This is a genomic window from Micromonospora andamanensis (genome assembly GCF_016863495.1).
In the GTDB taxonomy this organism is placed as follows: Bacteria; Actinomycetota; Actinomycetes; order Mycobacteriales; family Micromonosporaceae; genus Micromonospora; species Micromonospora andamanensis.
The window spans coordinates 1-55,080 of the sequence record NZ_BOOZ01000020.1 but is presented as its reverse complement, the minus strand read 5'-3'; the positions used below and the strand labels follow the sequence as shown (position 1 = coordinate 55,080).

45 protein-coding genes are annotated in these 55,080 nt (G+C 72.1%); 28 read left to right on the top strand and 17 right to left on the bottom strand.

Annotation, left to right across the window (positions count from 1 at the left end; all coding sequences use genetic code 11):
- Window positions 1-74 precede the first annotated feature (74 nt).
- From Van01_RS18235 to Van01_RS18210, 6 genes are all read right to left on the bottom strand, one after another.
- Complete coding sequence (locus tag Van01_RS18235; RefSeq protein ID WP_204008643.1) at window positions 75-1,145, bottom strand: succinate dehydrogenase/fumarate reductase iron-sulfur subunit; 1,071 nt, start codon at window positions 1,143-1,145, stop codon at window positions 75-77.
- Window positions 1,145-3,109, bottom strand: coding sequence for a fumarate reductase/succinate dehydrogenase flavoprotein subunit (locus tag Van01_RS18230; RefSeq protein ID WP_204008641.1), 1,965 nt, complete (start codon window positions 3,107-3,109; stop codon window positions 1,145-1,147). The genes Van01_RS18235 and Van01_RS18230 overlap by 1 nt, the downstream gene beginning before the upstream one ends.
- Window positions 3,110-3,120: 11 nt before the next feature.
- Window positions 3,121-3,927: a succinate dehydrogenase subunit SdhC gene (gene sdhC, locus Van01_RS18225; RefSeq protein WP_204008639.1), complete on the bottom strand. Its 807-nt coding sequence runs from the start codon at window positions 3,925-3,927 to the stop codon at window positions 3,121-3,123.
- 270 nt (window positions 3,928-4,197) lie between these two features.
- Window positions 4,198-5,715, bottom strand: coding sequence for a TldD/PmbA family protein (locus tag Van01_RS18220; protein ID WP_239099145.1), 1,518 nt, complete (start codon window positions 5,713-5,715; stop codon window positions 4,198-4,200).
- A gap of 73 nt (window positions 5,716-5,788) precedes the next feature.
- Window positions 5,789-7,225 carry a TldD/PmbA family protein gene (locus Van01_RS18215; protein WP_204008637.1) on the bottom strand — a complete coding sequence of 479 codons (1,437 nt, stop codon included), beginning with the start codon at window positions 7,223-7,225 and terminating at the stop codon, window positions 5,789-5,791.
- A gap of 73 nt (window positions 7,226-7,298) precedes the next feature.
- Window positions 7,299-7,847, bottom strand: coding sequence for a Uma2 family endonuclease (locus tag Van01_RS18210; protein ID WP_204008650.1), 549 nt, complete (start codon window positions 7,845-7,847; stop codon window positions 7,299-7,301).
- Window positions 7,848-7,988: 141 nt separating this feature from the next.
- On the opposite strand from Van01_RS18210, the gene Van01_RS18205 reads away from it, so the two are divergent.
- Genes Van01_RS18205 through Van01_RS18185 form a run of 5 tightly spaced genes read left to right on the top strand, consistent with a single transcriptional unit; the run spans window position 7,989 to window position 13,821 of the window.
- The gene (locus Van01_RS18205; RefSeq protein WP_204008635.1) at window positions 7,989-9,023 is read left to right on the top strand and encodes an ABC transporter ATP-binding protein; all 1,035 of its coding nucleotides are present in this window, start codon (window positions 7,989-7,991) and stop codon (window positions 9,021-9,023) included.
- Window positions 9,020-10,030: an ABC transporter ATP-binding protein gene (locus tag Van01_RS18200; protein ID WP_204008632.1), complete on the top strand. Its 1,011-nt coding sequence runs from the start codon at window positions 9,020-9,022 to the stop codon at window positions 10,028-10,030. The genes Van01_RS18205 and Van01_RS18200 overlap by 4 nt, the downstream gene beginning before the upstream one ends.
- Window positions 10,027-11,034: an ABC transporter permease gene (locus tag Van01_RS18195; RefSeq protein ID WP_204008624.1), complete on the top strand. Its 1,008-nt coding sequence runs from the start codon at window positions 10,027-10,029 to the stop codon at window positions 11,032-11,034. The genes Van01_RS18200 and Van01_RS18195 overlap by 4 nt, the downstream gene beginning before the upstream one ends.
- Window positions 11,035-11,044: 10 nt before the next feature.
- Window positions 11,045-12,031 (top strand): ABC transporter permease, encoded by a 987-nt coding sequence (locus Van01_RS18190; protein WP_204008622.1) that lies wholly within the window; start codon window positions 11,045-11,047, stop codon window positions 12,029-12,031.
- Between the two features lie 47 nt (window positions 12,032-12,078).
- A complete protein-coding gene (locus tag Van01_RS18185) occupies window positions 12,079-13,821 on the top strand; it encodes an ABC transporter substrate-binding protein (protein ID WP_204008619.1) in 1,743 nt (580 codons plus the stop codon).
- 7 nt (window positions 13,822-13,828) lie between these two features.
- Here the strand turns inward: Van01_RS18185 and Van01_RS18180 are convergent, their stop codons facing one another.
- A complete protein-coding gene (locus Van01_RS18180; RefSeq protein WP_204008618.1) occupies window positions 13,829-15,973 on the bottom strand; it encodes a S9 family peptidase in 2,145 nt (714 codons plus the stop codon).
- 86 nt (window positions 15,974-16,059) lie between these two features.
- Between Van01_RS18180 and mshB the strand changes: the two genes are divergently transcribed.
- The 3 genes from mshB (at window position 16,060) to Van01_RS18165 (ending at window position 18,007) form a co-directional block, all read left to right on the top strand.
- A complete protein-coding gene (gene mshB, locus Van01_RS18175; protein WP_239099144.1) occupies window positions 16,060-17,013 on the top strand; it encodes an N-acetyl-1-D-myo-inositol-2-amino-2-deoxy-alpha-D-glucopyranoside deacetylase in 954 nt (317 codons plus the stop codon).
- Window positions 17,014-17,027: 14 nt separating this feature from the next.
- Window positions 17,028-17,465, top strand: coding sequence for a hypothetical protein (locus tag Van01_RS18170; protein WP_204008616.1), 438 nt, complete (start codon window positions 17,028-17,030; stop codon window positions 17,463-17,465).
- Between the two features lie 77 nt (window positions 17,466-17,542).
- Window positions 17,543-18,007, top strand: coding sequence for a hypothetical protein (locus Van01_RS18165; RefSeq protein ID WP_204008614.1), 465 nt, complete (start codon window positions 17,543-17,545; stop codon window positions 18,005-18,007).
- 9 nt (window positions 18,008-18,016) lie between these two features.
- Here the strand turns inward: Van01_RS18165 and Van01_RS18160 are convergent, their stop codons facing one another.
- A complete protein-coding gene (locus tag Van01_RS18160) occupies window positions 18,017-18,982 on the bottom strand; it encodes a GNAT family N-acetyltransferase (RefSeq protein ID WP_204008612.1) in 966 nt (321 codons plus the stop codon).
- Window positions 18,983-19,061: 79 nt separating this feature from the next.
- On the opposite strand from Van01_RS18160, the gene fdxA reads away from it, so the two are divergent.
- Window positions 19,062-19,388, top strand: coding sequence for a ferredoxin (gene fdxA, locus Van01_RS18155; RefSeq protein ID WP_007464872.1), 327 nt, complete (start codon window positions 19,062-19,064; stop codon window positions 19,386-19,388).
- Window positions 19,385-20,488 carry a succinyldiaminopimelate transaminase gene (gene dapC / locus Van01_RS18150; protein WP_275410361.1) on the top strand — a complete coding sequence of 368 codons (1,104 nt, stop codon included), beginning with the start codon at window positions 19,385-19,387 and terminating at the stop codon, window positions 20,486-20,488. Before fdxA ends, dapC begins: the two co-directional genes overlap by 4 nt.
- A 54-nt stretch (window positions 20,489-20,542) precedes the next feature.
- On the opposite strand, the gene Van01_RS18145 is transcribed toward dapC, so the two are convergent.
- On the bottom strand, window positions 20,543-22,387 hold the full coding sequence (locus Van01_RS18145) for a M48 family metallopeptidase (protein WP_204008610.1): 1,845 nt from the start codon (window positions 22,385-22,387) through the stop codon (window positions 20,543-20,545).
- Between the two features lie 405 nt (window positions 22,388-22,792).
- Here Van01_RS18145 and Van01_RS18140 point away from each other — a divergent pair, with 405 nt between their 5' ends.
- The 3 genes from Van01_RS18140 to Van01_RS18130 are packed head-to-tail and all read left to right on the top strand — an operon-like array spanning window position 22,793 to window position 25,158.
- Window positions 22,793-23,803 (top strand): prephenate dehydrogenase, encoded by a 1,011-nt coding sequence (locus Van01_RS18140; RefSeq protein ID WP_204008608.1) that lies wholly within the window; start codon window positions 22,793-22,795, stop codon window positions 23,801-23,803.
- A 60-nt stretch (window positions 23,804-23,863) separates the two neighbouring features.
- Entirely contained in the window at window positions 23,864-24,511 is a 648-nt protein-coding gene (locus Van01_RS18135) for an SIMPL domain-containing protein (protein WP_204008606.1), read from the top strand.
- Window positions 24,511-25,158 carry a nucleoside/nucleotide kinase family protein gene (locus Van01_RS18130; RefSeq protein WP_204008604.1) on the top strand — a complete coding sequence of 216 codons (648 nt, stop codon included), beginning with the start codon at window positions 24,511-24,513 and terminating at the stop codon, window positions 25,156-25,158. The genes Van01_RS18135 and Van01_RS18130 overlap by 1 nt, the downstream gene beginning before the upstream one ends.
- Here Van01_RS18130 and Van01_RS18125 read toward each other — a convergent pair.
- A complete protein-coding gene (locus Van01_RS18125; RefSeq protein ID WP_204008602.1) occupies window positions 25,135-27,759 on the bottom strand; it encodes a hypothetical protein in 2,625 nt (874 codons plus the stop codon). The two genes, Van01_RS18130 and Van01_RS18125, sit on opposite strands and share 24 nt — an antisense overlap.
- A gap of 103 nt (window positions 27,760-27,862) precedes the next feature.
- The gene (locus Van01_RS18120; RefSeq protein ID WP_204008600.1) at window positions 27,863-28,420 is read right to left on the bottom strand and encodes a sugar O-acetyltransferase; all 558 of its coding nucleotides are present in this window, start codon (window positions 28,418-28,420) and stop codon (window positions 27,863-27,865) included.
- Window positions 28,421-28,560: 140 nt separating this feature from the next.
- On the opposite strand from Van01_RS18120, the gene Van01_RS18115 reads away from it, so the two are divergent.
- Window positions 28,561-31,890 (top strand): S8 family serine peptidase, encoded by a 3,330-nt coding sequence (locus tag Van01_RS18115; RefSeq protein ID WP_204008598.1) that lies wholly within the window; start codon window positions 28,561-28,563, stop codon window positions 31,888-31,890.
- A gap of 45 nt (window positions 31,891-31,935) precedes the next feature.
- On the opposite strand, the gene dapD is transcribed toward Van01_RS18115, so the two are convergent.
- Window positions 31,936-32,895 carry a 2,3,4,5-tetrahydropyridine-2,6-dicarboxylate N-succinyltransferase gene (gene dapD, locus Van01_RS18110; RefSeq protein WP_204008596.1) on the bottom strand — a complete coding sequence of 320 codons (960 nt, stop codon included), beginning with the start codon at window positions 32,893-32,895 and terminating at the stop codon, window positions 31,936-31,938.
- A 126-nt stretch (window positions 32,896-33,021) separates the two neighbouring features.
- On the opposite strand from dapD, the gene dapE reads away from it, so the two are divergent.
- Window positions 33,022-34,095, top strand: coding sequence for a succinyl-diaminopimelate desuccinylase (dapE, locus tag Van01_RS18105; protein WP_204008594.1), 1,074 nt, complete (start codon window positions 33,022-33,024; stop codon window positions 34,093-34,095).
- Between the two features lie 34 nt (window positions 34,096-34,129).
- Here dapE and Van01_RS18100 read toward each other — a convergent pair whose 3' ends face one another.
- Window positions 34,130-34,282, bottom strand: a complete 153-nt coding sequence (locus tag Van01_RS18100; protein ID WP_204008592.1) for a hypothetical protein — start codon at window positions 34,280-34,282, stop codon at window positions 34,130-34,132.
- 139 nt (window positions 34,283-34,421) lie between these two features.
- Here Van01_RS18100 and Van01_RS18095 point away from each other — a divergent pair, with 139 nt between their 5' ends.
- The 9 genes from Van01_RS18095 to nudC all read left to right on the top strand — a co-directional run bounded on the left by Van01_RS18095 (window position 34,422) and on the right by nudC (window position 47,823).
- The gene (locus Van01_RS18095) at window positions 34,422-35,279 is read left to right on the top strand and encodes an LOG family protein (protein WP_204008590.1); all 858 of its coding nucleotides are present in this window, start codon (window positions 34,422-34,424) and stop codon (window positions 35,277-35,279) included.
- A gap of 3 nt (window positions 35,280-35,282) precedes the next feature.
- Complete coding sequence (locus Van01_RS18090) at window positions 35,283-35,828, top strand: LOG family protein (protein ID WP_204008588.1); 546 nt, start codon at window positions 35,283-35,285, stop codon at window positions 35,826-35,828.
- 262 nt (window positions 35,829-36,090) lie between these two features.
- Window positions 36,091-39,807 carry an ATP-dependent helicase gene (locus tag Van01_RS18085; RefSeq protein ID WP_239099143.1) on the top strand — a complete coding sequence of 1,239 codons (3,717 nt, stop codon included), beginning with the start codon at window positions 36,091-36,093 and terminating at the stop codon, window positions 39,805-39,807.
- The gene (locus Van01_RS18080; RefSeq protein ID WP_204008586.1) at window positions 39,804-43,163 is read left to right on the top strand and encodes an ATP-dependent helicase; all 3,360 of its coding nucleotides are present in this window, start codon (window positions 39,804-39,806) and stop codon (window positions 43,161-43,163) included. The genes Van01_RS18085 and Van01_RS18080 overlap by 4 nt, the downstream gene beginning before the upstream one ends.
- Window positions 43,164-43,394: 231 nt before the next feature.
- On the top strand, window positions 43,395-43,598 hold the full coding sequence (locus Van01_RS18075; protein ID WP_013735772.1) for a cold-shock protein: 204 nt from the start codon (window positions 43,395-43,397) through the stop codon (window positions 43,596-43,598).
- A gap of 270 nt (window positions 43,599-43,868) precedes the next feature.
- A complete protein-coding gene (locus tag Van01_RS18070) occupies window positions 43,869-44,051 on the top strand; it encodes a hypothetical protein (RefSeq protein ID WP_204008583.1) in 183 nt (60 codons plus the stop codon).
- Between the two features lie 100 nt (window positions 44,052-44,151).
- Window positions 44,152-45,465 carry a M16 family metallopeptidase gene (locus Van01_RS18065; protein ID WP_204008581.1) on the top strand — a complete coding sequence of 438 codons (1,314 nt, stop codon included), beginning with the start codon at window positions 44,152-44,154 and terminating at the stop codon, window positions 45,463-45,465.
- Window positions 45,462-46,805, top strand: coding sequence for a M16 family metallopeptidase (locus Van01_RS18060; RefSeq protein ID WP_204008579.1), 1,344 nt, complete (start codon window positions 45,462-45,464; stop codon window positions 46,803-46,805). The genes Van01_RS18065 and Van01_RS18060 overlap by 4 nt, the downstream gene beginning before the upstream one ends.
- 67 nt (window positions 46,806-46,872) lie before the next feature.
- Window positions 46,873-47,823, top strand: a complete 951-nt coding sequence (gene nudC, locus Van01_RS18055; RefSeq protein ID WP_204008576.1) for an NAD(+) diphosphatase — start codon at window positions 46,873-46,875, stop codon at window positions 47,821-47,823.
- 139 nt (window positions 47,824-47,962) lie between these two features.
- Here the strand turns inward: nudC and Van01_RS18050 are convergent, their stop codons facing one another.
- From Van01_RS18050 to Van01_RS18040, 3 genes are all read right to left on the bottom strand, one after another.
- Window positions 47,963-48,235, bottom strand: a complete 273-nt coding sequence (locus Van01_RS18050; RefSeq protein ID WP_204008573.1) for a hypothetical protein — start codon at window positions 48,233-48,235, stop codon at window positions 47,963-47,965.
- A gap of 210 nt (window positions 48,236-48,445) precedes the next feature.
- The gene (locus Van01_RS18045; RefSeq protein ID WP_204008571.1) at window positions 48,446-48,682 is read right to left on the bottom strand and encodes a DUF397 domain-containing protein; all 237 of its coding nucleotides are present in this window, start codon (window positions 48,680-48,682) and stop codon (window positions 48,446-48,448) included.
- Window positions 48,683-48,751: 69 nt separating this feature from the next.
- A complete protein-coding gene (locus Van01_RS18040) occupies window positions 48,752-49,732 on the bottom strand; it encodes a helix-turn-helix domain-containing protein (protein WP_204008569.1) in 981 nt (326 codons plus the stop codon).
- 216 nt (window positions 49,733-49,948) lie between these two features.
- Here Van01_RS18040 and Van01_RS18035 point away from each other — a divergent pair, with 216 nt between their 5' ends.
- Window positions 49,949-51,289: an MFS transporter gene (locus Van01_RS18035; RefSeq protein ID WP_204008567.1), complete on the top strand. Its 1,341-nt coding sequence runs from the start codon at window positions 49,949-49,951 to the stop codon at window positions 51,287-51,289.
- Between the two features lie 108 nt (window positions 51,290-51,397).
- On the opposite strand, the gene Van01_RS18030 is transcribed toward Van01_RS18035, so the two are convergent.
- The gene (locus tag Van01_RS18030) at window positions 51,398-51,640 is read right to left on the bottom strand and encodes a mycoredoxin (protein ID WP_099852977.1); all 243 of its coding nucleotides are present in this window, start codon (window positions 51,638-51,640) and stop codon (window positions 51,398-51,400) included.
- A gap of 91 nt (window positions 51,641-51,731) precedes the next feature.
- Here Van01_RS18030 and Van01_RS18025 point away from each other — a divergent pair, with 91 nt between their 5' ends.
- The 3 genes from Van01_RS18025 to Van01_RS18015 all read left to right on the top strand — a co-directional run bounded on the left by Van01_RS18025 (window position 51,732) and on the right by Van01_RS18015 (window position 54,807).
- Window positions 51,732-53,885, top strand: a complete 2,154-nt coding sequence (locus Van01_RS18025; protein WP_204008564.1) for an ATP-dependent DNA helicase UvrD2 — start codon at window positions 51,732-51,734, stop codon at window positions 53,883-53,885.
- A gap of 140 nt (window positions 53,886-54,025) precedes the next feature.
- On the top strand, window positions 54,026-54,310 hold the full coding sequence (locus Van01_RS18020; RefSeq protein WP_204008562.1) for a hypothetical protein: 285 nt from the start codon (window positions 54,026-54,028) through the stop codon (window positions 54,308-54,310).
- A 131-nt stretch (window positions 54,311-54,441) separates the two neighbouring features.
- Window positions 54,442-54,807 carry a WhiB family transcriptional regulator gene (locus Van01_RS18015; protein WP_099849908.1) on the top strand — a complete coding sequence of 122 codons (366 nt, stop codon included), beginning with the start codon at window positions 54,442-54,444 and terminating at the stop codon, window positions 54,805-54,807.
- Window positions 54,808-55,080: the final 273 nt, after the last annotated feature.

The following is a 55,080-nucleotide window of genomic DNA, read 5'->3' as shown; positions in this document are numbered from 1 at the left end:
GATCGATTACTGCCGCTAACCTCATGATCAACGCGGACGGCGTGGGGTGGGGTGGGGGGGTGGGGGGGTGGGGGTTAGTGGTTGCGTTCGTCTTGGTCGGGGTGGGCGAAGTTGAGGTGCTCGGGCGGGAGCGGGAAGGTGACGTCGTCGCCGAAGGGGGAGGGGGCGGCGGCGCGGTCGAAGGTGAGCTCCGTGAGGGGGAGCTTGCCGCTGGCGTCGACCGCGGGGGCGGTGGGGTGGGGCACCTCGCGGTGCCAGTTGACGCCCTGCTGCGCCTGCACCTCGGCCTGGGCGTCGTGCGAACCGCCCGCGTGGGAGTGCACACCGCCGCTCGCGGCGCTGGCGCGCACCGCGCCCGGGGAGTGTCCGCTGGTCACGCTGGTCTGAGGCACCTGACCCCTCCGGAAGATCTTGCTACCGAGCCACACAAGTGGATCGTACCTGCGGTCGACGACCCGTTCCTTCATGGGGATGATCCCGTTGTCGGTGATCTTGATGTGCTCGGGGCAGACCTCGGTGCAGCACTTGGTGATGTTGCAGAAGCCGAGGCCCTGTTCGGTCTGCGCGTAGTCCTTGCGGTCGGTCCGGTCGTCAAGCGGGTGCATGTCCAACTCCGCGGCCCGGATGAAGTACCGGGGCCCGGAGAACGCCTGCTTGTTCTCGTCGTGGTCCCGGATCACGTGGCAGACGGTCTGGCACAGGAAGCACTCGATGCACTTGCGGAACTCCTGCGAGCGCTCCACGTCGACCTGCTGCATCCGGTAGTCACCGGGGGCGAGATCGGCCGGGGGAGCGAAGGCCGGGGTCTCCCGGGCCTTCTCGTAGTTGAACGACACGTCGGTGACCAGGTCCCGGATGACAGGGAAGGTCCGCAATGGGGTCACCGTGATGGTCTCGTTCTCCTCGAACGTCGACATCCGGGTCATGCAGCCCAGCTTGGGCATCCCGTTGATCTCCATCGAGCAGGAGCCGCACTTGCCGGCCTTGCAGTTCCACCGGCAGGCCAGGTCAGGCGCGTCGGTGGCCTGCAACCTGTGGATCACGTCGAGGACCACCTCGCCCTCGTTGACCTCGACCATGTAGTCCTGCAGGTCGCCACCGTCGGCGTCGCCCCGCCAGATCCGGAACTGGCGCTTCGGTCCCATCAGCGGTTCTCCTTCTCGGCGTCAACGTCGGTGGCCGCGTCGGCGGCAGCGGCATCGGCGGCGACGAGGGCGTCGAACTCGGTGAGTTCCTCGTCGGTGAGGTACTTGGCCAACTCGGCGCGGTCGAACAGGCCGATTAGCTCGGAGCGCATCTTCGGCAGCGGCTTGCGCTCCAGCCGGACGGTGTCGCCCACCAGGGAGCAGACCAGGTTGACCCGCCGCCACTGCGGATCCATGGTGGGGAAGTCCTCGCGGGTGTGACCGCCGCGCGACTCCCGACGCTCCAGCGCCGCCTTCGCGGTGCACTCGGAGACGACGAGCATGTTGCGCAGGTCCAGCGCCAGGTGCCAGCCCGGGTTGTAGCGCCGGCCACCGGCGGCGCTGACCTTCGCCACCCGCTCGCGCAGCTCCGCCAGGCGGACCAGCGCGTCCTCCAGCTCGGCCTCCCGCCGGATGATGCCCACCAGATCCCCCATCACCGCCTGGAGGTCCTGCTGCAGGGTGTACGGGTTCTCGCCGGTGTCCCGCTGCAACGGCGCCAGGGCCGTCTCCACAGCCGTCTCCACAGCCGCCACCGGTACCCGGGGCCGGCCGGTGAGCTGGTCGATGTAGGTCGCCGCGTGGCCGCCCGCCCGCTTGCCGAAGACCAGCAGGTCGGACAGGGAGTTGCCGCCCAACCGGTTGGAGCCGTGCATGCCGCCGGAGACCTCACCGGCGGCGAACAGCCCGCGTACCGAGCCGTACGCGGCGCCGCTGTCCGGGTCGACCTCCACTCCGCCCATCACGTAGTGACAGGTCGGGCCGACCTCCATCGGCTCCTTGGTGATGTCGACGTCGGCCAGCCCCTTGAACTGGTGGTGCATCGAGGGCAGGCGACGACGGATCTCGTCGGCCGGCAACCGGGAGGCGATGTCCAGGTAGACGCCACCGGCCGGCGTACCCCGACCGGCCTTGACCTCGCTGTTGATCGCGCGCGCCACCTCGTCACGGGGCAGCAGCTCCGGCGGGCGCCGGTTGTTGTCCGGGTCGTCGTACCAGCGGTCCGCCTCCTCGGGCGTCTCCGCGTACTGCTTGCGGAAGACGTCCGGGACGTAGTCGAACATGAACCGCTTGCCCTCGGAGTTCTTCAGGATGCCGCCGTCACCGCGTACCGACTCGGTGACCAGAATGCCCTTGACCGACGGCGGCCAGACCATGCCGGTCGGGTGGAACTGGAGGAACTCCATGTTGATCAGAGTGGCCCCGGCGCGCAGCGCCAGCGCGTGACCGTCCCCGGTGTACTCCCAGGAGTTCGAGGTGACCTTGTAGGAGCGGCCGACTCCGCCGGTCGCGAGCACCACTGCGGGCGCTTCGAAGAGGACGAACTCGCCCGACTCCCGGTAGTAGCCGAAGGCACCGGCGACCCGGTCCCCGTCGAGCAGCAGCTCGGTGATCGTGGTCTCGGAGAAGACCTTGATCCGGGCGTCGTACGAGCCGTGCTCGCGCTTGTCCTCCTGCTGCAACGAGACAATCTTCTGCTGGAGGGTACGGATCAGCTCCAGGCCGGTCCGGTCGCCGACGTGGGCCAGCCGGGGGTACTCGTGTCCGCCGAAGTTGCGCTGCGAGATCTTGCCGTCCTTGGTGCGGTCGAACAGCGCGCCGTACGTCTCCAGCTCCCAGATCCGCTGCGGCGACTCCTTGGCGTGCAGTTCCGCCATCCGGAAGTTGTTGAGGAACTTGCCGCCACGCATGGTGTCCCGGAAGTGCACCTGCCAGCTGTCCCGGCTGTTCACGTTCCCCATGGCCGCGGCGGCGCCGCCCTCGGCCATCACCGTGTGTGCCTTGCCGAACAGCGACTTGGAGATGATGGCGGTCTTCTTGCCGGCCAGCCGCGCCTCGATCGCCGCGCGCAGGCCGGCGCCGCCGGCGCCGATCACGACGACGTCGTAGTGGTGTCGTTCGATGCGAGTGGTAGTGGTCGTCATGTCAGGGGCCCTCAGTTGATGAACCGCAGGTCGGAGATCCACTCGGCGGACACGGCCATGACGTAGAAGTCGGTCAGGGCCAGCGTGCCGAGCGTGATCCAGGCGAGCTGCATGTGCCGGACGTTGAGCCAGGAGACGTAGCCCCAGGCCCGGTAGCGGACGGGATGCTTGGAGAAGGTCTTCAGCCGCCCGCCGATGATGTGCCGGCAGGAGTGGCAGGAGATGGTGTACGCCCAAAGCATGATCACGTTGCCGAGCAGGATCAGGTTGCCCAGCCCGAAGCCGAAGCCCTCGGGGCTGTGGAAGGCCAGGATCGCGTCCCAGGTGTTGATCAGCGAGATGATCGCGGCGAAGTAGAAGAAGTACCTGTGCGAGTTCTGCACGATCAGCGGGAACCGGGTCTCGCCGCCGTAGGAGGCGTGACCGTCGGGCACCGCGCAGGCCGGCGGCGACAGCCAGAACGACCGGTAGTACGCCTTGCGGTAGTAGTAGCAGGTCAGCCGGAACAGCAGCAGGAACGGCAGGGTGAACGCGGCGTCCGGGATGATCCACCAGCCGGGCAGGTACTGCCCGAAGTGGGAGGCCTCCGGCAGGCACCGGTCCGTCACGCACGGGGAGTAGAACGGGGTCAGGTAGTGATAGTCCTCGACCCAGTACCACTTGTGCATGAAGACCCGGACCGTCGCGTACGCTACCCACGCGCTGAGCCCGATGACCGTGATCAGCGGGGCAAACCACCAACGGTCCGTCCGCAACGTCTTCGCCGCGATGGCTGCGCGTGCGCGCACACCCCGCGGTTTCGTTGCCGATGATGTCATTCGCGTCGTCTCCCTGACGGGGCCCTGTCACGGGCGGCGGAACACTTCCGGGCGGCACGCGGACCGGGCGAACCCGCACCCGCCTGCCGCGTCATGCGCACACCAACGACCGCACCGGGCGTACCGGAGCAGCTAAGTGACACACGTTACGCCGATCTAGGCGGGCCGTCCGCGCAAGGCAGTGTCCCGTGTGTCCCGCTCTTTGGAAAGCCTCTCGCCAAGATCAATATGTGAGCGCCCGGAAAAGATCGTTCAGCTGCGGACGAACGGTCAGCCGGACGCCCCGCCGGTGAAGTTCCACGAGGCCAGCCGCAGCGACGGCGCCTCCCACCAGCCACCGTCCGTCCGGTCCGGCAGACGTACCGCGTGACGACCCAGCTCCAACACCGCGCCGGGGGCGAGCGCCCGGGGGTACGACTCGGTGAAGCGCAGATCGCGGACCGCGCGGGTGACCTGACCGTCCTCGACCAGCCACAGTCCGTTGCGGGTCAGGCCGGTGATCACCAGACTCAACGGGTCCAGTACCCGGGTGTACCAGAAATCGCTTACCAGCAGGCCCCGCTCCATCCGGGAGACCAGCGCGGCGGTGTCCGGATCGGTGATCGCGCCGGCCCTGGCGTCCGTCGCCGGACCGGCCCCGCCGGGACCACCCGCGCCGCCGGCAGCCACTCCGGTGGCCGTCGCGCCTGGTCCGGCTACCCCTTGACCCCGGGCCAGGAAAGCACCTGTCGCGTCGGCCGGACCCGCCGTGCCGGCAGCGCTGAGACGCAGGTTGCGGGGGATCGGGCCGACGGTGGCGCCGCCGGCCCAGGCGTGACCAGTCGAGGCGACACCCAACTCGGCGGCGCTGCGCCGATCGTGGGCCACGGCGCTCGTGGTGCCCGCGTCCACCAGGGTCAGTGCCCGGCTCGGCGTACCCTCCAGGTCGAACGGCAACCCGGAGGCCGCCAGCGGATCGTCGACGAGGGTCACCGCGCGGTCGAACTGGGACACGCCGAGGGCGGCGAACGACTGGTGCTCGGCGTAGCGCCTACCGTTGAAGCCGTACCAGGCCAGGTTCTGCAGCAGGTCGGCGACGGCCGTCGGCTCCAACACCACCGGATAGCGCCCGGGTGGCAGCTCGACAGGTCGGGCCGCCGCCCGTGCCTTCGCGGCGGCCCGCCATCCCAGGCCGGCGCCGTCGAGATCGGCGAGCCGGTCGACGTGCTGCTGGGCACTGCCGTCCGCGTCACCGGTCCGGGCGATGCCGTCCATCGCCGCATCCGCCGCCTGCCCCTGGGCAGAGTGGCCGGCCGAGTTGGCGAACGCCGCCACGCGGTGACCCGTACGGCAGTAGCCCGCGGTTTCCAGGCCGCCGGCCGCGTCGACGAACGCCCGCACCAGAGCGGCCCGCTCAGCCGGCCCGGCGTGGGCGGTGGCCGCGTCCCACTCCGGTGCGGTGGCCACCGGTGCCGCAGGTGTGAGCCCCGGCCAGGCCGGATCCGGCGGGGTTATCCGGGCTGCCGTCAGCACCCGCTCCACCAGGGCGCGTAGCCCGTCGTCGGTGACCGCGTTCCCGCTACCGGCGACGGTACGCCCCGCCAGGTGCACCCGCAGCCGGACATCCACCGAGGACGAGGCCACGTTCTGGTGGATCGCCGAGTTGGCGAACCGGGTCAACGCCGATTCGACCCGGGTCACCGTGACCTCCGCCTGAGCGGCGGTCCCGGCCAACCGGGCGACCAGATCCACCACCCGCCCGGCGAGGTCCAACTCGGCGTCACCGGCCTGTGCCGGTACGCCCGTCACGCCGTCTCCCGGTGGTCGGCGACGCCGTCCGACGTCATCACCTCGCCATGACGGTGCGCCCGCTGGTGCCCGGTCACGCGTGCACCCCCACCCGGACGTTGCGGAAGCGGGCCGGCGCCGCCGGATGCCCGGTGTGCCCGATCTGGCCCGGCTGGCCCTTGCCGCAGTTGGGTGTCCCCCACGGGACCGTCTCGGAGGAGAGCATGTCCATCGAACGCCAGAACAGTGGGCCGATGCCGGTGTACGTCGGGTTGCGCAGCATCCGTCCGCGCCGGCCATTGCGGATCTCCCAGCCGATCTCGCAGCCGAACTGGAAGTTCAGTCGCTTGTCGTCAATGGACCAGGACCGGTTCACGTCCATCAGCACCCCGTCGTCGGTGGCGTCGATGATCTCCTCCAGGGTGTGCGGGCCGGGTTCCAGACCCACGTTCGTCATCCGTACCATCGGCAGCCGTGCCCACCCGTCGGCGCGGACGCTGCCGCCGTGGTCAAGACCCGCCACGGCGGCCGAGTCCCGGCCCGCCAGTACGCCCACCCAGCGGCCTTCCCGCACCGCGTCGCGCTTGACCGCCGGTGAGCCCTCGTCGTCATAACCGAAACTGCCGAGCGCGCCGGGAATTGTCGGGTCGATTGTGACGGTCATCAGATCCGAGCCGTACCGCAGCGAGCCGAGCTGCGCGAGATCCAACCAGGAGGTGCCGGCGAAGGCCGCCTCCCAGCCCAGGATGCGGTCCAGTTCGATGGCGTGCCCGACCGACTCGTGAATCTGCAGGGCCAGTTGCTCGCCGCCGAGGATCAGGTCGGTCTCGCCGGTGGGGCAGAGCGGTGCGGTCAGCAGCGCCCGCGACTCCTCGGCGATCCGTCCCGCGTGGGCTGTCACCTCCAGCGAGTCGACAAGTTCCCAGCCGGTGGTGCCGTACTGGCCGCGGTAACTCGGCCAGGACCGGCGTTGGGTCTCACCGGCACCGACGGAGGTGGCGGAGATGCCGCCGCCGCATTCGCGGATGCGCTGGTCGATGCGGTGCCCCTCGCTGGAGACGAACCACTTCGCGGTGTCCCAGATCTGGTAGAGCCCCTCGCTGAGGTCGGCGCCGTGCTCGGCCATGGTGCGGGTGGCCGCCACCAGCAGATCACCCTTCGCGGCGAGGGAGACGCCGAGTGGATCCACCTCGCAGGGCGAGGTCCAGCTCGCCGTGGTCGGGGTGACCGCGACCAGGTCGACCGGCGGGCCGGGGACCAGAGCGCTTGCCGCCGCGGTCCGCGCGGCCCGGTGGCCGGCGTCGCGGGCGGCCCGCTCGGCCAGGTCCGGCACGGCGTGGAAGCCCCAGCTCGAACCGACGAGCGCGCGTACGCCCAGGCCGAGGCTCTCGTCCTGGGTCAGTGACTCGACGTCGCCGTTGCGGGCGGTCATCGACTCGTAGCGCCGGTGCATCACCCGGACGTCGGCGTAGCGGGCACCGGCGTCGAGTGCCGCCTGCACCGCCGCCTCGGCCACCTCGAACTCACTCATGGGCGTGCCTCGTCGCGGGCGCACGTGTCGCGTTCGCTCATTGCCCGACCCTAGGCGAGTCCGCCGACAACCGTCAGGGAAGCAGGTCCTCCGGCCGGATGGTCACCTTGACCGGTTCGGTGAGCACCAGAACCTGGCCCGGCTCGGTGGCACTCTCCACGACGTAGTGCCTGCCGCGTTTGCGGTAGAGGTGCAGAGCCCCGCTCGCCTGCTCGATGAGCAGGTACCACTCGATGCCAGCGGCGGCGTAGTAATGCATCTTCAGCACCTTGTCCGTGGCCGCGTTGCTCGGCGAGATGATCTCGCAGACGAGATGGACGTCGACGGCCTCCACGTTGGGAGCGTCGAAATCGATCGGGCCCGTGATGACAAGGTCGGGGATGGGGATGCGGCCGGGCCGGAGCCGGACGTTCACCCCCTCCAGAACGTGCAGTCCGGCCTCTCCGGCCGGACCACGCAGTGTCGCACGCAGCTCACCGGAAATGTTCTGGTGGCGTGGGGTGGGGGCTGGGGTCACGTGCAGGCTCCCGTCGAAGAGTTCGACGCGCTGGGAGGTCTCGCCGAGGGCGAGGTACTCCTCCTCGGTCCACGGGCCCTCGTGGTCGAACACCGCCACGGTCATGGTCACCTCCGCTCGTCTCGCCGGGATCCTGCCGGCCGGCATGCCCCCATCGTCGCACTTTCGGTGCGGTGACCGGCGGTGGTGCGGCGAGGACGGTTCGTGGGATCGTGTCCCCTTCGTCGCGGGCGGAGGGAGGCGACTGTGGACCCGTATCTGCGGGTGACTGACCTGCGGGTCAGCTTCCCCACCGCCGACGGCGTGCTGCGCGCGGTCGAGGGAGTCTCGTTCGCCGTCGAGGGTGGCCGCACCCTCGGCGTGGTAGGTGAGTCCGGCTCGGGCAAGAGTGCCACCGCGCTCGCCCTCCTCGGCCTGCACGACCTCCGGCGGGCCACCGTGACGGGTCAGGTCACGATCGGTGGGCGTGAGCTGGTGGGCCGGCCGGAGACGGAGATTCGCCGGCTGCGTGGCCGGAACGTCGCGATGATCTTCCAGGACCCGCTCTCGGCGCTGCACCCGTACCACCGGGTCGGCCGGCAGATCGCCGAGGCCTACCGGGTGCACCACCGCGGGGCCGGGCGGGGCGAGACGCGTCGACGGGTGATCGAGATGATGGACCGGGTCGGCATCCCGCAGCCGGACCGGCGGTACGACCAGTACCCGCACGAGTTCTCCGGCGGCATGCGCCAGCGGGTGATGATCGCCATGGCGCTGGTGAACGATCCCGCCCTGCTGATCGCCGACGAACCGACGACCGCGCTGGACGTCACAGTGCAGGCACAGATTCTGGAGCTGCTGACCGACCTGCGGGCCGAGTTCCGCACCGCGATCGTCCTGATCACGCACGACCTGGGCGTGGTCGGCCAGGCCGCCGACGACGTGCTCGTGATGTACGCCGGCCGGATCGTCGAGCAGGGCCACGTCGAGCAGGTGCTGAGGACGCCGCAGCATCCGTACACCTCGGGGTTGCTCGCCAGCGTGCCGTCGTTGCGGGGCGACCCCGAGGCGGACCTCAGGCCGATTCCGGGCAGCCCGCCCAGCCTGACCGAGCTGCCGACCGGTTGCGTCTTCCACCCGCGCTGCCGGCACGCCGGAGCGCTCGGTGACAGGTGTCGTACCGAGCCGCCGGAACTGCGCGTCGTCGGGACGGGCGGGCACCGGCTGGCGTGCCATCTCCCCACCCGGGAGCGCGCCCGGCGGCGGGCCGAGGACACCACCCGGGCGGGGGTGGCGCGGTGACGGACGGGCCGGCCGACGAAGCCGGGCCGCTGCTGCGGGTACGTGGCCTGACCAAGCACTTCCCGGTCCGGGGCGGGCCGGTGCGGGCGGTGGACGGGTTGGACTTCGAGGTGAGGGCGGGCGAGACACTCGGTCTGGTGGGTGAGTCCGGCTGCGGCAAGAGCACCACCGGCCGGCTGCTGGTGCGGCTGCTGGAGCCGACCGGCGGCAGCATCGAGTTCGCCGGACACGACCTGACCCACGCCGGACGGCGGCACCTGCGTCCACTGCGCGGGCAGCTCCAGATCATCTTTCAGGATCCGTACGCCTCGCTGAACCCCCGGCACCCGGTCGGTCGGATCATCGCCATGCCGTTGCGGGTGAACCGGATCGACCCGCCGGGCGGGACGCGGGCCCGCGTCCGGGAGCTGATGGAACGTGTCGGCCTGAATCCCGAGCACCACAACCGTTATCCGCACGAGTTCTCCGGCGGCCAGCGCCAGCGCGTCGGCATCGCCAGGGCGTTGGCCACGGAACCCCGGCTGGTGGTGGCCGACGAGCCGGTCTCGGCGCTCGACGTGTCGATCCAGGCCCAGGTGGTGAACCTGCTCCGGCGGCTGCACCGCGACCTGGGGCTGGCCCTCGTCCTCATCTCGCACGACCTCGCCGTGGTGCGGCACCTCTGCCAGCGGGTCGCGGTGATGTACCTCGGCCGGATCGTGGAGATCGGCGACCGGGACGACATCTACCACCGGCCGCAGCACCCGTACACCAGAGCGCTGCTCGCCGCGGTACCGCACGTCGGCCAGTTCGGCCCGGCCGGTCGGCTCCGGCTCACCGGGGAGGCGCCCACGCCGCTCGACCCGCCCTCGGGCTGTCGGTTCCGTACCCGCTGCCCGAGGGCGCGCGAAAGGTGTGCCGTCGAGGAGCCGGCCCTGGTCCGACGCGACGGTGGCGGCCAGGCCACCGCCTGCCACTTTCCCGGCCCGGATCCGCTGCCGGCGGAGCCAGTGCGAGCCATGGCATGAGTCTCTCGCCGGCGGCGGGTCCGGTGCCGGCCGCGATCGGGTCCGGCGGCACCGCCGGCCCGCCCCGAGACCGCCGGGGCGCCGGGCACTCGCCCGGGCGACTGGCCTGGCTGCGGCTACGTGCCGATCGCACCGCGTTGGCCAGCGGGGCGGCGCTCGTGCTGTTCCTGCTGGTGGCGCTCGCCGCCCCGCTTATCGAGCTGACGTACGGGATCGGTCCGCGGGATCAGTTCCAGGATCGGCTGGACGGGTTCGGCCTGCCACTGGGGCGAGCGGGCGGCGTCTCCGGGGAGCACTTCTTCGGGCTGGAGCCGAGACTGGGCCGGGACATCTTCATCCGGCTGGTGTACGGCCTGCGGACATCGCTGTTCGTCGCCCTCGCGGCGGCGGTGCTCACCTCGGTGATCGGTGTCGTGCTCGGCACGCTCGCCGGCTATCTCGGCGGCTGGCTCGACGCGGTGGTCACCTGGATCACGGACCTGACCCTGGCGCTGCCGTTCCTGGTGGTCGCGCTGGTGTTGCCGCCCATGCTGACGCTGCGCTTCTACGGACAGCGGGACACGGTGCCGGCGGCCTTCGGGGTCGGCGTACTCATCGTGATCTTCGCGGTGTTCGGCTGGACCGGCACCGCCCGGTTGATCCGGGGCCAGGTGATCGCGCTGCGGGAGCGGGAGTTCGTGGCGGCGGCTCGGGCCAGCGGGGCGGGACCGTGGCACATGCTGTTCCGGGAGTTGCTGCCGAACCTCCGGGCGCCGATCCTGGTGTCGTTCTCGCTCACGGTGCCGCAGTTCGTCACCGGTGAGGCGGCCCTGTCCTTCATCGGCGTCGGGCTGACCGAGGAGACGCCGAGCTTCGGGCGGATGATCTACCAGAGCCTGGAGTACCTCCAGACCGATCCGGCGTTCGTCCTCTTCCCCGGCGTCGTCATCTTCGCGCTGGTGCTCGCCGTCAACCTCTTCGGGGACGCGCTGCGCGACGCGCTCGACCCGAAGTCCGCAGGGTAGCGGTGGTCTCGTGCTGCGCTTCCTGGTCAAGCGGACGCTCTCGGCCGTGCTCACCCTCTTCGCGGTGAGCGTGCTGACCTTCCTGATGTTCTTCGCCCTGCCCCGCGATCCGGTCAGCGGGATGTGCCCGAGGAACTGCAATCCCGAGCGGCTGGAACGGGTACGTCAGGAACTGGGCCTGAGTGATCCGTTGGTCGTTCAGTACGGGGGCTACATGAGGGGCGTCGTCGCCGGCAGGGAACTGGGTGCCGCCCAGGGCGGGCACTGCGACGCCCCCTGCCTGGGCTGGTCGTACGTGAACAACGAGGCGGTCACCGACACCCTCGTCCGAGTCCTGCCGGTGACGCTGAGCATCGTCGTTCCGGCAGCGGTCCTGTGGCTGCTGCTCGGGATGGGACTGGGCCTGGTGTCGGCCCTGCGCCGAGGCACCTGGGTCGACCGGGTGGCGATCGGCTTCTCGCTCACCGGTGCCTCCCTGCAGCTGTACTTCGTCGGCGCGGTGCTGCTGCTGATCTTCGTTTACACGCTCGGCTGGCTGCCGGTACCGGGTTACACCTCGCTGCTCGACGACCCGGTTCGTTGGGCCGGTGGCCTGGTGCTCGCCTGGCTGTCGTTGGCCCTGCTCTGCTCCGCCAACTACGCCCGGCTGTTCCGCGCCCAGCTGCTGGAGACGCTGGGCGAGGACTTCGTGCGTACCGCCCGCGCGAAGGGCCTGCCCAGGTCGGCGGTGTACGGGCGGCACGCGCTGCGGGCGGCGATCAGTCCGGTGATCACCGTCGCCGGCCTCGACGTCGGCGCGGCGCTCGGCGGCACGGTGATCACGGAGACGACCTTCGGGATTCACGGGCTCGGCCGGACCGCCGTGGACGCGGTGCGCGCGGGGGACCTGCCGACCATCATGGCCACGGTGCTGGCCGCGGCGGTCTTCGTGGTGCTGGCGAACATGCTTGTTGACCTGCTTTACGCGGCCGTCGACCCGCGGGTCCGGCTGGGCTGAGCCGGGTCGGGACGGTGTGGACTCATCGACAACTGAGGAGGCGGCGGATGCGACAACGGGCGGCGGTTGCGGTGGGTGGTGCGTTCGTGCTGGTGTCGGCCCTGAGCGCCTGCTCGGCGAACACCGGTGGGGAGCCACAGGTGGACACCGGTCGGCAGGCCACGGGGGTCATCGCCACCGACCCGAGGGATTCGGCCGGCCCGGCGCCGGAGGTGGCGGGTGCGCGGCGCGGCGGCACCTTCACCATCCTCCGGGAGACGCCCATCTCCCACCTGGACCCGCAACGGACGTACTCGTTCGCCGGCCTGATGACCGTACCGCTCATCGCGCGAACCCTGACCACCTGGAAGGACGACGGCGAGGGCAACCTGAGGCTTGTCGGTGACCTGGCCGAGACGCCGGGCCGCGACGTCGACGACGACTGCAAGGTCTGGGAGTTCAGAGTCCGGGACGGGGTGCGGTTCGAGGACGGCCGGCCGGTCACGGCCAGGGAGATCGGGTACGGGATCGCCCGCTCCTTCGACCCGGACCTGGCTGGCGGCCCCACCTATCTTCAGGAGTGGCTTGTCGACACCCCGCAGTACGACACCGCCTGGGATTTCCAGGCCAACCGGACCTCGTTGCCGCCGGGCCTGACCACGCCGGACGACCGGACACTGCGCTTCGAGTTCGCCAGACCCCGTTGCGACCTGCCGTTCGCGGTGTCGTTGCCGACCACCGCACCCCTGCCGTCCGACCGGGACACCGGAGTCGACCTCGGCAACGCGCCGTTCTCCTCCGGTCCGTACAAGGTCACCCGGTACCGGGCCGGCGTCGAGATCGTGATGGAGCGCAACGAGCACTGGGACGCCACCACAGATCCGGTGCGCCACCAGTACCCGGACCGCTTCGTGTGGAGCTTCGGCCCGACCCCGGACGCCGCCGCCAACCGGGTCATCGCCGACAACGGCGCCGACCAGAGCGCCCTGTCCTGGGACTACGTACCCGCCTCGCTGATCGCCCGGGTCGCGGGCGACGCCGGGCTACGGGCGCGGACGATCCTCTCCCCGACGCCGAGCGCCAACCACCTGGTCATCAACAACGCGCGGGTCACCGATCTGCGGGTGCGCCAGGCGTTGAACCACGCCATCGACCGGGAGGGCCTGGTGAAGGTGCTCGGTGGGCGGCACGTCGCCGTGCCGATGACCACCCTGATGCCACCGGCCACCATCGGGCACCGGACGTACGACGCGTATCCGGCGGGCCCCGACGGCGACCCGGACAAGGCGCGGGAGCTGCTCGGCGGACAGCGCCCCGAGCTTGTCCTCGGTGCCGCCGACAGCTCGCTTGAGCAGCAGGTGGCGACGCAGCTCAAGGGCAACCTGGAGCGCGCCGGGTTCACGATCACGATCCGGAACATCCCGGACGACGCGAAACTCGACGAGATCAAGAAGAGCGGCAACCCGTGGGACCTGTACCTCGGCTCGTGGGCAGCCGACTGGCCCAGCGGCGCGTCGATCCTGCCGGTGCTCTACGACGGCCGCACCATCCGGGCCCAGGGCAACAGCAACCACGCGTACTTCAACGACCCCGCGATCAACGCCGAGTTCGACAGGATCCTCACCCTGCCACCGACCGAGCAGAGCCGGCAGTGGGCGGAACTCGATGAGCGGATCATGGAGGAGCACGCCCCGGTGGTCCCGCTCTACGTTGATGTGGCCTACCTGGTGCACGGTGCCAAAGCCGGCGGAATCTTCGTCTCCAGCGTCTTCGGCTCCCCGGCGCTCGTCGACGCCCACGTCAAGCCGTAGCCCCGACTCACATCCCGAGATGGGTCCGGAGGAAGTCGAGTTCCAGGCGCAGCAGGCGTTCGGCGAGGCCACCGGTGGCCATGTGGGTGGCGCCGGTGAGCGGCAGCACCGAGTGCGGCCGGCCGGTGGCCAGCAGCGCCGCCGACAGCCGCAGCGTGTGCGCCGCCACCACGTTGTCGTCGACCATGCCGTGCACCAGCAGCAGCGGTCGGGCGTGTGCCGGGTCGGTGACCGGCTCGGCGGCCAGTTCCACGAGCGAGTGGTGCGCGTAGACGTCCTCGCCGTCGGCGGGCAGGCCCAGGTACCGCTCGGTGTACGCGGTGTCGTACAGGGTCCAGTCGGTGACCGGCGCTCCGGCGATGCCGCAGCGGAACAGCTCCGGATGGCGCAACACCGCCAGACCGGCCAGCCAACCACCGAACGACCAGCCGCGCACCGCGACCCGGTCCAGGTCCAGGTCCGGGTGCTTGTCGGCGAGCGCGGTGAGCGCCTCCACCTGGTCGAGCAGGATCACGTCGGCCACCCGTCGGTGGATGGCCTTCTCGTACGACGGGGCGATGCCCGGGGTACCCCGGTTATCGGTGACCACCACCGCGAAGCCGGCGTCGGCCCACCACTGCCGCTCCAGCCAGGCCGAGCGCGCGGCCACCACCTCCTGGTGCCCCGGACCGCCGTAGACGTCCAGCAGGACCGGCAATCGACGGCCGGTTACGTGGTTGTCCGGGTAGAGCACCGCTGCGGGGAGCCGACGATCGGTCACCCGCTCCAGCAGCGGTAGCGGGGAGTAGCTGGGCGTGGCGGCCAGTGACCGCAGCGTGGCCACCTCCCGGTCGCCCTGGAACACCGTCCACCGCACGCCCGCGTGGTCCAACGAGGCGCTGCCGATGACCAGCACGCCGCCACCGACCGCACCCACGTGCCAGCCGGCGTCGCTTGTCAACCGGCGGGCGTCCACACCGCCGCCGATGCTGGTGCGGACCCGGAACAGGTGCTGTTCGCTCGGCTCGCCGTCGCTCGCCTCGACCAGCAGGTCCGCCGGGCCGCTGCCGCCGGCCAGCCGGCCGATCACCCGGCGTACGTACAGCGAGGGCGGGGTGAGCAGGGTGCCGTCGGCGAACAGGCAGCGTGCGTCGTACCCGTCGTGGGCCAGCTCGCCGCCGACAAGCACCCGCCCGTCGGGCAGGTGCGCGGGCGTGCCCGGGATCGGCTCGACCCAGCGTGGGTCGGCCAGCTCGGCGTGCACCTGGGTCTCCCCGGTACGCGGATCGACCGCGAGCACCAGGCCGTGCTGCTGTGCGCGGCGCAGCACGGTGATCAGCGGGGCGCCCTCACCCCAGTGCACAGCGGTCAGGTACGGGTAGGTCTCCCGGTCCCAGTGCACGTCGACCCAGCCGCCGTCGAGGTCGAGTAGATGCAGGCTGACCTCGGCGTTCGGGCCGCCCGCCACCGGGTACGCGACGCTTGTCGGCGGGCTGTCCGGCTGCGCCGGGTCGTGCAGGTGCCAGCGGGGCAGCCGGGACTCGTCGACCCGGGCGGCGAGCACCGACCGGCAGTCGGGCGCCCACCAGTAGCCACGGTGTCGCCCGAACTCCTCAGCCGCGATGTGTTCGGCCAACCCCCACAGCACCCCGGAGTCCTCACCGGCCAGCATGGTGTCGGCGCCGTCGGTGTCGACCACCCGTAGCTCGCCCCGGCGTACCCCCTCGGCGGCGTCGGTCACGTAGGCCAGCCGCTGCCCGCTCGGGTCCGGCCGGGGGTCGAGCACCGGCCCGACGGTGGGCACCTCGATCACGTCGCCGTGCACCAGGTCGGCCCGGAAGAGCCGCCCGGCCAGCGCGAACACCGCCACCCGTCCGGCGGCGTCGAGGGCGTACGAGCCGATGCCGGAGGCACTGAGCCGCAGCCGCTCCCGCCGGGCCCGTTCGCCGGGGCTCAGCGCGCCGGGGTCGGCGTCGCCGAGCAGGGCGGTCGGATCGGCGACCAGCCGTTCCGCGCCGGTCGCCACGTCCAGCAGCCAGAGCGCGTCGGCCGGGTCCTCCGGTCCCGCCGAGCGTAGGAAGACGACCCGGGCACCGTCGTCGGCCACGGAGACGGCACGCGGCGCCCCGTGGCTGAACCTGCGGGTGTGGGCGGCCAGCTCGGGAAAGTCCACAGGCCAGATCGTAGGCCGGTACCGAGCCCGATGTGAGCGACCTGCGCGGACGCGTCTGGGCCGGCAGGCGAGAACCGCCGGTTAGAGTGACCGTCGTGACGACGCTGCCTGACCGCCGCCTGCTGCTGGTCCACGCGCACCCCGACGACGAGTCCATCGGCACCGGTTCGACGATGGCCTACTACGCCGCCGCTGGTGCCCACGTCACCCTGGTGACCTGCACTCTCGGCGAGGAGGGCGAGATCCACGTACCGGAACTGGCCGGGCTCGCCGCGACCGAGGCCGACCAGCTCGGCGGGTACCGGATCGCCGAGCTGGCGACCGCCTGCGCCGAACTGGGCGTCACCGACCACAGGTTTCTCGGCGGTGCCGGCCGCTACCGGGACTCCGGGATGATGGGTCTGCCGACGAACGAGCATCCCCGGGCCTTCTGGGGCGCCGACCTGGACGAGGCCGCCGGGTACCTGCTGGAGGTCATCCGGGAGGTACGCCCACAGGTGGTCATCACGTACGACGACAACGGCTTCTACGGCCACCCCGACCACATCCAGGCGCACCGGGTGACCATGCGGGCTGTGGAACTGGCCGCCGCCGAGGGGCTCGGGCCGGCGAAGGTCTACTGGACGGCGATGCCGCGCAGTGTGCTGGAGGCGGGCATGACGCACTTCGCGGAGGCGTCGGACAACCCCTTCGCCGGCATCTCCGACGCCACCGAGCTGCCGTTCTGCACTCCGGACGAGGAGATCGCAGCCCGGATCGACGCCACCGAGCAGCACGCCGCGAAGGAGGCGGCGATGCGTGCCCACGCGACGCAGATCCCGGGCACCTCCTGGCTCTACTCGATCGCCGGCAACTTCGGTGCCGAGTTCATGGGGGTGGAGTACTTCACCCTGGCGCTCGGGGAGAAGGGCCCGGGCAACGGCCCGTACGGCTGGGAGTCGGACCTGTTCGCCGGGGTCGTCGACACGGTGCCGGACGTGGCCGGCGGCCCCGGCGTCGTCCCCGGCCGGAGACCGGTCACCTCGGCCGGTCACCGGTGACCCTGCCCGCCGCGATGTCGGTCGCCCCGCAGGAGCAGGAACCGCCCCGGCCGATCCGGAGGTGGCGGCGTCCCCTGGACATCGGCCTGCGGGCGACCGGCGGCGTGTTCGCCGTGCTGGCCGCGACCCTGAGCGCGGTGCTGGAGCTGCTGCTCGCCCCGCTGCGCGTCGGCGGGCACCTGATCGGCGTCACGGTGCTCGTGGCGGTGGCGGTGAACATCGCGTTGAGCTGGTTCGCCGTCGAGGCGGTCGGCCGGCGCTGGGCGGTGGCGCTGCCGGCGCTGCCCTGGGTGGCCATCATGGTGATCGCCGCCGACCGGACCACCGAGGGCGACGTGCTGCTGGTCGGCAACTGGGTCGGACTCACCCTGGTGGTGGGCGGTGCGATGACCTTCACGGTGATGGCGTTCCGGTCGATCCTCGCGCCGGCGCCGGCTTCCGGACGGTACTGACGGCGCTCAGCGACGGGTGATAGATATTCCTGCCAGGAGACCCGCATCCGGGCGGGCGGTACGGCGGGAGGCGTGTGATGGGTCAGCGGTGGCGTGCGGTTGGCGTGCTCGCAATCGCACTGTTCGCGGTGAACGTGGTAGCCCGACTGGTCATCCGGTTCGGCTTCGACGGCGACGACAGTTCCGCCGACCGGGTGTCGCTCGGGATGTTCGTGGTGATCGGTCTGATCCTGGCCGGTGTCGCCTTCGTCTGGGGCGGGCGGCGTCCGTTGGCCCGCTGGGCCGGTGACGTGGCCGCCGCGATCGGCGTCGCGCTCGGGTTGACCGTGCTGATCGGGCCGCTGCTGGTCGGCAACAACCCGTTCGCCGGTGGCGGCAGCACGTTCTTCGCACAGATCGGGCTGTACCTGGTGGCGACCACCATCGGAACCATGCTCGGCTACCTGCTGCTGGTCACGCTCGGCCGCGACCACCGGTCGCGCAGCCTGCAACGCTACGCCGAGACCACCGCGACAAAGCCCCGCCGCGTGGTGCGCCGCTGACCGGCGAGGTCACTGCGGCGCGACGCGGGTGAGGTAGGTGTGGTGGGTGGTGAAGCCCAGCTTGCGGTAGAGCGCCACCGCACCGGCGTTGCTCTGCTCGACCTGGAGGAACGCGTCGGTCGCCCCGGCCCCGGTGGCCCAGTCGGCGAGCGCTCGGATCAGCCGGGCGGCGAGTCCCTGCCGGCGTGCCGCGGGCAGCACCTCGATCAGGCACAACCCCAGCCAGCGTCCCCGTCCGGTGACCGTGCCACGGCCGACCGCGACGAGCGTGCCGTCGACGTACACGTGGGCGAAGCGGACCTGGTCCACGGCGGTGAGCACGTGCCGGGCGGCGTCCGGCAGCCCGCCCTTGCGGCCGGCCGCCACGGCGAGCCAGTCGGCCGACGGCGCGGTGGCCAACTCGACGGCGCCGACGACGTCACAGGCGTCGGCAGGTACCGCCGGGACGAGCGTGGCGAGCGGGACGGTCTGCACCAGCACCGGCGGGCGGCTGTGCCAGCCTCTCCTGTCGAGTTCGGTGCCGACCGGAGCGGCCAGGGGCAGCGGTGTGTTGACCATGGCCGGCTGGCCGTGCCCGGCGTACCAGCGCTGCACCGCGTCCACCGCGGCCGGCAGCGGGCGGTCCGGGTCACCCACTGGCAGGGCGGAGTTGGCCCGGCCGGTCCAGCCGTCGGCGGCCCGCAGTAACCAGTCACCGAGCCGGGCCCGGACGGGTGCCGGCCACGCCTCGTCGGCGGCGAGTTCCAGCTCGACCATGGCGGCGGCGGTCGGCCGTCGGGCCGCCGGTACCCGCTTGGCCCGGTGTACCTCGGCGATCGGCACGCGTAGCCGCCCCTGCCGGGTGGTGAGCGTGAGATGTGTCTCGGTCAGTTCGACCAGTTCGCCGAGGGCATCGGAGTAGACAGGTCGACCACCGCGTACGCCGACGCGACGCCGCACCACGATTCTGTGTCCCAAGTCTTGCTCTCGGAGCACGATCGACCTCCTCCCCGGCGAGATACTAGGCTCTTATCGTCGCGGGTGATCGCGGCGCGTCTTGCGGAGGAGAAGACCGGTGACCTACATCATCGCCGAGCCGTGCGTAGATGTGCTCGACAAGGCATGCATCGAGGAGTGCCCGGTCGACTGCATTTACGAGGGCAACCGGATGCTCTACATCCACCCCGACGAGTGCGTCGACTGTGGTGCCTGTGAGCCTGTCTGCCCGGTGGAGGCGATCTTCTACGAGGACGACGTCCCGGAGCAGTGGAAGGACTACACCGGGGCCAACTACGAGTTCTTCGAGGATCTCGGCTCGCCCGGTGGCGCTTCGAAGATCGGCAAGGTGGAGAAGGACGCCACCTTCGTCGCCGCGCAGCCGCCTCGCGGCGAGGGCCACTGAACCGGCCCGCCCCGGTCTCGTCGCGGCTGCCCGAGTTCACCTGGGACACCCTGGACGCCGCGGCCACGCTGGCCGCGGCGCACCCGGACGGCCTGATCAACCTCTCCATGGGTACGCCCGTCGATCCGGTGCCGCAGGTGATCCGGCAGGCCCTGGCGGACGCCTCGAACGCGCCTGGGTATCCGCTCACCGCCGGCACTGCGGCGTTGCGGGACGCGATCACGGGCTGGGTGTCTCGGGCCGCCGGCGCGAGCCCGGACGGGCTCGGGGTGCTGCCGACGATCGGCTCCAAGGAGCTGGTGGCCTGGCTGCCCACCCTGCTCGGGCTGGGGCCGGGCGACGTCGTGGTGGTCCCGTCGATCGCCTACCCGACCTACGAGGACGGCGTGCGGTTGGCCGGGGCCACCACGGTGCGCGCCGACTCGCTGACCACCGTCGGTCCGACGTCCCGGGTACGCCTGGTCTGGGTGAACTCGCCGGGCAACCCGACCGGGCGGGTGCTGCCCGCCACCCACCTGCGCAAGGTGGTGGACTGGGCGCGGGAGCGCGGCGCTGTGGTGGCCAGTGACGAGTGCTATCTGCCGTTGGGCTGGGACGCCGAGCCGGTGTCGGTGCTGTCACCCGAGGTGTGCGGCGGCTCGTACGACTCCGTGCTGGCGGTGCACTCGTTGTCCAAGCGTTCCAACCTGGCGGGCTACCGGGCCGGCTTCGTGGCCGGCGACCCGACACTCGTGGCTGAGCTGCTCAAGATCCGCAAGCACGCCGGGATGATCGTGCCGGCGCCGGTGCAGGCGGCCATGGTGGCGGCCCTGCGCGATGAGCGGCACGCCGAGGAGCAGCGGGAGCGCTACCGGGCGCGCCGGACGGCGCTGCGCGCGGCGTTCACCGGTGCCGGTTTCACTGTCGAGCACTCCGAGGCGGGGCTCTACCTGTGGTTGACCCGTGGCGAGGACTGCTGGGCCACCGTCGACTGGTTGGCCCGGCGCGGGATCCTGGTCGCGGCCGGTGTCTTCTACGGGCCCGGCGCCCGGCAGTACGTCCGGGCGGCGCTCACCGAGTCCGACGAGCGGATCGCCGCGGTCGCCGCCCGCCTGTCCTGACCATGACGAGGCCCGTCCCCGGAGGCGGGGACGGGCCTCGGTCGGATGGTCGGTTCAGTCCTCGTTGATCCGCTCGAACACCCGCAGCAGGTTGTCCCGGCTGTGCCGTTCCAGCAGCACGCTGCCGTACAGCTCCTTCAGGGCGATCACCCGACCGTCGTGCAGCGTCAGCTCGGCCTTCAGCGGGATCTGCCTGCTCACGTTCACCGACACCATCTCCTCGTAGGGCAGGAACTGGTGCCGGGTGGCCAACGTGGCCACGGGCGTCGATTCGAGCAGTCCGGTGAGCCGCTTCTCACCGTCGCCGGCCTTACCCGGACCACCGACCAGGATCAGGCCGCGGTCGAGGATCAGCAGGTCGTGCTCCACGTCGTCGACCTTCACGTTGCCGATGGCGCCGATGAGGCCGGCGTTGTCGGCGGTGGCCCGGCTCTGCACCACAGTAGCGGCGGACGGGTCGACGCCCAGCTCGGCGAGCCGGGCCAGCGCTTCGTCGAGGGTCTCCGCCGAGACGGCCAGCTTGGCGATCTCGGCGAGATCCAACGGTTCACCGCCGGTGCCGACGAACTGGGCCGGGCCGCCCCAGGACAGCTGCCAGCGGGCCCGTTGGGCCCGGACTGTCGCGTTCACCAGCAACATCTCCATCGGCCCGGCGAAGCGGGCCGCCGCCTCCCGCCGGGTGGCGTCGCTGAAGAACTGCTCGGCGAACTCGCCCAGGCGGCCCGCCCGGACCAGGTCGAGCACTGTCGACAGGCCCGGCTCGGTGGTGCCGGTGAAGCGGCCGGCCGCCCGGTAGACGCCATCCGCCTGGCGCTGCACGCCTGCGGCGATAGCCGCGTGGGTGAACTCCGGCCACGGCAGCACCTGGCGGTTGCCGAGGTCGATGACGAGGCTCTGCAACCGGCGGCCGGCCGCCAGGACGTCGGTGAGCAGTACGTGGGCCGGGCGGTCGTCGGCGTGGGCCGTACCGGCCGGCAGTTGCGCCATCGCCTCGATCCGGACGCCGATCGGCGGGTGGGTGTCCCACCGGGACGGCTCGCGGTCCGGTACGTCCTGCTGGAGCTTGTCGATCTCGTCCCGGCGGGCCTGGAGCAGCTGTCCGAAGCCGCCGAACAGGTCGTCCGGGGCGAGGCCGGCCTGCCAGCCTGACTCCACGTACCGGCCGGTGAAGAAGTTCCAGGCCGCGTCGAGCGCCGGCAGACTGCGTAGCGCGGACGTGGCCGCCTCGTGACCGGCGAGCTGGACGGAGGCGCGGTCGGCCTCCAGTTCCTGCCGCCGCGACGCGGCGTTGTCGACGATCAGGTAAAGCTTCGCGTATCCCTTGAAGACCAGCCCGATGGGGTTGCGCGGCTTGATCCGTTCGATGGTGCCCTCGATCGCCAGCCGCCCCCGGTAGGCGACGCCGCCGAGTCGGGTGTGCTTGCCGGAGTAGTGACCCAGCTCGTGCGCCAGCACCGAGCGGAGCTGGTCGACCCGCATCGCCTGGAGCAGCGGCAGACCCACGTAGAGGGTGCGCCGCCCGCCGATCAGCCCGAGCAGCCGGCTCTGCTCGCCGACCGCCGCGTTCACCTCCGGTACCAGCCGGATCTCGTCAGGTGCCCGGGTACCGACCGCGTCGGCCAGCTCCCGGACGGTGGCCCACAACTGCGGTGCCTCCCGCTCGTCGAGCACCAGGCCCGGCGCCGGTTCGTTCTTCGTCCGGATCGCCCGCCAGAGCCCGACCGCCACCGCGCCCAGCGCGATGATCAGCGGCAGCAGCAGCTTCCCGGTGACCAGCCCGTTCGTGTGGCCGTACAGCCAGACACCGAGGGCGGCTACGGCTGCCAGCTGAAGCAGCGCGACCACGTAGAACCCGATCAACATGACCACCGAGGCGAGCGCCCGGTACGTCGCGGCCATGGCCGTTCCTCCCCGTTCCGTGCCCGCGCGGTGCGGGCGGCGCAGGGGACCGTACGACGTGGAGGTTTACCGGACAACCCCCTTCCGGTCCGGTTGGGTCGGCTTTACGATCTTGCCGATCGTGATCGGGGAGGGGCCGCCGGCCAGTTCGACGTGATCGGAGACCAGGTCACCGTCTGGCACCTGGACGGCACGGATCCGGCCGCCGCGTTCAGTCGCCTCCGCGACAAGGCGTACCCCGTACGCGCCTGACCGCCGGGCGGCGCGTGCCGGCCCGGCCGGCGATATTCTCGGCCCGGACGCAGGGCGTGTTTGTGGACCGCGTGGCAGTTCGGCGCGGTCCGGCCGGCACGCCGCCGCGGGGCCGGCCGGCTCCCTGACGACACGGAACGCCGAGGTACGCGGATGGTGCTCAAGGCTGGCGCACGGCTGCGGGCGGCGGTGGTCGGCACCGGCCTGATCGGTGGTTCGGTGCTGCTGCGGCTGCACGCCGCCGGAGTCGACGTGACCGGCTGGGATCCGGACGAGCAGACCCGCCGGCAGGCCCGGCTGGCCGGCGTGCCGACGGCGGAGCGGCTGGCCGACGCGGTGGCCGGTCGGGACGTGGTGTTTCTCGCCGGTCCGCTGCCCACGCTGCCCGCGACCCTCGTCGAGGTTGCCGCAGCCACCACCGAGGACTGCCTGCTCACCGACGTGGGCAGCACCAAGGCCGAGTTGGCGGCGTTCGCCGCCGCCCAGGGGCTGACCAGCCGGTTCGTCCCCGGCCACCCGATGGCGGGTACCGACCGGGCGGGGCTCGCGGCGGCGCTGCCGGAACTGTTCACAGGTGCCGCCTGGGTGCTCTGCCCGGCACCGGACGGGCTCGTCGCGTTCCGTCGCCTCGTCACCCTGGTCACCGACGTCTTCGCGGCCCGGGTCGTGCCGATGGCGGCGGACCGGCACGACGCCGTGGTGGCGCTCGCCTCGCACCTGCCGCACCTGCTCGCCGGGGCGCTGGCCGGTGCGGCGCACCGGTCGCCGTTGCGGGACGCGGTGCTGACCCTGGCCGCCGGAAGCTTCCGGGACGGCACCCGGGTCGCCGGCACCCCGCCGCACCGCACCGGAAACATGCTGCGCGGCAACCGTGACCAGGTCCTGGCCGCGCTGGCACAGGTCACCGAGTTTCTCGACGAGCTGGCCGGGGCGCTGCGTTGCGACGACGCCGACGCGCTCACCGCCCGCTACGCCGAGGCCGGTGCCGCCCGGGCCGAGTTGGCCGGCCGCCGGTACGAGGAGCAGGTCCGGTCGTTCCCGGCGGGCGCGGAACCGGCCGAGGTGGCCTGGTTGTACGACGTCGGGGCGGCCGGGGGGCATCTCACCGGCTGCCGGGTCGTGGCCGGCACCGTCTCCTACCTCGCCGACCTCCCGTCGGCCTGAACGTCGGCACGCCCGGCGCATCGGTGGGCGTGGCGGCGGACCCGCCAGTAGGGTGAGGGCATGGTGGACGGACCGGTGGTCACCGTACGCGGCGAGGCGTACCGCGAGGTCGCGCCGGAACTCGCCAGGTTCACCGTCACCGCGCTGGCCCGCGATCGGGAGCGGGAGCCGGCGTTGACCCGGCTGGCCGAACGGGCGGCGGCGATCCGGGTCCTGCTCGACTCGTACGGCCCGACGATCGACAGACGCGAGACCGGCGAGCTGCGGGTCCGGCCCGAGACCCGGCGCTCCGGGGAGCGGGTCGTGGCCTGGCACGGTTCGGTGGTGACCACGGTGACGGTGAGCGATTTCACCGCACTCGGTGAGGTTATGCTGCGCCTGGCCGACCAGGACCAGGTCGAGGTGGCTGGCCCGTGGTGGTCGTTGCGCCCGGACAGTCCGGCCTACCGGCAGGCCCGACACACCGCGATCAACGACGCGTTGCAGCGGGCCCGCGAGTACGCCGAGGCGCTCGGCGCCCAGGTCACCGACCTGGTCGAGCTGTCCGACGAGGGCGGCACCGCGCAGCCGATGATGGCCCGGATGGCGTTCGACGCCGGTGGGGTCGAGTCGGCCGGCCCACCGGAACTGGAGTTCGACCCGCAGCCGCAGGGGGTGCACGCGGCCGTCCGGGCCCGGTTCACGATCAGCCGGCCGGTCCTGTCCTGATGACTCCCGCTCAGGTGTTGTCGCTGGAGGCGCTGCTGGAGCGGGCCCGAGGGCTGGCCGACGCCGGGCCGAGGCAGTTGCTCGGCATCACCGGCGCGCCCGGGGCCGGCAAGTCCACGCTCGCCGCGCAGGTGGTCGAGGCGGTGGGTCCGGCTGCCCGGCTGGTGCCGATGGACGGCTTCCACCTCGCGCAGGACGAGTTGCGTCGACTCGGCCGGGAGCTGCGCAAGGGCTCCCTCGACACCTTCGACGCCAACGGCTACGTCTCGCTGCTGCGTCGGCTGCGGCGTAAGGAACCCACGTCGGTCTGGGCGCCGCAGTTCCGCCGGGAGCTGGAGGAGTCGATCGCCGGTGCGATCGAGGTACCGCCGGAGGTCCGGCTGGTGGTCACCGAGGGCAACTATCTGCTGGTGCCGACCTGGCCCTGGGACGAGATACGGGCCCTGCTGCACGAGGCGTGGTTCCTGGACCTCGACGCCGACCTGCGGCGCCGTCGGCTGGTCGCCCGGCACATGGCGTACGGGCGGTCGGAGCAGGACGCCCGAGCCTGGGCGCTGGGCAGCGACGAGACGAACGCGGCGCTGGTGGCCGGCACCGCCGACCGGGCCGACCTGGTGGTACGCCTAGCCGAGCCCCCGCCGGGGTGACGGGACCGCCCGCCGCAGCAGCCACGCCACCCGGGATCTCTCCCGTTGGAACTCGGCAGCCTCCGGGTAACCGCTGTGGCTGCGGATCGGTGGGTCGGCGACCTCGCCGTCGCTGGGGTGCAGTGCCTCGGGGTCGGTCACCGCGATGTCCCGTTCCCCGGCGGTGACCGGCCAGCCGAGCGGATCGGTGTCCCGCCAGAAGTTCGTCCACCGGGTGCCACCGCCGGGGCGGGTCAGCGCCTCGGCCAGCACTGGTAGCCGGTCCGGCCCGAAGTAGGCGGGGAAGATCCGACCGTAGAGGCGGGTCAGTTGGCAGCCGTAGGAGAAGAACCAGATCCGGTGCCGCCAACGGTTCGGAATCTGAAGGATGACCGCGGTGCAGATCACCGTGCCCTGGCTGTGCCCGGAGAGGATGATGCCGTCCATCCGGCGCGGGTCGTGCTCGGCCAGCGCGATCAGGCCGGCCGTACGGGTGATCAGTTCGGGTACCGCCCGCTCGGCGTAGCTCGGCGGCGCCAGTGGGTGGGCGGCGCGTGGCCAGAAGGTGCCGATGTCCCAGACCACACCGACGGAGCGGCGGATGGTGTTCTTCCGGTAGACGAGCAGGCCGACGGCGGCCACCGCCACCGGGAGCCAGCCGAGCAGCGCGTCGCCGACGTCCGCCACCGCCGTGATCACGGGGGCCGCGCCGCCCGTCCTGGGCTGGGGCAGGGGACAGGCGAGCACGGCCGCGCAACCCAGGATGGCGAGCACGGCCATCGCACCGGCGTACCAGCCGGTCAGGCGCAGCGCGTGTTCGCCGACCAGTCGGTGCAGCGCCTGGTGGGCGCTGACGTCCCGGGCGCGACGCAGGTCGTGCGCGGACAGCCGGCCGCCCCGGGCGCTCAGGTGGGCGTACTCCCGGCGGCGCAGTTGGTGGAAGAGCACCACGGCGCGGACGGCGACCAACGCGACGATCAGCAGCGCGGCGGCGAAGGTCAGACCGGCCCAGGCCACAGGGGTCGGCAGGAACACCAGGGGCCGGCCGCCCGGCGGCTGGTCGCCGTTGAGCCGGTTGGCGACCCAGTAGAGCACCCCGGTGCTGTACGCGAGGCAGAGCAGCCAGCCGAAGCCGGCGATGACTGCCGGCGCCCGGCCGTGCCAGGCCAGGTCGGTGTGCGGTTCGAGTGGTTGTTTCAACCTTGTGGGGCGGGTCCGGGGTAGCAGCAGCCCGATCGCGGCGAGGGCGAGCAACGGCAGGGCGAACTGCCCCAGCGTCACCGGAGCCGGTGGCGCGTCCGGCAGCCAACCGTGGCACCAGGCGGCGCCGAGGGCGATCAGCAGCGCGGCGGCGGCCGGTGTCGCGCCGCCGCGCCGGCCGGAGCGGGCTGTCGCGCCTATCGCGATGAGCAGGAGCAGCTGACCGGTGCCCAGCCAGGAGATGACCCGGTCGAAGCCGGGTAGCGAGCGGTCCGTCAGGCACCCGGGCTGGGTGGGGTCGTCGGCGCAGCCGACCGGCGCGCGTAGACCGCCGAGCGTGCTGCCGGCGGCGTCCGGCAGCAGCAGTACCGCGACGGTGCCGGCCAGGCCGATTCCGGTGAGGACGATGACCGCGATGCTCCATCCGCCGAGCGGGGTGGCGCCGTCGCGCCGGGTCAGGAAGGGCCGACCGATGGCCACGAGTGTGATCACCAGGACGGCGGTGAAGGCAACCACCGAGGACCAGGTGACCGCTGCCCGTACGCCGTGCGGTGGACCGAGCACCGAGACCGTGCCGAGCGGAACCGCCGCCGCCACCACGGTGCCGGTGCACAGGTGCAGTACGGCCGCGCGGCGCAGTTGACCTTCGCCCCACCAGAACGTCGGGTCCTGGAGCGGGTTGGTCGGGGGACCGGGTGGCGGCTCGGGCACGGGCGGTGGCTTCGGCGCCGGCTGACCGACCGGCACGTCGGCGTCGACAGGCGGCGGGGTGCGGCGTACGGGCGGGTTCGTGGTCGGGTCGGCCGGCATCACCGCCTCGTACTGATAGGTCCGCCAGGTGACCAGGCCGAGTACCCCGATCATGGCCAGCGGCACGGTGAGACCGGCGGCCAGCGCCCGGCCGCCCTGCTGCCACCAGGGGCTGGCGAGGAACTCCCACGGGCCGGGGACCCGGCTCAGGCAGACCTCGTCCACACACTGCCAGCCGATGAGATCGACGCCGACACCTGTCATCGCAAGCACGGGAGTGGCGGTCAGGCTCAGGCAGAAGAGCCTGATCAACCAGGCCGTCATGCCGGAGCGGCTGGCCAGCCGTTCGGCGGCCGGGTCGGCCGGTATCCCCGGCCGGGCGTGCAGCGCCACGTTGGCCAGGGTGAACGGCAGCAGCAGCGTCCACAGGGCCCGCTCCACGTCGCGGGCGGTCCGCGCGCCGGAGGTCAACTGGCCCCAGCTGTACGCCTCGACGACGATCGGGTCGAGTGGCGTGGTGGTCGTGGAGCGGTAGAAGCCGGTGACCGGACCACCGGCGACGAGCCGTGGCTGGGGCGACTCGCCGCCGGGTTCCGCCGTCAGGCCCAGCGTCTCGGCGGGCGGCGTGTTGGACACTCCGTGTACGCGAAGTTCGAGGATCCGACCTCCCATGTGAGCCTCCCGGTGACGCACCTGTCACCTACAGTGCCCGACGTGATGCGTTGGGTGCCACTCGTCATGGAGTTGTTTGTGCAGCTAGAAGGGTGATTGTGGGTCAGTCGAGCTGGCGTACGACGCGGGCCGGATTACCGACGGCGACGACGTTTGCCGGCAGGTCGCGGGTCACCACGGCGCCCGCGCCGACGACCGTGTTGTCACCGATGGTGATTCCGGCGAGGACTATCGCTCCGCCGCCGAGCCAGACGTTGTCGCCGATGGTGATGGGCTGGGCGGCTTCCCACTTCGCCCGGCGCGGCTCCGGCTCCACCGGGTGGGTGGGGGTCAGCAGTTGCACGTTGGGGCCGACCTGCACGTCGGCGCCGATGGTGATCGGTGCGACGTCGAGGAAGACCGCGTGGTAGTTGACGAAGCTGCGGGGCCCGATCCGGATGTTGTAGCCGTAGTCGCAGTAGAACGGTGGCCGGATCCCGGTCGCGTCGCCGAGTTCGCCGAGCAGTTCGTGCAGCGCCGCCCGACGGGCCTCCTGGCCGTCCACGGACCCGCTGTTGATCCGTTCCATCAGGCGCAGGGCGCGGAGGTGGTCGGCGATCAGTTCCGGATCGTCGGCGAGGTACGGCTCGCCCGCGAGCATGCGTTCCTTCATGGACGTCATCCGTCCGATCATGCCCGGCGTCGTCGCGACGAGGACTCAACTTCGTCGAATTCTTGACTCCCATTTACATACTCGGTATGCAACTCTGATGGGAGTCGATGTGTCCTACATCGATATAGACGCCCCAGAGGAGGATTCAGTTGCGACGAAGGAGCAAACTGACCGCCACCGGACTCGTGCTGGGTCTGGTGCTCGGCGTACCGGCGGCGGCCACTGCCGCACCGGCTGCGCCGACAGCGGCCCCGCCGACCCAGACCCCGACCGACAGGCCGGACGCCGGCCGCGGTTCCACCACCGTCACCCTGGTCACCGGTGACCAGGTCACGGTCACCGCGCGCGGGGCGAGCGTACGCCCGGCCGAGGGCCGCGACGGCATCCGCTTTCTCACCCAACGGCAGCGGGATCATCTCTGGGTGGTGCCGCAGGACGCCCTGCCGCTGATCCGCGACGGACGGGTCGACCGCCGGCTCTTCGACGTGGCCGGGCTGATCGCCGCCGGCTACGACGACGCGCACCGCGACGACCTGCCGCTGCTCATGACCTACGGGTCGACCGCCCGACGGGCCGGCACACCCGACGGGGTGACCGTCACCCGTGACCTGGCGGCCATCGGTGGCGTCGCGGCCACCGCGGACAAGCAACGTGCGGGTCAGCTCTGGGCCACGGTCGCCGGTGACGGCGGCGCCCGGTTCGACGCGGCGGGGGGTGTCGAGCGGATCTGGCTCGACGGCCGGCGGCAGCTGACGTTGGAACACAGCGTGCCGCAGATCGGGGCGCCCGCTGCCCACCAGGCCGGCTTCACCGGTCAGGGGGTACGCGTGGCGGTGCTGGACACCGGTGTCGACGCCGCACATCCCGACCTCACCGGCCGGGTCGCCGAGTCGAGGAACTTCACCGAGGAGACGAACCCGGGTGACATCGTGGGGCACGGCACCCACGTCGCCTCGATCATCGCGGGCAGCGGCGCCGCCTCGGACGGCCGCAACCGGGGCGTGGCACCCGATGCGACAGTGCTCTCCGGCAAGGTCTGCGAGGGGTACGGGTGCACCGAGTCGGCCATCCTGGCAGGCATGCAGTGGGCTGCCACCGAGGTCGAGGCCGACGTGGTGAACCTCAGCCTGGGCGGGGCGGACACTCCGGAGGTCGATCCGCTTGAGGAGGCGGTGAACACGCTCACCGAGCAGACCGGTGCCCTCTTCGTGATCTCCGCCGGCAACGCCGGACGGGCCGGCACGGTCGGCTCGCCGGCCAGCGCCGACGCCGCGCTCGCCGTCGGCGCGGTCGACCGGGACGACCAGCTCGCCGACTTCTCCAGCCAGGGCCCGAGGGTCGGTGACGACGCCCTCAAGCCGGAGATCACCGCACCGGGAGTGGACATCGTGGCCGCCCGGGGTGAGGGCACGCAGCTCGGTGAACCGGTAGGCGACCAGTACGTCTCGCTCTCCGGCACCTCGATGTCCGCACCACACGTAGCGGGTGCGGCGGCGCTGCTCGCCCAGCAGCACACCGACGCGACGGCGGAGCGGCTCAAGGCCACCCTGATGGCCTCGGCCCTGCCGCATCCGGACCTGACCGCGTACCAGCAGGGTGCCGGCCGCGTCGACGTGGCGCGTGCCATCACCCAGTCGGTGGTCAGCGAGCCGGCGAGCGTCTCGTTCGGCCGGACGCTCTGGCCGCACGCGGACGACGAACCGATCCAGCGCGAGGTGACCTGGCGCAACACCGGCACCGCGCCGCTCACCCTGGACCTCAGCATCGAGGCCACCGGCCCGGACGGCGAACCCGCCCCGGCCGGAGTTTTCACGCTCGGTACGGAGCAGGTCCAGGTGCCGGCCGGTGGTACCGCGTCCGCCACGGTCACCGTCGACACCAGCGTCGACAGCCCGGACGGCCACTACACCGGCCGGGTGGTCGCCCGTGCCGGTGACCTGGTGGCGATCACGCCGGTGGCGGTACACAAGGAGGTGGAGAGCTACACGCTGACCCTGCGCCACCTGAGCCGTGAGGGTGCCGTGCCGGACGAGTACGCGACCTTCCTGCTCGGGCTGGACGACTTCACCGACATCTTCGTGTCCGACCCGGACGGCACCGCCGAGGTGCGGGTGCCCAAGGGGCGGTACGGGCTGGCCAGTTTCCTGTTCGACGAGGCCAGCGAGGAGCTGGTGCTGATGACCCAGCCGGAACTGGTGGTGGAGTCGGACGCCGAGACCGTGGTGGACGCGCGTACGGCGAAGCCGGTGCGGATGACGGTGCCGGACCGGTCGGCGACGCCGGCGCTTGTCGCTGTCGACGCGTACTTCCTGTTCGACGAGGGGTTGGCCGGGTTCGGTGCGGTCGCCGACGACTTCGGTGGGCTGTTCACCGGGCAGCTCGGCGGCCGGACTGCGGCAGACCACTTCTTCGCCGTGTTCAGCAGCCAGTTCGCCGACCTGGAGGCGGCCAGCAGCCGGTATCTCTACGCCCTCGCCGAGATGGTGCCGGGCCGGATGCCCGCCGGGTTGACCCGGCACTACCGCAGCAGTGACCTGGCCACCGTCAAGCAGACGTTCCGGGACGGCTATCCGGGCACGCTCGCCGAGCGGATGTCCTTCGCCCTGTTCGAGCCCGACCTGGGCGGCTGGGCGGTCGGGCTGCCTACCGCGGTACCGGGTCAGCGGGTCGAGTACTACAACACCGGGGCGGTGCGTTGGAGCACCGAGCTGTGGTTCGGCACGCGCAGCGATGACGTGCCCTGGCTCGAACCGGTGGCCGTGCTCTTCTCGGAGCCGACGACGTACCGGGCCGGGCGGACCTACCGGGAGGTCTGGAACGGTGCGCCACACGGACAGTCGTTCCCGGTGCCGCGCTGGCCGGACGACGGCCTGACCCGGCAGGGTGACCTGATCACGCTGTCCGTGCCGCTGTACAGCGACGCGGCCGGACACCTGGGCAGTTCGCTCACGGACGCCGGACGTACCGCCCTGTACCGCAACGGCAGACTGGTGAGTGAGTCCGAGGATCCCGGCTGGGGCCAGTTCGAGGTGCCCGCCGGTCCCGCCAGGTACCGGCTGGAGACGTCGGCGAAGCGTACGGTGAGCGACCTGAGCACGGAGGTCGCCACCGCCTGGACCTTCCGGTCCCGGCACGTGCGGGGCGACGACCCGGTCCGGCTGCCCGCCTCCGCGATCCGGTTCGCGCCACGACTGGACGAGCGGAACGCGGCCCCGGCCGGCCGGGCCTTCGTGATTCCGGTAGCGGTGCAGCGCCAACCGGGCGCACCGGCGGCGAAGACGGCGTCGTTGACCGTCGAGGTCTCCTACGACGGCGGCAAGCGCTGGCAGCGCGCCAAGCTGCGCAAGGCCGCTAACGGCTGGGAGGCCACCGTGCAGCATCCGCGCGGTGCCGGCCACGCGTCGCTGCGGGCCACCGCCCGCGACGTCGACGGCAACACCGTCACCCAGCGGATCATCCAGGCGTACCGCCTGCGGTGAGCCGTGCCGGTGGGGCGGGCGGGATCGCGCCCGCCCCACCGGGGCTCAGTCGTTGGCGTGCAGCGCGGCGTTCAGTTCGATGCCCCGGCCGGTGCGGGGGCGGGCCTCCAGCGCGCCGGAGACCGAGTTGCGCCAGAACAGCAACCCGTCGACGCCGGAGAGCTCGCGCGCCTTGACGACCCGGCCGTCCGGAAGGCTGATCTTCGAGGCGGCGGTGATGTAACAGCCCGCCTCCACGACGCAGTCGTCACCGAGCGAGATGCCGACACCGGCGTTGGCGCCGACCAGGCTGCGCTCGCCGATGCGTACCTTGTCGGTGCCGCCGCCGGAGAGGGTGCCCATGATGGAGGCGCCGCCGCCGATGTCGGAACCGTCACCCACCACCACGCCCTGCACGATGCGTCCCTCGACCATGGAGGCGCCGAGCGTGCCGGCGTTGAAGTTGACGAAGCCCTCGTGCATGACAGTGGTGCCGGAGGCGAGGTGGGCGCCCAGCCGGACCCGGTCGGCGTCGGCGATCCGCACCCCGGCGGGCACCACGTAGTCGGTCATCCGGGGGAACTTGTCCACCCCGTACACGCCGAGGTGACGGCCGGCGGCCCGCTCGATGACGCGCAGCTCGTCAACCCGCTCCGGCGGGCACGGCCCGGCCGAGGTCCAGGCCACGTTCGCCAACTTGCCGAAGATGCCGTCGAGGTTGATCTCATTGGGGCGCACCAGGCGGTGGGAGAGCAGGTGCAGCCGCAGGTACGCGTCGGCCGCGTCCTTGATCGGGTCGTCCAGCGAGCCGATCACGGTGACCACCTGGACGGTACGCAGACCCGGCAGGACCCGGTCACCGATCGCGCCGGGCGGCAGGTCGAGCACGTCGGCCTCGTCCTCGCCGGCCACCAGCGGCAGGTCACCGAGGCCCAGCTTGCCGGTCGGGTACCAGGTGTCGAGTACCTGGTCCTCGGCGGTGACGGTGGCCAGGCCGATGCCCCACGCGGATTGTGTGGACGTCACTTACTCACCCCTTGCTTCCCATCTGGGCTGGCTGCTGCTCGCGACCGCGGGGCTCGCACGCGCACTCCCGCTTCGCCGAAGGGCTCGCGTCTCGCGGTCGCCGGTTGTGACGGTACCGTGCGGACCATGGAGAACCCGCTTACCCCCGAGGTCCTCGCCGATCCGGTGGCGCTGACCCGCGCGCTTGTCGACATCGAGTCCGTGTCTCTCAACGAGAAGGCCATCGCCGACTGCGTGGAGGAGGTTCTGCGGGTGGTCCCGCACCTGACCACCTACCGGCACGGCAACACGGTGATGGCCCGTACCGACCTGGGGCGGGACTCCCGGGTGGTGCTGGCGGGCCACCTGGACACCGTGCCACTGAACAACAACTTCCCGTCGACCCTGCGCGGCGATCTGATGTACGGCTGCGGCACCTCGGACATGAAGTCAGGGGTCGCCTTCGCGTTGCACCTCGCGACGACTTTGCCAGAGCCGCGCTACGACGTGACGTACTTCTTCTACGAGGCCGAGGAGATCGAGTCGAGGTACAACGGGCTGCACCTGGTCGCGCAGGCGCATCCGGACTGGCTGGAGGCCGACTTCGCCCTGCTGCTGGAGCCGACGTACGGCATCGTCGAGGCCGGCTGCCAGGGCACCATGCGGGCTGAGGTGGTGACCACTGGCGTCCGGGCCCACTCGGCCCGGTCCTGGCACGGTGTCAACGCGGTGCACGGCGCGGGCGAGGTGCTCCGCCGCCTGTCGACCTACCAGGCCCGGCGGGTGACCATCGACGGGTGCGAGTACCGGGAGGGCATGAACGCGACAGGCATCCGCGGCGGAGTCGCCGGCAACGTGGTGCCGGACCGGTGCGAGATCGAGGTGAACTACCGCTTCGCGCCGGACCGTACGCCGGCCGAGGCCGAGGCGCACCTGCGCGAGGTATTCGCGGACTATGAGCTGACGGTGACCGACTGCGCGGCCGGTGCGCTGCCCGGCCTGGAGGCCGCCCCCGCGCGGGAGTTCGTGGCGGCGGTGGGTGCCGCTCCCATCGGCAAGCTGGGCTGGACCGACGTGGCCCGGTTCGCGGCGATGGGGATCCCGGCGCTGAACTTCGGACCGGGGGATCCGAACCTGGCCCACCACCCGGACGAGCACGTCGAGATCGGCAAGATCCGCGACGGAGCGGCGACGCTGCACCGCTGGCTCGCCCCGGCCTGACCACCGGCGGCGTGACCGAGGCGGCCGGCAGCGGTCAGACGGCGGTGAGGTGGGACTCGGTGCCCGGGTCGGCAGGTGGTTCGGGTGGGTTCTCGAGCATGCGGCTGCGGCGGCGCTCGGCCACCACGTCGCGGATGCGTCGCTGCATCTGGCGGCGAATCCGGATCCGTTCGTTGTTGTTGATCACGCTGTCTCCTCCCCCGAAGCCTGCGCGCCGGGGCATACCCGGTATGTGAATAGTAAGACGTACGGGAAAGCGATTTGGTTGCACAAGATCACAAAGTGTTTGCCGGGTTCTCCGGTCCCGCTCCACTACGGTTGCTTGCATGACCCAGAGCAACGGGCGCGAACGAGGACAGGAGCGGCATCGCGGCGCCGTCACACTCCGTCGCCAGTCGATCACCAGTAGCACCGCGGACCAACGTCTGCTGGACTCCCGCGCGCGGGCCGACTGGAAGACCAAGGACGCCTGGCGGGCACTGCGCATCCTCTCCGAGTTCGTGGAGGGCTTCGACACCCTCGCCGACCTGCCGCCTGCGGTAAGTGTCTTCGGCTCGGCGCGCAGCAAGCCGGACAGCCCCGAGTGTCAGCTCGCCGAGGCGCTGGGCGCGGCACTGGCTCGCGCCGGTTACGCGGTGATCACCGGAGGCGGCCCCGGCGTGATGGAGGCGGCCAACCGGGGCGCGAGCGAGGCCGGCGGCCACTCCGTCGGCCTCGGCATCGAACTCCCCTTCGAGCAGGGCATCAACGAGTGGGTCGACCTGGCCATCGACTTCCGCTACTTCTTCGCCCGCAAGACCATGTTCGTCAAGTACGCCCAGGCGTTCGTGGTGCTGCCCGGCGGCTTCGGCACCATGGACGAGCTCTTCGAGGCGCTCACCCTGGTGCAGACCGGGAAGGTCACCCGGTTCCCGGTGGTGCTGATGGGCGCGGACTACTGGCAGGGCCTGCTCGACTGGCTGCGGGACACGATGGCCGCGGAAGGCAAGATCGGTCCGGTCGACCTGGAGCTGATCTGCGTCACCGACGACGTCGCCGCGGCGGTTCGGCACATCGTCGAGGCCGAGGCCGCCCTCAATGTCGAGCAGGAGACCGTACGCGAGGAAGCGGTGGCCCGGGCCGCCGCGGACCAGCAGGCCGCCGCCGACGGGTCAGCCACGACCGACGACCCCTCGGGGCGCTGACCGGTGGCCGCGATCTGCGTGTTCTGTGCCTCCTCCCGCACGCTCGACAAGCGCTGGCTGGACCTGGCGGCCGACACCGGTGCGCAGCTTGCGCGACGCGGGCACACACTTGTCAGCGGCGGCGGCTGCGTCGGGATGATGGGTGCGCTCGTCAACGGCGCCCGCTCGGCGGGAGGCCGCACGATCGGCGTCATACCGCAGGCGCTCGTGGACCTGGAGGTCGCCGACCTCGACTCCGACGAACTGCTTGTCACCGACTCGATGGCCAGCCGGAAGATCTTGATGATCGAGAAGTCGGACGCCTTCCTCACCCTGCCCGGCGGGCTCGGCACGCTCGACGAACTCTTCGAGGTCTGGACCACCGCGACACTCGCCCTGCACCACAAGCCGATGGTGCTTGTCGACACCGACGGCTTCTACGACCCGCTGCTGGGCTGGCTGCGCAGCCTGACCGACCAGGCGTTCCTCAAACCCGCCGGCTTCGACCTGCTCCGGTCGGTCGACACCGTCTCCGGTGCTCTCGACCTGATCGAATCCCACCTCACCTGAACCGCCCGACCGTGGCTCGGTCCTGGTCGCCCCAGACCTCCGGCCCGCCACCTGCCCTTGCTCAGCCCACGCTGCCCTTGCTCAGCCCACGCTGCCCTTGCTCAGCCCACGGCGGCCCGGCACCGTGATCGGCTCGGGATGCGGCGTGTTGGGCTTTCCCGCCGGGCGGTGGCCCCAACTTGCCGCATGTCGAGCGTCGGGCGTCCGCTGAGGCGGGTGTGGCGCGTCGAGCGGTGTCGCAGGGCCGTGATGGGATGGCGGGATGCAGGCGTACCGGTTGGTGCGTCGGCCCGCCGGGCCGACCGAGGGGAGCGGCCCGTCCACCGGGCCGCCCTCGGACGCCGCGCATCCGGACTCCGCGCCGGACAGCGCCGCGCCGGACAGCGCCGCGCCGGACAGCGCCGCGCCGGACAGCGCCGCGCCGGACCGGGCTACGTCGGGCCGGGCCGACCAGGACCGTGCCGCGTCGAGTCACGTCGCGCCGGATCACGCCGTGCCCGGCCAGGAACGGCCAGGCAGCGCCGCACCGAGTGCGGAACGGCCACGTCAGGCCGCGCCAAGTCACGCCGGGCCGGGCGGGGAACGGCCTGGGCACGCTGCGCCGGGCCTTGTCGAACCGGCGGGTGCTGCACCTGGCTCGGCCGCTGCGCCTGTCGATCCGCGACAGGCGGAGATCGTCGCGCACACCGGCGGTCCGATGCTCGTCCTGGGTGGACCGGGCACCGGGAAGACCCGGACTCTCGTCGAGGCGGTCACCGCCCGGATCGCCGAGGGGGTCGACCCGGAGCGGATCCTGGTGCTCACCTTCAGCCGCCGTGGTGCCGCGGACCTGCGGCACCGGATCGAGGCGCGGGTCGCCGCGACCGGCCAGCGGGTGCTGCGCGAGCCGCTGGTGCGCACCTTTCCCGCGTACGCCTTCGGCCTGCTACGGCGGGCCGCCGCCGAACGCGGTGAGCCGTCACCCCGGCTGCTGACCGGCCCGGAGCAGGATCTGATCATCCGCGAGCTGCTGGACGTCGTCGGTGCGGAGCCGGACGTGGAGCCTGACGACGATCGGGTCGGTTGGCCCACCGACCTGCGGCCGGCCCTGCGGACCCGGGCGTTCGCCGCGCAACTGCGCGACCTGCTGATGCGTGCCGCCGAGCGTGGGGTGGGGCCGGTCGAGCTGGCCCGGCTCGGTGACCGGCTCGGTCGTGCCGACTGGCCGGCCGCCGCCCGGTTCCTGCGGCAGTACGTCGCCGTGCTGGCCCTGCGGGACGTGGCCAACCGCGGCTCGGTCGCCTACGACCCGGCGGAGTTGGTCCGGGCGGCCACCGGGATGCTGCGCGACGATCCGGAGCTGCTCGCCGCCGAGCGGCGTCGGCTGGCCCACGTCTACGTCGACGAGCTGGCCGACACCGACCCCGCGCAGTTGGAGCTGCTGGACACGGTGGCCGGCGGTGGGCTGCCCCTTGTCGCGTTCGCCGATCCCGACTCCTCCACGTACGCCTTCCGGGGTGCCGACCCGAGCGGTGTCACGGCCTTCCCGCACCGGTTCCGCACCGCCTCCGGCGCCCCTGCCGCTCAGGTGCTGCTGACCACCAGCTACCGGGCGGGCGAGCGGTTGCTGGCCGCCACCACCCGGCTGGCCCGGCGGCTGCGTGGGCCGGCCGCGCACCGGCGGCTGCGAGCCCTGCCGGGCACTGCGCCGGGCGCGGTGGAGGTACGCACGTTCTCCTCGACCACAAGTGAGGCGGCCTGGCTGGCGCACGCGTTGCGGGCCGCGCACCTGCTCGACGGCGTGCCGTGGGCGCGGATGGCGGTGCTGGTCCGCTCCACCGCCCGGCAGCTGCCCGGGTTGCGGCGGGCGCTGCACGCCGCCGGGGTACCGACTGTGGTGCACGGCGAGGATCTACCACTGCATCTGCAACCGGCGGTCGCGCCGCTGCTGCTCCTGCTGCGTTGCGCGCTGGAGCCGGAGCGGCTCGACGAGGAGGCCGCTGTCGCGTTGCTGCACTCACCGCTCGGCGGTGCCGACCCGTTGGCGGAGCGGCGGCTGCGGCAGGGTCTACGGGCCCTCGCCCTGGCCCGAGGCGACCGGCGACCCTCCGGCGAGCTGATCGTCGAGGCGTTACGCGACCCGGCGGAGCTGGCCGGGATCGAGCGGCGTTGGGCCGAGCCGGCCCAGACGGTGGCCGGGCTGCTCGCCGTCGCCCGGGAGGCGGCCGGTCGGCCGAACGCCACAGCCGAGGAGGTCCTCTGGGCCGTCTGGCGGGCCAGCGGCCTGGGCGAGCTGTGGTCGGCCGCGCTGACCCGGGGTCCCGCCGTGGCCGGCGAGGGCGACCTCGCCCGGCGTCGCCGGGCCGAGGCCGCCGACCGTGACCTGGACGCCGTGCTTGTCCTCTTCGACGCTGCCGCCCGGTTCACCGACCGGCTGCCCGGCGCGCGTACCGAGGTGTTCCTCGACCACGTGCTCGGTCAGGAACTGCCGGCTGACACGCTCGCGCCGACCGCCGACCGGGGCGACGCCGTGCGGCTGCTCACCGCGCACGCCGCTAAGGGACTGGAGTGGGACCTGGTCGCGGTGGCCGGGGTGCAGGAGGGCGTCTGGCCGGACCTACGGTTGCGCGGCAGCCTGCTCGGCTCGGAGCGCCTGGTCGACGTGCTGGCTGGCCGAGGGGACGGCGCGGCCGCCGTGGCCACAGTGGTCGGGCAGACCTCGGCGCTGCTCGACGAGGAGCGGCGGCTGTTCCACGTCGCGGTGACCCGCGCCCGGCGGCGGCTGCTGGTCAGCGCGGTCGCCTCCGCATCGGTAGGCGGCGACGACCACGAGGAGCAACCCAGCCGCTTCCTCTACGAACTGGGCCCCACCGACGACCCGGGCGACTCCGGTCAGCCGCCACGGTCCCGGCCGCCGGACGAGCCGCTGCCCACCGGGACGCCGGCTGACCTCCCGGTCGATGACGGCCCGGCGGACACCACCGAGGCTGAACCGGCCGGGCCGGGCCGACTGCCGTTGAGCCGGCCGCCCCGGGCGCTCACGCTGCCCGCGCTGGTGGCGGAGTTGCGTACCGCGGTGGCCGATCCGGCGGCGCCTGTCGCCCGGCGGCGCGCGGCGGCGGCCGAGCTGGCCCGGCTGGCCGCCGCCGGGGTGTCCGGCGCGCACCCCGACGACTGGTGGGGGCTGCGTCCCCTGTCGGACGACCGGCCCCTGGTCGACGACGGCGAGCCGGTCCGGGTGACCCCGTCGGGGATGGAGAGCGCGCTGCGGTGCAGCCTGCGCTGGCTGCTGGAACGGCACGGCGGCAACGCGCCGGCAAGCACCGCGCAGGGCGTCGGCAACCTGGTGCACGCGGCGGCGATGCTCGCCGAGGACGCCCGCGCCGACCGGGAGACGCTGCTGGAGTACGTGGCCGCCCGCTTCGACGCGATCGAGCTGGCCGCGCGGTGGATGGTCGGCCCGGAGCAGGCCCGCGCCGAGGCGATGGTGGACAAGCTGCTCCGCTGGCTCGCCGCGAATCCGCGCCGGTTGCTCGCCATCGAACACGAGTTCGCGGTACGCCTCGACGACCCGCACCGGCCGGTCGAGCTGACCGGCCGGGTGGACCGGCTGGAGATCGACGCGGACGGCCGGCTGGTGGTTGTCGACCTCAAGACCGGCAAGTCCACGGCTGTCACCGAGGGCGAGGTGGCCGAGCATCCGCAGTTGGGCGCGTACCAGGCGGCGGTGGCGGCGGGTGCGTTCGCCGAGTTCGGCGACGAGTCCGGCGGGGCGGCGTTGGTGCAGCTCGGCACTGGTGCGAAGGATGCCCGTGAGCAGGCCCAGCCACCGGCCACCGACGGCCCGGAGGCCGGGTGGGCGACCGCGCTGGTCCGGCGTACCGCCGACACGATGGCCGCCTCGACCTTCGCGGCGGTCGCCAACTCGAAATGTCGGGTCTGCCCGGTGCGCAGCAGTTGCCCGGTGTCCGGTCAGGGCCGGCAGGTGGTCGAACCATGACCCAGCCCACCCTGTTCGAGTCGGTCCCACCGGCGCCCCGGGCCGCCGACGCCGGTCCCCGGTACACGCCTGTGGAACTGGCGAAGCTGCTCCGCCTGCCGGCCCCGACCCGGGAACAGGCGGCGATCATCGCCGCGCCGGTGGAGCCGCTGCTGGTGGTCGCCGGTGCGGGCTCGGGCAAGACCGAGACGATGGCCGCCCGGGTGGTGTGGTTGGTGGCCAACTCGTACGTCCGGCCGGAGCAGGTGCTCGGCCTCACCTTCACCCGCAAGGCGGCCGGCGAGCTGGCGCACCGGGTACGCGTCCGGCTCGATCAACTGGTCCGCCGGTTGGGCCGCCGTGACCGGAACCCGCTCGACGACCCGCTCGCCGGTGAGCCGACGGTGGCCACCTACCACTCGTACGCGGGGCGGATCGTCACCGAGCACGGCCTGCGCGCCGGCTACGAGCCGTCCACCCGGCTGCTGACCGAGGCGTCCCGCTGGCAGTTGGTCGACCTGATCGTGCGCAACTACGACGGGGACATGTCCGAGGTGGACCGGATGCCCAGCACCGTCACCGACGCGGTGCTGGCGCTCGCCGGCGAGTTGGACGAGCACCTGGTCGACCCGGACGATCTGGCCGCCTGGACCGGCCGGTTCTTCGCCGACGTGCAGTCGCGCCCGGGGCGGATCTACGCCGGGGTACGCAAGGCCCTCGCCCTCCAGCAGACCCGGCTGAAGCTGCTGCCGCTGGTGCGTGGGTACGCCCGCCGTAAGGACGATTTCGAGGCGATGGACTTCGCCGACCAGCTCGCCCGGGCGGCCCGGGTGGCCCGGGACCATCCCGGCGTGGGTGAGATCGAACGCGGTCGCTACCGGGTGGTGCTGCTCGACGAGTACCAGGACACCAGCCACGCCCAGGTGGTGCTGCTCGGCGCGCTGTTCGGCGGCGGGCACCCGGTGACCGCGGTGGGTGATCCCTGCCAGTCCATCTACGGCTGGCGGGGCGCCAGCGCCGGCACGCTCGACCGCTTCCCGACCGAGTTCGCCCGGGCCGACGGCAGCCCCGCCCGGGTGCTCGGGCTGACCACCAGCTGGCGTAACCGGCCGGAGATCCTCGGGGTGGCGAACGCGCTGGCCACGCCGTTGCGGGCGGCCGGTGCCCGGGTGCCCGAGCTGCACGCCGCGCTCGGCGTCGACGCGCCGATCCCACATCGCAGCCCGCGCGGGGCCGCCGCCGGCACTGTGCACTGCGCGTTGCTGCCGACCTACGCCGACGAGGCCGACTGGATCGCCGACAGCATGCTGGCCGCCTGGCGGGGTGCGGCCGGCACGCCGGGCGCGCTGCCCGAGCAGATTCCGGTCACCCGCCGCCCGACCACTGCGGTGCTTGTCCGACTGCGGAGCCAGATCCCGGCGATCGCCGCCGCGCTGCGTGCGCGCGGTCTGCCGGTCGAGGTGGTCGGGCTCGGTGGTCTGCTGGACACCCCGGAGGTGCGTGACGTGGTCTGCACCCTGCGGGTGCTTGCCGATCCGACCGACGGTGCCGCGCTGCTGCGGCTGCTGACCGGTGCCCGGTGGCGGATCGGGCCGCGGGACCTGGTGGCGCTGCACCGCCGGGCGAGGAGCATCGCGGCGGCCCGCCGCCGGCTCGCCGACGACGGCGCCCCGGAGATCACCCCCGATCGCCTTGACGAGGCGACCCTGGTGGAGGCGCTCGCCGACCTGGGGCCCGCGCAGGCGTACTCGGCCGAGGGGTACGCGCGGCTGCGCGGGTACGCCCGGGAACTGGGTCTGCTCCGCTACCGGCTGGACCAGTCGTTGCCGGAGCTGATCGCGGACGTGGAGCGGACCACCGGGCTCGACGTGGAGGTGGCGGTACGGGCCGGTCGCGACGGTGCCGGTGACGCCGGCCTGGCCCGAGGCCACCTCGACGCGTTGGGTGACGTGGCCGCCCGGTTCAGCGGGGAGTCACCGGCCGCCACGCTCGCCGGCTTCCTGGCCTATCTCGCCGCCGCCGAGGACGAGGAGCGCGGGCTCGCGCCGGGCGAGGTAGAGGTGGTCGAGGGGGCGGTGCAGATCCTCACCGCACACGCCGCCAAGGGACTGGAGTGGGACGTGGTGGCGGTGGCCGGGCTGTGTCGGGGTGTGTGGCCGGGCCCGGTCCGCAACTCGGACCACTGGCTCGGCGGCCTGGGCGTGCTGCCGTTCCCGCTGCGGGGAGACGCCGACGGGCTGCCGGAGCTGGCCCTGGCCGAGGCGGACGACCAGCGTGCTGTGGCCCGGGCGGTGGAGGACTTCACCGACGCCTGGCGGGCCCACGACGAGCGGGAGGAACGGCGGCTGGCGTACGTGGCGGTGACCCGGCCTCGTCGTCTGCTGCTCTGTTCCGGTCACTGGTGGGGTGAGGGCACCAAACGGCCGCGGGGGCCGTCGGTGCTGCTCCGCGAGGTGTACGACGCCTGCCTCGACGCCGACGCCGGCCACCTGGTCGACGAGTGGACTCCGGAGCCGGCGCCGGACGCGGTGAACCCGACCACCGAGGTGGTGCTGCGGGCCGAGTGGCCGGCGGATCCGCTCGGCCCCCGCCGTCCGATGTTGGCCGAGGCGGCGGCGCTGGTTCGCCGTTTCCTGACCGACGGTGACGGCGACGGTGGACGACCGGAGGACACGGCCGACGCGGATCCGGAGGTGGCCCGGTGGCGGCGGGAGGCCGATCTGCTGCTGGCCGAGCGGGCGGAGTTGAGCCGGCTCTCCGGTCCGGTCGAGGTGTCGCTGCCGGAACACCTGTCGGTGACGCAACTCGTCGCGTTGCGTCGGGATCCGGCCGGGCTGGCCCGGGCGCTGCGTCGCCCGATGCCGACGGAGCCGAACCCGTACGCCCGCCGGGGCACCGCCTTCCACACCTGGCTGGAGCAGCGGTTCGGCGCGGACCGGTTGCTCGACACTGACGAGCTGCCGGGGGCGGCGGACGCCGACGCGGCGCCGGACGAGGAACTGGCCGAGCTTCAGCGGCGCTTCCTGGCCAGCGAATGGGCGGACCGCACCCCGATCGAGGTGGAGGTGCCGTTCGCGACGGTGATCGGCGGCGTGGTGGTACGCGGCCGGATGGACGCCGTGTTCCACCGTCCCGGCGACCGCTTCGACGTGGTCGACTGGAAGACCGGCGCCCGGCCGGAGGGCACCGCCGCCGAGGTGGCGGCGGTGCAGTTGGCGGTCTACCGGCTGGCCTGGGCGGAACTGGCCGGCGTGCCGGTCGACCGGGTCGGCGCGGCGTTCCACTACGTGCGGGACGGGGTCACCGTCCGCCCGGCCGACCTGCTCGACGCCGGCGGGCTGACCGCGTTGATCAGATCGGTTCCCGAGTCGACGTGAGGTACTGGCGTCGCGCCGGATCCGTGGTAGGGTTCCCCCGTTGCAGTTTCGGTTACCAGCTCTGTTTGCGCCTGGCGGAATGTGGCCCCAGGCGCTCTTTGTTATGTCCGGACTTCTCCGGGCGGGGCGACCAGCAGCGACAGGCGTTCCGGGCAGGTACGTCCGGAACAATCCTCTTTCAACTCCGCAACAGGTGCGGAGTTGACGTTCCGTCAAGGAGACGAAACAAGCATGGCTATTGGCACCGTCAAGTGGTTCAACGCTGACAAGGGCTTCGGCTTCATCACCCCGGACGGCGGCGGCGCGGACGTCTTCGCCCACTTCTCGGCGATCCAGTCCTCCGGCTACCGCAGCCTCGACGAGAACCAGCGGGTGGAGTTCGAGGTCGTGCAGGGCCAGAAGGGCCCGCAGGCGGAGAACATCCGCCCGCTCTGACCTCCGGTCACCCGGTGTCGGCCGGGTCGCCGCCGTGCACTGCGCATCGGTGGCGGCCCGGCCGTCCGTGTTTCCGTCAGGCGCGGGCCGGTGTTCCCGACCGGTCCTCGGCCCACGCGTGGCGGCCCGCTCCGACCAGCGCCGCAACCCTGAGTCGGTAATCAGCATCTCGGCCGTCGGGTGGGCGACTGTCATCCTCGCCCGGCTCCGGAACCCTGGCCGCGGGGGACGAGCCGGGGGGCTCGTGTCGGGTGCGGGGGAGGACTACCGATGGTGGGTTCGGCGGCGCGTGAGCTGCTTCTGGTGATCGCGGTGGCGGCAGTAGGGCTGCTGCTGGCCACGGCCCTGGCGTTCGCGCCCTGGCCGGTCACGCCGGGCGGCTCGGCCCCGTCCGGTCTGGTGGACCTGCACGGACCGGTAGCTACCGACCGCACCGGCAGCGCGTCCGGCTGACCGGGCGGGCTCAGCTGCCGTTCGTCGCACCGCCCCGACCGCCGGGCGCTTCCTCGCGCGCAGGCACCGGTGGGCGCGGTGAGACGTTAGGGTCGGATCCGTGCCGACCCGCAGAGCGAGAATCCCAGCGACGAGGTATCCGGTCGAACGGTTCACCCTCGACAACGGCCTACGGGTCGTACTCACCCCGGATCGCAGTGCCCCGGTCATCGGGGTGGCGGTCGTCTACGACGTCGGCATCCGTTCCGAGCCGGAGGGGCGTACCGGCTTCGCCCATCTCTTCGAGCACCTGATGTTCCAGGGTTCGGAGAATCTGGAGAAGCTCGCCCACTTCCGGTACGTGCAGGGTGCCGGCGGCACCTTCAACGGCTCCACCCATCTGGACTACACCGACTACTTCGAGACCCTGCCGAGCAACGCCCTGGAGCGGGCGCTGTTCCTGGAGGCCGACCGGATGCGCGGTCCCCGGCTGACCGAGGAGAACCTGCGTAACCAGGTCGACGTGGTCAAGGAGGAGATCCGGGTAAACGTGCTCAACCGGCCGTACGGCGGGTTCCCCTGGTTGACCCTGCCGCCGGTGCTCTTCGACACCTTCCCGAACGCGCACGACGGCTACGGTTCCTTCGACGATCTGGAGTCGGCCACCGTCGCCGACGCCGCCGACTTCTTCCGGCGGTACTACGCCAGCGGCAACGCGGTGCTCGCGGTCAGCGGGGACATCGACACCGCCGAGGCGGTGACGCTCATCGAGCGGCACTTCGGCGACGTGCCGGCCCGCCCGGCACCCGACCGGCCGGACTTCGCCGAGCCGGACCTGACCGCCGAGCGGCGCACCGCGTACGCCGACCAGTTGGCTCCGCTGCCGGCGGTGGCGTCGGCGTGGCGGGTGCCCGACCCGGTCGGGGATTTCGCCTCCTACCTGCCGTACGTGGTGCTGGCTGAAGTGCTCACCGATGGTGACGCGTCCCGGTTGGTGGAGCGGCTGGTGCACCGCGACCGTGCGGTGACCACAGTCGGTGGCTACCTCGGCATCATGGGAGACCCGTTCGACGTGCGCGATCCGACCGCGCTGCTGCTCCAGGCGCACCTGCCGCCCGGCGGTGATGTCGACAAGGTGCTGCGCACCCTGGACGAGGAGTTGGACCGGCTCGCCCAGGACGGGCTCGCCGACGGCGAGTTGGCCCGCACCCAGGCGCGGATGGCGACCCACCTGCTACGCGACACCGATGCGGTGCTCGGCCGGGCGCTGCGGATGGCGGTGCTGGAGCAGCAGCGCGGCGAACCGGGGCTGCTCGGCGAGTTGCCCAGCCTGATCGGTGAGGTCACCGACGAGCAGGTCCGGGCCGCCGCGGCCACCCTGCGGCCGGAGCGCCGCGCGTCCGTCGAGGTCATCCCCGGAGGTGGGTCCCGGTGAGTACGAGGAGTGTGACCACGCCGCGACGGCAGTTGCCGCCGCTGGGCCCGACCCGCCGACTCAAGCTGCCCCGGCAGGCCGAGCGCACGCTCGCCAACGGGCTCACCGTCATCGTGGTACGTCGGCCTGCGGTTCCGTTGGTGGAGCTGCGGCTCTGGATGCCCTTCGGCCGGGTCAACCTGGCTCGGGGCCATCTGCTCACGCAGACCCTGCTCTCCGGCACGGAGACGATGAGCAGCGTGCAGATCGCCGCGGAGTTGCAGAAGATCGGTGGCGGACTCTCCGCCGGGCTCGACCCGGACCGGCTGATGATCTCCGGCGCTGGTCTGGCCACCGGGCTGGACCGGATGCTGGAGCTTCTCGCTGAGGTCCTCACCGGCGCGAACTACCCGGCCGGGTGGGTGGGCGTCGAGCGGGACCGGCTCGTCGACGGCATTCAGGTCGCCCGGAGCCAGCCGGGGCACCTGGTCCGTACGGCGCTGCTCCGGCGGATCTTCGGCAGGCATCCGTACGCCGTGCAGACACCGGATCCGGAGCAGGTCAGGGCTGTACGTCCGGCGGCGTTGCGGTCGCTGCACGCCCAGCGCGTGCATCCGGCGGGTGCCGTGCTCGTGCTGGTCGGCGACCTACGCCCGGAGCGGGCGTTGGACGCGGCCGAGAAGGCCCTCGGTGGCTGGCACGGTGACGGGCACCCGGCCGACATGCCGCCGGCGCCACCGCTGGAACCGGGTCCGTTGTGGCTCGTCGACCGACCGGGGTCGGTGCAGTCGTCGATGCGGGTGGCGTTGCCGGCGGTGCCGCGTACGCATCCGGACCACGCCGCGCTGCAGTTGGCCAATCTGGTCTTCGGGGGTTACTTCTCCTCCCGGTGGGTGGAGAACATCCGGGAGGACAAGGGCTACACGTACGGTCCGCACTCGCTGATCGAGCATTCGGTGGCCGGTTCGGTGCTGGTGGCCGCCGCCGACGTGGCCACCGAGGTCACCGCACCGGCACTGCTGGAGACGACGTACGAGCTGGGCCGGCTCGCCACCGTGCCACCCGGCGTGGACGAGTTGGAGCAGGCCAGGCAGTACGCCCTCGGCACGCTCCAACTCGGCATCTCCACTCAGGCCGGGCTGGCGTCGCTGGTCAGCGCGTACGCCGGCAACGGGCTGCGGCTGGACTTCCTGGCCGAACACGCGGCCCGGCTGGCGAAGGTGGGGGTCGACGACGTCACCGAGGTGGCGGCTCGCCATCTCGCCCCGTCCCGAGCGGTGACTGTGGTGCTCGGTGACGCCGAGCGGATCTCCGCGTCGCTGGCCACGCTGGCCCCGGTCGAGACCGCCCCTGTTCAGTGATGCGGGTGCGTCATCGTGGTCGTGCGGTGGTACCTCACGTCGGCGACCGTCGCGGCGGAGCGCGGTCGTGAGCGGCTGTGGGGAGAGCAGCCCACCGTTGGCCCGCTCCACGCTTGACCGCGCGGCGCACCGGCGTACCGACCCGCAGTGGTTAGCCCAGGCGTGGGCCGGGGCGCGGGTGCTGATCCTGGACGTCGAGGCAGGTGGGCGGGCCCTGATCCGTACCGACACCGAGGTGCCGGAGCTGGTGTTGGTGGCTGCCGGCGAACTGCCGCCGGCTCTCGCCGCCGACGCGATGTTCCTCGGTGTCGAGCCGGACGGTGCGCCGGTCTTCTGCGTGCACAGTGCGTTGGCGGCGGTGCCGCAGACCCGACCAGCCCACCTGCGGGACGTCGGGCATCTGCTCAGCGACCGGGACGCCGGGCTGTTCACCACCGGGTTGGCGTTGACCAACTGGCACCTGCGCCATCTCTACCACCCGGTCACCGGTGAGCCGACCCGGGCGGACGAGGCCGGCTGGACCCGGGTGGACCGGACCGGCGAGCGGGTGTGGCCGCGCACCGACCCCGCGATGATCGTGCTCGTGCACGACGGGGTCTCCGGCGTCGAGGGCAGGTGTCTGCTCGGCAACAACGCCACCTGGCCCAGCACCAAGGGCCGGCGGCGGTTCTCCTGCCTGGCCGGCTATCTGGAGCCGGGCGAGTCGGCCGAGGCCGCGGTGCTGCGCGAGGTCCGCGAGGAGGTCGGCGTCGAGGTCTCCGACATCAGGTACGCGGGCAGCCAGGCGTGGCCGTTCCCCGGCTCGCTGATGCTCGGCTTCCTGGCCACCGCCGACCCGGCGCAACCGCTGCGGCTCGATCCGACCGAGATCGCCGACGCACGCTGGTTCTCCCGGCAGGAGATCGGGGCGGCGCTCGCCGGTCAGCCGGTCGAGGTGGGTGACGCCCGTCTGCTGCTGCCGCCGCCCTCGTCGATCGCGCTGTTCCTGGTGGACCGCTGGCTCGCCGGGCGCTGCTGACCGGGGGCCTGACGCGTTGCGGCCCCGGTCCGTGACCGTCGTTGCCGCGGCGGTCACGGACCGGGGACACGGGCCGTCGTGGTCGGCTGGTGAGGAACACGGCGGGGGAGCCGGTCGACTACGACGGACGTGTGGTGGATCAGGTGCCGGGCCAGCCGGGGGCGGCCCGTTGGTGGCGTCCGTCGTCCAGCGGCAACACCTTGACCCGCTGCTTGCCGGAGCGTACGACGCCTACCGTGGCGATGGCGCGGGCCAGCAGTAGCGCGGCGTCGCGGTCGTCGGCGTGGACGACCTGGCGTCGTGGCTCGGGCCGGGCGGTCTCGTCGCGTAGCCGTTGACCCCCGACCCAGGCGGCGGTGATGTCGGCGTCGGCGGCGGCGCGAATCTCGGTGCGAACGATCAGGAACCGCATGTGGGTCTCCGGATGTGTCGCGACGGGTGGAACCGTGGAAGTTCCACGTCACTACCCCGCCATCGTACGCCCGCCCGGCGTCCCAGCAAGTGAAACTCGCCCATCGGCTCGCAGGCCCGACCGATCATCCGATCCCTGCTCAGGGGGTCGTTCGGGAGACGACGACGGGGCCGCCGGCTCAGCCGGCGGCCCCGCAGGATGTCCGCGTACCTAGGGCTTGTCGAACTGCCCGTTCACGGCACCGGAGATGAAGCCCTGCCAGCCGGCCCGGCCGAACAGCAGCACCGGGCCGCTCCGGTCCTTGCTGTCACGCAGCGCCACGGCGGCGGGACCGCTGGACAGTGGCGCGACCTCCACGCAGTTGGAGGTCTGGCTGCGCGTGCTGGTGCGCCAGGTTGCGCCCGCGAGTTGGGCGAGGACGGACGGCGTGTTGCGGAACTTGTTCATCGTTGCGCTCCTGAGGTGAACCGATGGAACGAGTGGCGTCGCACGGCCCGACGGCGGACCGGTGGATGGTCACCGTTCCGTCAGGCGCCCGGAGGCTCTGCGGCGTTGGGCCGGCGCCGTTGCCGGACCACCCGCCACAGTGGGCGGGGTCGCCGCCACGGTCAGCCGTCCCGACGACTCCATCAGCCAGGAGAGGGTGTCCGTGGCGGAGAGTGCCGCCGTGCATAGCCACTCGAACACCACTTTATAGCGATTTAGAGTGATTACCTCGGTCGACATGACGTCGGTGAAGCCACCTTCGATGGCGAGTGTCTCCGGATCGAGGGGATCGGCGAACCGATAGACCGAGAACGCGGTGGGCGGGAGGTACCACTGGCCGATCGGGGTGTCCCGGGGAAGTACGTGCAGCGTCACGTTCGGCAGCATGGCCAGCTCGCAGAGCTGCGCCAACTGCTCACGGAGCACCTCGGGTGGCCCGGCCCGGCGGCCGAGCGCGGACTCCTCCAGCACCGCCGTGTAGCGGGGCGGGTCGGTTTCCCGGGTGAGCGCCGACTGTCGCGCCAACCGGGCCCTGATCTCCGTCTCGATCTCGTCGTCGGCCTCCGGAGCGCCGGCCGCCTGGTCGACCTGCCAGGCCGAGGAGATCCGCATCCGCGCGTACCCGGTGGTCTGCAACAGCCCCGGCACCAGCACCGGGTTGTACTCGGAGATCTCGGCGCAACCCGCCTCCAGCTCGGCGAAGCCGCGCTGCTGTTGCGTCATCGCCGGATACCTCTTCAGCCAACCACGCATGTCCCCGGCTTCGTGAGTGATGCCGAGCAGCTCCAGCCGGAGGGTGTCGTCGACGTGGTACAGGTCGAGCAGATCCCGGACATCGCCCGGATCAGGCCGACTGCGACCGTTCTCCAGACGGGACAGTTTGGACGCGGAGGCCCAGCCGACGCGTTCGATGACCTGGTCGCCGGTGAGCCCTGCGGCCTCGCGCAAGCGGCGTAGTTCGCCACCGAGTCGGCGGCGGCGCAGGATCGGGCTGGGTGAGGCAGGAGGCACTGTGTCCTCTTTTCCGTCGACCGCCGCGGACGCGACGGTAACTGTATGAAATTCGCCCCCCACGGTCAGTATGGACGTCGCGACCGGCGCCGGAGGTACCGGCGGAGGGCGTGTCATCAGAAATACGCAGACCCGACAGCGACTCCGGTCGGCGCGATCCGCGTCGCCGGCTCCGCCTAGCCCACCGCCGCCCCGAGCCGCGCCACCGGAGGATCAATGCGCACCGTCCTGAGTCGCCCGGACTTCCGCCTGCTCTTCGGTGGACTGCTGGCCAGCATGACCGCGGAGTCGGTCCTGCTGCTGGCGCTCGCCGTCTGGGTGAAGGACCTCACCGGATCGGACGGCCTCGCCGGCGCCACGATCTTCGTCATCCTGGTGCCACGGACGCTCGCGCCGCTGGTCGGCTGGTTCGTCGACAGGTATCCGCGGCGACCCTTCTTCGTGGTCACCAACCTCGCGACGGCGCTGCTGCTCACCCCGCTCTTCGCGGTCCGCGACGCGGGCGACATGTGGCTCATCTACGCGGTGGCGGCGTCGTACGGGCTGTCGAACATGACAGTCGGGGCGGTGCTCAGCCGCCTGGTCCGGGAACTGGTGCCGCCGGACCTGCTCGGTGAGGCGAACGGGGCCCTGCAGACGGCGCGGCAGGGGCTGCGGTTGATCGGCCCGCTCGCCGGTGCCGGCCTGTACCTGGCGCTCGGTGGCTGGCTGCTGGCCGTGGTCGGGATTGTCGGATTCCTGCTCGCGGCAGTGGTGGTCGGCGCGCCGCGGGTGGTCGCCACAGCCGGCCCGTCGCCCACGGCAAGCGGATCGCCTGAGCCGCGTCCGTCGCGGGCCGTGCCGGCCGGCGGCGTCGAGCGCCGACCGGGCTGGCCGCAGGAACTGGTCGCCGGACTCCGCCACCTCGCGGGCGAGCGGGCGCTGCGCCGGGCACTGCTCGGATACGGCCTCGCGTCGCTGGTGATGGGCTTCACCGAGTCGCTGATCTTCGCGTACGTGGACCGGGGGCTCGGGCGGGATCCGGCGTTCGTGGGCGTGCTCTTCACCGTGCAGGGCATCGGTGGCCTGGTGGGTGGGCTGCTCTCCGCCGCCGTGCTGCGCCGGGTAGGTGAGCTGGGCTCCCTGGCCGTCGGGGTGGCGCTCTTCGGCCCCGCCGCGCTGATGCTGGCGTACCCGAATCTGTGGCTCGGCCTCGCCGCGGTGCTGGTGGCGGGTCTGTCGCTGCCGCTGACCCTGGTCGGGCTGCACACCCTGATCCAACGGCGGACCCCGCCAGAACTGCTCGGCCGGGTCTCCGCCGCCGCCGAGGCGGCGGTCAGGTGCCCGCAGGCGTTCTCGATCGGCCTGGGTGCGCTGGTCGTCGCCCTGCTCGACTACCGGCTGGTCTTCGCGTCGGTAGGTCTGGCGACCCTGCTCGCCGGCCACTACCTCTGGCGTGGGCGCCACCTCAGCCCACCGCCCGGGCCCCCGTCACGGCCCCGGCTTCCCACCCAACGCCGCACACCCGAGGGCGGAAAGGTCGAAGTGGGCGCCCTCACCCACACCCCCGACCGCTGACCTGACCCACCACCCAAGCCGGCCCCCAGAGCCGTCGATCATGAAGTTGTTGCCCGGGTAAACGCTTACCCAGGCAACAACTTCATGATCGACGCGGCAGTGGCGCGGTCAGGCGGCGATGCTCGCCAGATGCTTCTTGACCTGGGCGATGGACGGGTTGGTCAGCGCGCTGCCGTCGGCGAAGCGCAGCGTGGGCACCGTCTGGTTACCGCCGTTCACCTGCATGACGAAGGTGGCAGCCGCCGGATCCCGCTCGATGTCGACCACCTGGTAGGCGATCCCCTCCCGGTCGAGCTGCGACTTCAGCCGGTGGCAGTAGCCGCACCAGGGAGTGGAATACATCGTCAGCATGGTCAGATCCTCCAACGTCGCGCCGGCGGCTTGCCGATCAAGCACAGGCTATCCGCTGCAACATCAGGGGAAGCTGCGACAATTCCCCGCTGTGGTGGTTAACTCCGCGTCCGAACGCGTGCTCGCCGGGCTCGATCCGGAGCAACGCGCGGCGGTGACCGCCCCGGCCGGCCCGGTCTGCGTGCTCGCCGGTGCCGGCACCGGCAAGACCCGGGCCGTCACGTCCCGGATCGCGTACCGGGCGCTGACCGGCGAGATATCGGCGCGGCATGTGCTCGCTGTCACCTTCACCGCCCGCGCCGCCGCGGAACTGCGCCAGCGGCTCGCCGGGGCCGGCGTGGCCGGTGTGCAGGCACGCACCTTCCACGCGGCGGCGCTGCGCCAGGTGCGTTACTTCGCGCCCCGGCTGCTCGGCGGTCGGGCCATGCCCGAGTTGCTGGACAGCAAGGTCAGACTCGTCACCCTGGCTGCGGCGCGAGCCGGCCTTCGGGCCGACCGGACGGCTGCCCGCGACCTCGCAGGTGAGATCGAGTGGGCCAAGTCCTCCCTCGTCGAGCCGGGCGAATACGTGGTGGCCGCGGCGAAGGCGCTGCGGGAGACCGCACACGAGCCGGCGAAGGTGGCTGAGGTGTTCGCCGCGTACGAGAGGCTCAAGCGGACCGGCGGGGTGATCGACTTCGAGGACGTGCTGCGGGCCGCGGTCTGGGGCATCGAGGAACACCCGGACGTCGCGGAGCAGGTCCGCAACCAGTACCGCCACCTCGTCGTGGACGAGTACCAGGACGTCAACCCGTTGCAGCAGCGGCTGCTGGACGCCTGGCTCGGCGGACGCGACGACCTGACAGTGGTCGGCGACGCCTCCCAGACCATCTACTCGTTCACCGGGGCCACCTCGGCGTACCTTGTCGACTTCCCGCGTCGGCACCGGTCGGCGACAGTGGTCCGGCTGGTCCGCGACTACCGCTCGACCCCGCAGGTGGTCGGGCTCGCCAACGCGGTCATCTCCCAGGCCCGGGGCACCGAGGCGCGGCTGCGACTGGAACTGGTCGGGCAGCGTCCGGCCGGCCCGGAACCGGAGCGGCGGATCTTCACCGACGAGCCGGCCGAGGCGGCCGCGGTGGCCGCCCGCTGCCGGGCGCTCATCGAGGCCGGCACCCCGGCCCGCGAGATCGCCGTGCTGTTCCGCACCAACGCCCAGTCCGAGGCGTACGAGAAGGCGCTCGCCGAGGTCGGCGTGCCGTACCTGGTCCAGGGGGCGGAGCGGTTCTTCGAGCGCGCCGAGGTACGCCAGGCGGTCGTCGCCCTGCGCGCGGCGACACGCTCGCTGCCCGGCGAGACCCCGCTGCGGGCGGCGGTGGTGGAGGCGCTGGCCGGCGTCGGATGGGCACCCGACACCCCGCCGCCGGGTGGTGCCGCCCGCGAGCGGTGGGAGGCACTGGCCGCGCTTGTGCAACTCGCCGAGGAGTACGCGGCCACACCGGAGATCCTGCCGCTCGGGGTGGCCGCCACGGTGGAGCGCCAGGTCACCCTTACCGACTTCACCGAGGAACTGGCCCGGCGGGCGGCCCAGCAGCACGTACCGACAGTCGACGGGGTGACCCTGGCGTCCCTGCACTCGGCCAAGGGACTGGAGTGGGACGCCGTCTTCCTTGTCGGTCTGGCCGAAGGCACCCTGCCCACCACGTACGCGCGCACCGCCGAGCAGGTCGAGGAGGAGCGCCGTCTGCTCTACGTCGGTATCACCCGGGCCCGGCAGTGGCTGTGGCTGTCGTACGCCTCGTCGCGGTCGCCGGGCGGGCGGCCCCGGCGACCGTGTCGTTTCCTGCCGCAACTGGCGCCCACCGCGACGACCGAGCGGGCCAGCGGGGGTTTGGCGGTGCGGACCCCGCAGCGGCGTGCCGCCACCCGGATCGTCTCCTGCCGGATCTGCGGCACCACCCTGCTCGCCGGGCCGGACCGGAAGCTGGGCCGGTGCGCCACCTGCCCCTCCGACATCGACGACGAGCTGCACGAGCGGCTGCGCGAGTGGCGGGCCCGGGTGGCTGGGGCGCAGAAGGTGCCCGCGTACGTGGTCTTCACCGACGCGACCCTTGTGGCACTGGCGGAGCGGCGGCCCGGCCGGCCCGAGGAACTGGTCGCGATCGCCGGGATCGGGCCGCGCAAGCTGGGCCTGTACGGGGAGGCGGTACTGGCGTTGGTGGGCGGCGCGGCGGTCGACGAAATCTGCCCGCAGAAAACTTTCTGAATCTGACCGTTAATTCGTTTGCCCTCGCCCTACCGACCGGCATAGCCTCAGGACACACCTCGCAAGGGGGCCCTGTTCGGGCTGCTCACGGGGTATGTGTCCGGGTCGACCACGAGTGAACGTCAAAGGAGGTGGCACCGATGGAGAGCTACATCTACGAGCGTCCGACGGCGCTGCCCGTTGCCGTCGCTCCGCTGTCGGCTGCCCTGATGACCGCCGCTCCGCTGGCGGCCGTCCGGGCCACCACCGTCGCCGCGCGACCGTGGGCTCCGCAGGTGCACCGGGCCGAGATCCAGGCCGAGCTGATCCTCGCACCGGTCACGAACGGGCTCCAGGGGAGCAGTGGCTTGACGGGCAAGGGCGTCGATGGCGCCAACAAGCGGATGGACGTCCGCGGTGTTCCACCTCGAGGTAGACCGGTCTGACCCCAGACCACCGGCTCACCTCGAGGCCGCGGAACCCGCATACCGGGATCCGCGGCCTCAGTTTTTTGCACCGCCGAAGTACGTCTGAACAGCGATCCACGAGATCGCAGCGAGAGAGAGGTGACCGGGCGATGAGTCTGGCGTTGGCCCCGCTCGACGTGAGCGTCGAGGTGGAGGCGAACCTGCCCTGCCGGAAGTTCGACCCTGACCTGTGGTTCTCCGACTCGCCCACCGAGCTGGAACTGGCCAAGTCGCTCTGCGGGGACTGCCCGCTGCGCGTCGAGTGCCTGGCCGGCGCGGTCGAGCGGGCCGAGCCGTGGGGCGTCTGGGGCGGCGAGATCTTCGAGCGTGGCGCGGTTGTTCCGCGCAAGCGGCCCCGCGGTCGCCCGCGCAAGGAGGACCTCGCCCGGGACGCCGAGTTGCGGGTCGAGGCCGAGGCGCGGCTGGCGGCCAATGGTCTCGCCGCGTCGCGCAGCGCTGTCCGGCTGGCTGCCTGACATGTTCCCGATTCAAACCAACCCCGCCGGTGTCGCACCGGCCGAGAGAAAGCTGACCACCATGCTGCACCTTCCGAACGGAGCCGAGATGTACCTACTCCACGAAGCGTTGTCGAGGGCGCGAATGCTCCGGCCTCAGGCCGGTCGCACCACCACGAGCACTGAGGCAACCCGATCCGCCCGTAGCGTCGCCATGTCCGGCCGTGCCCGGTCAGCTCGCGAACTGGGCGTTCTGTAGGACGACACCGCAGACGGCGGGCGGGGACCATCGGT

What these genes read in the sequence shown, in the direction of transcription:
- Van01_RS18050 (WP_204008573.1), bottom strand. Translation starts at nt 48,235, where the DNA reads ATGCGGTTCCTGATCGTTCGCACCGAGATTCGCGCCGCCGCCGACGCC.
- Van01_RS18080 (WP_204008586.1), top strand. Translation starts at nt 39,804, where the DNA reads ATGACCCAGCCCACCCTGTTCGAGTCGGTCCCACCGGCGCCCCGGGCC.
- Van01_RS18085 (WP_239099143.1), top strand. Translation starts at nt 36,091, where the DNA reads ATGCAGGCGTACCGGTTGGTGCGTCGGCCCGCCGGGCCGACCGAGGGG.
- Van01_RS18210 (WP_204008650.1), bottom strand. Translation starts at nt 7,847, where the DNA reads ATGACCGTGGCGGTGTTCGACCACGAGGGCCCGTGGACCGAGGAGGAG.
- Van01_RS18235 (WP_204008643.1), bottom strand. Translation starts at nt 1,145, where the DNA reads ATGGGACCGAAGCGCCAGTTCCGGATCTGGCGGGGCGACGCCGACGGT.
- Van01_RS18230 (WP_204008641.1), bottom strand. Translation starts at nt 3,109, where the DNA reads ATGACGACCACTACCACTCGCATCGAACGACACCACTACGACGTCGTC.
- Van01_RS18140 (WP_204008608.1), top strand. Translation starts at nt 22,793, where the DNA reads ATGGTGCTCAAGGCTGGCGCACGGCTGCGGGCGGCGGTGGTCGGCACC.
- Van01_RS18185 (WP_204008619.1), top strand. Translation starts at nt 12,079, where the DNA reads ATGCGACAACGGGCGGCGGTTGCGGTGGGTGGTGCGTTCGTGCTGGTG.
- Van01_RS18020 (WP_204008562.1), top strand. Translation starts at nt 54,026, where the DNA reads ATGGAGAGCTACATCTACGAGCGTCCGACGGCGCTGCCCGTTGCCGTC.
- Van01_RS18125 (WP_204008602.1), bottom strand. Translation starts at nt 27,759, where the DNA reads ATGGGAGGTCGGATCCTCGAACTTCGCGTACACGGAGTGTCCAACACG.
- dapE (WP_204008594.1), top strand. Translation starts at nt 33,022, where the DNA reads ATGGAGAACCCGCTTACCCCCGAGGTCCTCGCCGATCCGGTGGCGCTG.
- Van01_RS18095 (WP_204008590.1), top strand. Translation starts at nt 34,422, where the DNA reads ATGACCCAGAGCAACGGGCGCGAACGAGGACAGGAGCGGCATCGCGGC.
- Van01_RS18035 (WP_204008567.1), top strand. Translation starts at nt 49,949, where the DNA reads ATGCGCACCGTCCTGAGTCGCCCGGACTTCCGCCTGCTCTTCGGTGGA.
- sdhC (WP_204008639.1), bottom strand. Translation starts at nt 3,927, where the DNA reads ATGACATCATCGGCAACGAAACCGCGGGGTGTGCGCGCACGCGCAGCC.
- Van01_RS18165 (WP_204008614.1), top strand. Translation starts at nt 17,543, where the DNA reads ATGGGTCAGCGGTGGCGTGCGGTTGGCGTGCTCGCAATCGCACTGTTC.
- Van01_RS18135 (WP_204008606.1), top strand. Translation starts at nt 23,864, where the DNA reads ATGGTGGACGGACCGGTGGTCACCGTACGCGGCGAGGCGTACCGCGAG.
- Van01_RS18195 (WP_204008624.1), top strand. Translation starts at nt 10,027, where the DNA reads ATGAGTCTCTCGCCGGCGGCGGGTCCGGTGCCGGCCGCGATCGGGTCC.
- Van01_RS18075 (WP_013735772.1), top strand. Translation starts at nt 43,395, where the DNA reads ATGGCTATTGGCACCGTCAAGTGGTTCAACGCTGACAAGGGCTTCGGC.
- Van01_RS18015 (WP_099849908.1), top strand. Translation starts at nt 54,442, where the DNA reads ATGAGTCTGGCGTTGGCCCCGCTCGACGTGAGCGTCGAGGTGGAGGCG.
- Van01_RS18070 (WP_204008583.1), top strand. Translation starts at nt 43,869, where the DNA reads ATGGTGGGTTCGGCGGCGCGTGAGCTGCTTCTGGTGATCGCGGTGGCG.
- Van01_RS18215 (WP_204008637.1), bottom strand. Translation starts at nt 7,225, where the DNA reads ATGAGTGAGTTCGAGGTGGCCGAGGCGGCGGTGCAGGCGGCACTCGAC.
- Van01_RS18030 (WP_099852977.1), bottom strand. Translation starts at nt 51,640, where the DNA reads ATGCTGACGATGTATTCCACTCCCTGGTGCGGCTACTGCCACCGGCTG.
- Van01_RS18130 (WP_204008604.1), top strand. Translation starts at nt 24,511, where the DNA reads ATGACTCCCGCTCAGGTGTTGTCGCTGGAGGCGCTGCTGGAGCGGGCC.
- Van01_RS18120 (WP_204008600.1), bottom strand. Translation starts at nt 28,420, where the DNA reads ATGACGTCCATGAAGGAACGCATGCTCGCGGGCGAGCCGTACCTCGCC.
- Van01_RS18170 (WP_204008616.1), top strand. Translation starts at nt 17,028, where the DNA reads ATGTCGGTCGCCCCGCAGGAGCAGGAACCGCCCCGGCCGATCCGGAGG.
- Van01_RS18145 (WP_204008610.1), bottom strand. Translation starts at nt 22,387, where the DNA reads ATGGCCGCGACGTACCGGGCGCTCGCCTCGGTGGTCATGTTGATCGGG.
- Van01_RS18045 (WP_204008571.1), bottom strand. Translation starts at nt 48,682, where the DNA reads ATGAACAAGTTCCGCAACACGCCGTCCGTCCTCGCCCAACTCGCGGGC.